The sequence below is a fragment of the Bacillus sp. SH5-2 genome (assembly GCF_008368905.1).
Lineage (GTDB): Bacteria > Bacillota > Bacilli > Bacillales > Bacillaceae_G > Bacillus_A > Bacillus_A luti.
The window spans coordinates 1-56189 of record NZ_QOSD01000010.1 but is presented as its reverse complement, the minus strand read 5'-3'; the positions used below and the strand labels follow the sequence as shown (position 1 = coordinate 56189).

The window sequence follows — 56189 nt, the reverse complement described above, 5'->3', positions numbered from 1 at the left end:
ACCAAGAAACAACGTCGTTAAAAATAGGCGTACCCACTTGCGGCTATTCACAACACATCCCCCATTATTCGTATATTTCTAATTAAATTGTATCAATGACAATTTCAAAAAGCTAGCCATGTTCATGTATAAATTCCTTAAAGATATTTATATTAAAAAAGAGAACTGTGTTGAAAGGAGTTCGAATTTATGAAACGGATGCTACTCGTTTTGATTTCTTCTTTTCTATTTATCGCACTTGTAGCATGTGCACAAGAAAAAGAAGCTAAATCCGAACTAGATTACGATCAAACGAAGAAAATGATTATTGATATTTTAAAAACCGACCAAGGAAAGAAAGCCATCCAAGATGTATTAACAGATGAAAAAATGAAACAAGCACTCATACTAGATGAAACAGTAGTAAAGAAAACGATTGAAGATGCAATGGTATCCGACAAAGGGCAACAATTCTGGGAAAAGCTCTTTAAAGACCCTGAGTTCTCATCGAAATTTGCTAAAAGTATGGGGAAAGAACAGACGAACTTAATGAAAACTCTCCTAAAAGATCCTGAATATCAATCAGGTGTTATAGAAATTATGAAGAACCCTGAAGTAGAAAAAATGATGCTGCAAACAATGAAAAGTAAAGAATACCGTCAATATTTACAACAAGTACTAACGGAAACTGCTGAAAGCCCTCTCTTCCAAGCTAAGATGATTGACATCATTAGTAAAGGTGTGCAAAAAGCTGAAAAAGGCGGGTCTGATAAAAAAGAAGCAGGCGGTGAAGGTGGTTCCCAAGATGGGAATAAGGAACAGCAGTAAAAATTCTAACTATAATAATGAGTGGACGATATATGTATCATCCACTCATTATTACTTTACTTTTGCGCGACAGCTGTTTTGTCAATCACTGTCTCAGCTATCGTACGATAAATAAGACCTGTTGTATGTGTATCTTCATATACTGACGGTGCAAAGTCTTCTTTATTCCAATCAGGTTGTTGAAGTGGAATTCGGCCAAGTACATCCGTTTGGAGTTCTGTAGCTAATTTATCTCCTCCACCTCTTCCAAATACATACTCTTTCTCTCCAGTTACTTTACTTTCAAAATACGCCATATTTTCAACAACACCAAGAATACTATGTTCTGTACGTAAAGCCATTGCTCCAGCACGTGCTGCTACGAATGCAGCTGTTGGATGAGGCGTCGTTACAATAATCTCTTTACAAGCCGGTAACATCGAATGTAGATCTAGCGCAACATCACCTGTACCTGGAGGTAAATCTAATACTAAATAATCTAAATCGCCCCATTCTACTTCTGTGAAGAAGTGATTTAACATCTTCCCAAGCATTGGCCCTCTCCAAATAACCGGTGCATTATCTTCTACAAAGAATCCCATTGAGATTACCTTTACACCTAGACGCTCTACTGGGATGATCTTATCGCCTCTTACGATAGGACGTTTTTCTATCCCCATCATATCCGGTACGCTAAAACCGTAAATATCCGCATCAATAATACCAACCTTTTTTCCTAGACGAGCTAAAGCAATTGCAAGGTTAACAGAAACCGTTGATTTCCCCACTCCACCTTTTCCACTCGCCACTGCTAAAAATGTCGTTTTCGAATTTGGTGACAATAAAGATTCAATTTGCTCTTCTTCTTGTTCCGGCGCAAACTGAGCTAATTCCTCTTCTGTAAATTCTGCAAAGCGAAGCCCTACTGTTGCTACTCCTAGTTCTTTTACTAACTTTACAATTCCAGATTGCAATTGCATTTGTTCCGCCGTACCGGTTTTTACGATTGCAATTTTAACACTTACATGTTCCTTCTCAGGCTTGACTGTTACCTCTTTAATTGCCCCTGTTTCTTTTAACGTTTTATGTAAAAACGGATCTACAATCCCTTCTAACGCTTCCACTACTTGCTCTTTCGTTACCATAATTAGCCCAGCCCCCTGTATGAAAAATAACATAATGTTAATTAAATATATCTCTCTTTACTTTTGAAATAAATGCGTTTACATTTCCAGTATAACATATTTTCGGAAAACTTCGTTAACGACAGGAACTCAAAAAAATCCTCCTTATTCTGGAGGATTTCCTTTTTCCGTGAAATAACGTAATATACCACGGTATATAGCCGCAGCTACCTTCTGCTGATATTTCTCCGAATTTAACATATACCTTTCGTTCACGTTCGATAAAAAGCCCGCTTCAATTAAAGCACCTGGTGTTTTCGCATACTTTAATAAATACACATGAGAAATCGTTTTAGCGGAACGATTCGTATTTTCTAAACTCGTTCTCAATTCAGCTTGTATAAATTTCGCAGCACGTTCATTTTCAAGTAACGAACGGTAGTAGAACGTTTGTGCGCCTTTCGATCCACTACTCGTTAAAGCATTTAAATGGATACTCGCAAAAAAGTCTACATCAGGTTTATTAATGATCTCTACACGCTTTTTTAAATCCTCTGCTTTACGTCTACTATAGGACTTTGTATCTTTGTGAGCTAAATCATAGTCTCCCTCACGCGTTAAAATAACTAACGCACCTTGTTCTTGTAAATAATCTTGTACTTTCTTTGTAATCTCAAGTGTAATATCTTTTTCTATAATATCCTTTCCACCAACAGCCCCTCCGTCTGGCCCACCATGCCCAGCATCTAGTACAATCACTTTCCCTGATAAGGGTAAATTCCAAGCTCGCCACGATTTTGTAATTTGAAATTCTTGTTTGACTAAAAAAAACAAAACAACCGCAGCGAGTGCAAAAGAGATAATTCGAATTCTCTTCATACCTTTCCTCCTCCAGCTAGTCCCTCTAATTACTTATATGGGACAAGAGGAAAGTTTATGCTTGTCTTAATGAAGCTTTAATCGATATCTTCTTTCACCTTTTTCATATCCTTCCTGCCACCATAAGCCGATAAACTGCTGGCAAGATTCGAAAAGTAATTCCTCATCTTGTAACTTAATTTCTCGCATAGTCATGCTCGTTAAAAATTGAAATAGCGTTTCTGTTAATTGTTGCTCTTCTTCTAAGGCTCTATATTTCACGTCAAAGAGCGATTCGCCATAATAACCAAATTTACTATATCTCGCTCCTAATAAATACGATTCTATCCCTAATTCAATGCAGTAATCTTCATACTGACGATGAAGCTCCTGCATCTGAAAGGCATCTCTAATATTTGAACGTAATGTTTTTAATGATAATTCCCGCAGCATCTTTCGTTCATATTTCAACTGCTTTTCTTTTTGTTTTTCTTGTAAGCTGACAATGACATTCATAGTACTTATAAACCTCCCTACTACGTATTAGTCTAAACTTCTAAAGAAGAAGCATACGCGAGCGGATAGCACTAAAATATTCCAAGCAACAAAAATTATAAAAGAGGAATGAAACATAAAAAAACCCCAACCAAAATGGTTGGGGTTTGTAGTTCGCAAAAATTAACGTTTTGAGAACTGAGGTGCACGACGTGCGCCTTTAAGACCGTATTTTTTACGCTCTTTCATACGTGCGTCACGAGTTAATAGACCTGCACGTTTTAGTGTTAGACGGTATTCTGGATCAGCTTTTAATAAAGCGCGAGAAATACCGTGACGAATAGCACCAGCTTGACCAGTGTATCCACCACCATTTACGTTTACAAGTACATCGTAGTTACCTAAAGTTTCTGTTGCAACTAGAGGTTGTTTCACTACTTCACGTAATGCAGCAAATGGGATATAGTTTTCAAAATCACGACCGTTAATGATAACGCGTCCTTCGCCTGGAACTAGGCGTACGCGCGCTACTGAACTCTTACGACGTCCAGTGCCATAGTATTGAACCTGTGCCAAAGTAAGCCCTCCTTTAATTAATTATCCGCGAAGTTCGTAAACTTCTGGTTTTTGTGCTTGGTGTGGATGCTCTGCTCCAGCATACACGTTTAGTTTCTTAGAAACTTGACGGCCTAAGCGTCCTTTTGGAAGCATGCCTTTAATTGCAAGCTCTAACATTTGTACAGGGTAGTTTGTACGCATTTCTAGAGCTGTTCTTTGTTTAAGTCCACCTGGGTGGTTAGTGTGACGGTAGTAAATTTTATCGTTTAATTTATTACCTGTTAAATGAATTTTCTCAGCGTTAATAATAATTACATGATCACCCGTGTCAACGTGTGGTGTAAATGTAGGTTTGTTTTTACCGCGTAAAATAGATGCTACTTCCGTAGATAGGCGACCTAAAGTTTGACCTTCAGCATCAACCACATACCATTTACGCTCAACTTCGTTAGCTTTTGCCATAAAAGTCGTACGCATGTGTTTCCCTCCTCGTTATCTTTTCCATAGAAAAAATCTATTGTTTATCTTAAACACGATTTCCTTCCGGGGCTAATCGTGGTTTTAGAAACAATACCATATGTTATGATATACTTTTGAGTTTCTAATGTCAAGCAAATGTTACACCAGGATTAGTTGTTATAGTTTACCTCCCATAAGTAAAGCCCATGACCTGGAGCCATCTTTCCAGCAAACTGACGATTTTGTTTCGCTAGAATCTCTGGAATGCTATCAGGATCAAGCTTTCCTTGCCCTACGCTCAGTAACGTACCAACAATAATTCTGACCATATTATATAAAAATCCATTGCCTACAAAGCGAAAAATTAATTCATCACCTTGCTCAATTAGCTCAATTTCATAAATTGTTCGCACTTTATCCTTTTTGTCAGTTTTTGCCGAACAAAAAGAAGTGAAATCATGCGTCCCAATAAAATACGGGATCGCTTTTCTTATCGAGTTGATTTCGAGTGGATATGGATATTGATATACGTAATTTCTACGGAATACATCCGCAGTCTTTGATAATAATACACGATAACGATATTCTTTTCTCTCAACACCGTAACGCGCATGAAATTCTTCTGTTTTTTTCTCTACCTGTCTGATAACAATATCATCTGGCAACATTGTGTTTAATGCATTACTCCATTGCCACTCTTCAAGAGACAACGGTGTATCAAAGTGTATCACTTGTCCTTTAGCATGAACGGTAGAATCCGTCCTGCCTGATGCCTGAACGCGAACAAGTTCTCCTTTATGCAATTTTTGCAATGCTTTCTCTATCTCTTGTTGAACAGTACGATGCTGCGGCTGAATTTGATAACCACAAAAATGCATGCCATCATATGCAACCGTACATTTTATTCTATCCATTTCTCTATTCTCCATTACGATCGCACCCATGCCAAAATACAAGCTAAACAAAGTAAGCTTATAATCGTTACTGTATCACTTGTTTTCCAGCGTAGTTGCCTAAATTTAGTGCGTCCTTCGCCACTTTGATACCCACGTGCTTCCATCGCGATTGCTAAGTCCTCTGCACGCTTAAAAGCACTGATAAATAGAGGAACGAGTAGTGAGATAATCGATTTCATCCTATCTTTTATCGGTCCTCCGGCGAAGTCAATACCGCGTGACGCTTGTGCCTTCATTATTTTACTCGTTTCATCCATTAATGTCGGGATAAAACGAAGAGAAATTGACATCATTAATGCGATTTCATGAACAGGAACTTTTATACGCTTCAACGGCTTTAATAAAGTCTCCAAACCATCTGTAATTTCAATAGGTGTCGTCGTTAACGTTAATAATGTCGTCATTAGAATAATAACGAAGAATCGTATAGAAATGTATATCCCTTGCTCTAATCCTTTTTCATGTATAGAAAACCAACCAAGTTGGAATAGTACATCCCCTTCTTTATTTGTAAAAATATGCAGGAAAAATGTAAAAAGAAAAATCCATAAAATTGGTTTTAAGCCCGAAAGTACATAACGAATCGGCACTTTTGCAAAAAATAAAGCAATGAGTGCATATAAAAATAAAAATCCATATGAAATCGCATTATTTGCCAAGAAAACAACAAATACATATAAAAAGACAATCAGCAGCTTCGTACGCGGATCAAGTTGATGAATAAGTGAATTCCCTGGGATATACCTCCCAATAATCAACTGCTGCATGATTCATGACCACCTTTTCGTAACACCTGCACAACTTCATGAGTAAGATCCTCTAAAGATAAGGTAGCCTTTGGAATTGAAATGCCAAACTTCTCTTCAATTGCACGTTTATACTTTAAAGACATAGGAAGATCCACGCCAATTTTTTCTAATTCATCAGCATGTGAAAATACTTCCTCTGCACTTCCTTGCAAAAAGACCGTTCCTTTATGCATGACTACAACCTGCTCTGCATACTTAGCAGCATCCTCCATATTATGCGTTACAAGGATAACTGTAAGACCTTTCTCCTTATGTAGCTTATAAAACATCTCCATAAGTTCATTCTGCCCTTTAGGATCTAGCCCTGCTGTAGGTTCATCTAATACAAGCACTTCGGGTTCCATAGCCAGTACGCCCGCTATCGCAACACGCCTCATTTGCCCACCACTTAACTCGAACGGAGAACGTGTTAATAGTTCTGTATCTAATCCTACAAGTTCAATTGCCTCTCTGGCCTTTTGCTTCGCTTCTTCTACAGATACCCCAAAGTTTGTAGGGCCGAAACAAATATCTTTCTCCACAGTCTCTTCAAACAACTGATGTTCCGGGAACTGAAAGACAACCCCTACTTTTTTACGTAGTGGCTTTAGCTTCTTTTCTTTCTTTCCTGCCGAAATGAAATGTTCACCAATTTGAACTGTCCCATTTGTCGGCTGCAATAAACCATTTAAATGTTGAATCATCGTCGACTTACCTGAACCAGTATGACCGATAATGGCATAATAGCCCCCACTTGGAAACGACACGTCTACATCGTAAAGTGCGCGTCTTTCAAATGGAGTTTTATATTGATAACGATGTTCTACTTTTTGGAATGTAATCTCCAAAGTTCGTTCACCAAGCTTTCCATTGTAAGATGCGTATTTTGCAAGAGAATTTCATTTCTTTTTAATAATTCTGCTATTTTCACTGAAAAAGGTACATCTAATCCAATTTCTTGGAGCATATGAGAGGATTTGAAGATTTGCTCTGGGGTTCCTTCCTCTAATATTTCTCCCTTGTTTAAAATAATAACCCGGTCTGACTGTGCCGCCTCTTCTAAATCATGCGTAATTGATAACACAGTAATACCTTTTTGATTAACAAGCTGTCTAACCGTTTCTACTACTTCACGTCTTCCTTGAGGGTCTAGCATTGACGTTGCTTCGTCTAGTATTAAAATAGATGGCTGAAGCGCTAAAACGCCTGCTATTGCGACTCGCTGTTTTTGTCCACCAGATAACGAATGGGGTTCATCATTAAGAAAATCTTCCATACGGACAAGTTGCAGAGCCTGTTCTAATCTTTCCACCATCTGCTCCCTTGGCATTCCGATATTCTCTAAGCCAAATACAATATCATCTTGTACTGTCGTTCCAACAAATTGATTATCTGGATTTTGAAATACCATCCCAATTTGTTTTCGAACATCCCATACCGTTTCCTCTGATAAAACTATTGTATCATTTACAGTAATAGTCCCTGCTTCTGGCAAAAACAAACCATTCAATAATTTTGCAAGTGTAGACTTCCCTGAACCGTTTTGTCCAATAACAGATACCCATTCTCCTTCATATAAGGAAAATGAAACATCTTTTAATGCATAAGTGGCTGCCCCAGGATATTGAAATGATATATTTTCTGTCCGAAGTTTCTCTTTTTTCAATACAAGGCACCCTTTCTTTTGCCAAGTTAGCCTATTTTTATATTTAAAAAAAAGGGCCATGACCAGTTTCTTGAAAAGAACTGTCCTGCCCTTTTAATTATCATTATACTAACTCGATAATTACCATTGGTGCTGCGTCTCCGCGACGTGGACCAATTTTTGCAATACGAGTGTATCCGCCTTGGCGCTCAGCATAGCGTGGAGCTACATCAGCGAATAATTTTTGAAGTGCATCTTGACCAGTCTCAGCGTTAGCTACTTCATTGCGAATGAAAGCTGCTGCTTGACGACGAGCATGAAGATCTCCGCGTTTACCTAAAGTGATCATTTTTTCCACTACAGAACGAAGTTCTTTTGCACGAGTTTCTGTCGTTTGGATGCGCTCGTTGATAATTAAATCAGTAGCTAAGTCACGTAACATAGCTTTACGTTGCGCACTTGTACGGCCTAATTTTCTGTATGCCATTCGTAGTTCCCTCCTTTGTTGATGGGTTTAAATCCTCAGTCGTCTTTACGTAAACCTAAACCTAATTCCTCAAGTTTATGTTTAACTTCTTCTAAGGATTTACGTCCTAAGTTACGAACTTTCATCATATCTTCTTCTGTTTTGTTCGCAAGCTCTTGTACAGTATTAATTCCTGCACGTTTTAGGCAATTATAAGAACGAACAGAAAGGTCTAGTTCTTCGATAGTCATCTCAAGAACTTTCTCTTTTTGATCTTCTTCCTTCTCGACCATAATCTCAGCATTTTGTGCTTCATCAGTTAAACCAACAAAGATATTTAAATGCTCAGTTAAGATTTTGGCACCTAAAGAGATAGCTTCTTTTGGCCCGATGCTTCCATCCGTCCATACATCAAGCGTAAGCTTATCATAATTAGCCACTTGTCCGACACGTGTCTTTTCCACTTGGTAAGTCACACGTGATACTGGAGTATAAATAGAATCAATAGGAATTACTCCTATTGGTTGATCTTCGCTTTTATTTGCATCAGCTGGCGTATACCCACGGCCACGCTTTGCAGTTAAACGCACGCGGAAATGCGCATCTTTTGCTAACGTTGCAATGTGTAAATCTGGATTTAAGATTTCTACATCACTATCGTGAGTAATATCAGCAGCTGTGACAATACCTTCGCCCTGCACATCAATTTCCAACGTCTTCTCTTCTTCAGAGTAGATTTTAAGAGCTAACTTTTTCAAGTTTAAGATGATCGTCGTAACGTCTTCTACTACGCCCTCAACTGTTGAAAATTCATGTAATACGCCATCGATTTGGATAGCAGTAACAGCGGCACCAGGGAGTGAGGATAAAAGAATACGACGTAAGGAGTTACCCAAAGTAGTACCATATCCACGCTCAAGCGGTTCAATTACGAATTTACCATATTTAGCATCTTCGTTAAGTTCAACCGTTTCGATTTTCGGCTTTTCGATTTCAATCATTAACTAAACCCTCCTTCAAAACGTCGAAACCCCGGTTAAACAAAGGTATAACCCCTGTCTAACCGAAAGTCCCCCTTAGGCAGTTCCCGATTGTGCACAACAAGCGATGTTTCTGTACGAAATTTCTCGATAATGCATCATATCCATTATAGACAAAAGGGAAAATTCTATACAGAAAAATTACACACGACGACGTTTTGGTGGACGACATCCATTATGAGGAACTGGAGTAACATCTCTAATTGCTGTTACTTCTAGACCTGCAGCTTGAAGAGCACGAATTGCAGCTTCACGACCAGCACCAGGACCTTTAACAGTAACCTCTAAAGTTTTTAAACCGTGTTCCATTGCAGCTTTAGCAGCAGTTTCAGCAGCCATTTGCGCAGCGAATGGAGTAGATTTACGAGATCCACGGAAACCAAGTGCACCAGCACTAGACCAAGAAAGTGCGTTACCGTGAGTATCTGTAAGTGTTACGATTGTGTTGTTGAAAGTAGAACGAATATGAGCTATACCAGCTTCGATATTCTTTTTCACACGTTTTTTACGAGTGTTTGTTTTACGTGCCATTGTTAGTTCAACCTCCTTTACTTATTATTTCTTTTTATTTGCTACTGTACGACGTGGACCTTTACGTGTACGAGCATTGTTTTTAGAGTTTTGACCACGAACTGGTAAGCCACGACGGTGACGAAGACCACGGTAAGAACCGATCTCCATTAGACGTTTAATGTTAAGAGATACTTCACGACGAAGGTCTCCCTCAACTTTAATACGATCGATGATATCACGGATACGTCCTAATTCGTCTTCCGTTAAATCACGAACTCGTGTTTCTGAAGAAATACCAGCTTCAGTTAGAATTTTTTCAGCAGTTGTGCGACCAATGCCGAATACGTAAGTTAAAGAAATAACAACGCGTTTGTCTCGAGGAATATCTACACCTGCGATACGTGCCATTACGAATGCACCTCCTTCTGATTAACCTTGTTTTTGTTTATGTTTAGGGTTTTCACAAATAACCATTACTTTTCCACGTCTACGAATAACTTTACATTTTTCGCAGATTGGTTTAACTGACGGTCTTACTTTCATGTCTCGAACCTCCTTAAAGATTACGGAGTGCTATATTATTTAAAACGGTACGTAATACGACCACGATTTAAATCGTACGGAGATAATTCTACCGTAACTTTGTCTCCTGGTAAAATACGAATGAAGTTCATACGGATTTTACCAGAAACGTGAGCCAATACGACATGCCCATTCTCTAATTCTACTTTGAACATAGCATTTGGCAACGTTTCAAGAACGGTACCTTCGACTTCAATTACATCATCTTTAGCCATTCAATAGTTCTCCCTTCATCAAATCAGTAACATTTTACACTGCTCTGAAATCCCGGAGAGCCAGCTACTTATAAAGTGGTAAGGATTTCGTATCCTGCTTCTGTAAGAGCAATCGTGTGCTCAAAATGTGCACACCATTTACCATCTACCGTTACCACTGTCCAGTCATCAGATAGTGTTTTTACATATCGTCTTCCTTGATTCACCATCGGCTCAACACAGATGACCATTCCCGGCTTTAATCTAGGGCCTCTATTTGGTGGACCATAGTGCGGGATTTGAGGGTCCTCATGTAAGTCTTGCCCGATTCCGTGACCAACATACTCCCTAACGATCGAGAATCCATTCTCTTCAGCATGGGTTTGAACCGCATGTGAGATATTTGATAAGCTCTCGCCTGGTTTTACTTGTTCTAGACCAAGATACAACGATTTTTCTGTGACATCAAGTAGCTTTTGAACAGATTCAGAAATGTTTCCAACTGGATACGTCCATGCAGAATCTCCATGGTACCCATTGTATTTCGCACCAATATCGATACTGATGATATCGCCCTCTTTGAGCTTGCGCTTCCCTGGAATTCCGTGTACAAGCTCTTCATTTACAGAAGCACATATGCTCCCCGGAAATCCGTTGTATCCTTTAAAAGATGGCGTAGCACCATATTTTTGAATCGTCTTTTCCGCTATTTGATCGAGCTCTTTCGTTGTAATTCCTGGAGTAATGTGTTGTTTCAACTCTTGATGAGTTAAAGCAACGATCCTGCCAGCTTCTCGCATGATTTCTATCTCGCGAGGAGTTTTGCAGATTATCATTACGCTAAGCCTCCGATGAGAACATCGATATCAGCAAATACTTTATTGATATCTTGCTCACCATTAATGCTTTGTAGGTAACCAAGCTCCTCGTAGAAATCAAGCAAAGGTTTTGTTTGCTTAATATTTACATCTAAACGATTTGCTACAGTTTCTTCATTGTCATCAGAGCGTTGATATAATTCGCCACCACATTTATCGCACACATCAGCTTTTGCTGGTGGATTGAATTCTAAGTGGTAAGTCGCACCGCACTCTTTACAAATGCGACGGCCTGTAAGGCGTTTTAATAACAACCCTGAATCCACATTAATGTTTAAAACATAGTCGATTTTTTTGCCAAGATCTTTCATAATTTCTTCAAGAGCTGATGCCTGTGCAACAGTTCGTGGAAAACCGTCTAGTAAGAAGCCTCTTACGCAGTCTTCTTGGCTTAAACGATCACGAACAATTCCGATTGTAACTTCATCTGGGACAAGAGCACCTTTATCAATAAAAGATTTAGCTTGTAAACCCATTTCAGTTTCAGCCTTCATAGCTGCACGGAACATATCTCCTGTTGAAATGTGAGGGATGTTATACTTGGCAACAATCTGTTCGGCTTGTGTACCTTTACCAGCACCAGGAAGCCCCATTAAAATTAAGTTCATCCTTGTTCCCCCTCAGAGTACATGAGCATGTAGGGAAGACGATTCTTCCCACTTACTCATTGCTTGATAAACCCTTTGTAATGGCGTTTTACCAGTTGGCTTTCTAGCTGCTTCATTGTTTCTAAAGCAACGCCGACAACGATTAACATACTCGTTCCACCAATCTGTGCAGACGGAGGAAGATTTCCCAGCTTCGTAAAAATAACTGGTAAGATTGCAATCGCTGCTAGGAAAATTGATCCTACAAAGGTCAAACGATACAAGATTTTTGTTAGATATTGTTCTGTATTCTTACCCGGACGAATACCTGGAACATATCCACCTTGCTTGTTTAGATTCTCTGACATTTGCTCTGGATTAACCTGAACAAACGCATAGAAATATGTGAAGGCTACAATGAGCGCAACATATATGATCATTCCCACTGGATGAGAATAGTTAAAGTTTGCAATAATCCACTGCGATACATCATGATCCGGGAAGAACTGTGCAATAGTCGGAGGCGTAATTAAGAATGAAACAGCAAAAATTACTGGAATAACACCAGCACTATTTACCTTAAGCGGTAAATGTGTGTTTTGTGCTCCAGCATAACCACCATTTCCTCCTGTTACACGCTTCGCATATTGAATTGGGATCTTTCTAACAGCCTGTTGGATGAAAATAACACCCACAATAACTGCTAGCACAGCTAGTAAAATCAATGCAACTTTAACGATACTCATGAACAATTGATCTCCGATATTTTGAAACTGTTGCTGATACACTTGAGATATAACACTTGGGATCGCTGCGGCAATACCACCAAAGATAAGGATGGAAATACCATTACCTACACCTTTAGCTGTAATCTGTTCACCTAACCACATTAAAAATGCAGTACCAGCAGTCAGTACCGTAGCAATGTATAAATAAGTGCTCCAACCAGGATTCAAAATTAATTGCCCACCTACCATACCGTTAAAACCGATTGACATACCAAACCCCTGAATAAACGCAAGAACAATTGTAAAATAACGCGTGAATTGCGTTAGTTTACGACGGCCCATTTCACCTTGCTTCGACCATTCCGAAAATTTAGGAACAACATCCATCTGCAATAATTGCACGATGATGGATGCTGTAATATACGGCATGATTCCCATCGCAAAGATGGAGAAGTTTTTCAAGGCTCCACCGCCAAATGTATTTAGAATACCTAAAGCATTTAATTGATCTTGTGCTTTCAGTACGTCTCCATTTGTAAATGGCACAGGGATAAACGTGCCAATCCTGAATACGATTAACATCGCTAAAGTGAATAATATTTTACGTCTTATCTCAGCAACGCGCATAAAGTTGGAGATTGTACGAAACATTAGATCACCTCAACTGATCCGCCAGCTGCTTCAATTGCTTCTTTAGCACTTGAAGAGAACTTGTGCGCTTTAACAGTTAGTTTTTTCTCTACTGCGCCGCTTGCAAGAATTTTAACACCGTCGTTTAACTTGCTGATAACGCCAGTTTCCAGCAATAATTCAGGTGTTACTTCTGTACCATCTTCAAAACGATTTAACGTTGATAAGTTTACAATAGCAAACTCTTTACGGTTAATGTTTGTGAAGCCGCGTTTTGGTAAACGACGGAATAATGGAGTTTGACCACCTTCGAAGCCAAGACGAACACCGCCACCAGAACGTGCGTTTTGTCCTTTATGACCTTTACCAGCAGTTTTACCGTTACCAGAACCGATACCACGACCGACACGGTTACGTACTTTACGAGAACCTTCTGCAGGTTTTAATTCATGAAGTTTCATTCCCAGGCACCTCCTTATATTAATGAGTTATCCTTAAGCTTCTTTTACAGTTATAAGGTGAGAAACTTTGTTGATCATACCAAGAATAGCAGGAGTTTCTTCCTTAACTACAGTTGAATTCAACTTTTTAAGACCTAAAGCTTCTACCGTCGCACGTTGATCTTGTGGACGACCAATTACACTACGAGTGAGGGTAATTTCTAACTTTTTCGCCATTTGTTTTCCCTCCTTAACCTAGTAGCTCTTCTACAGATTTACCGCGTAATTTTGCAACATCTTCAGCGCGCTTAAGTTCGCTTAATCCGTTCACAGTAGCGCGAATCATGTTGATTGGTGTGTTAGAACCAAGAGATTTCGAAAGAATATCTTGTACACCAGCTAATTCAAGTACCGCACGAACAGGTCCACCAGCAATAACACCAGTACCCTCAGCAGCAGGTTTTAAGAATACTTCACCAGCTCCAAAGTGACCGTTGATTGTGTGTGGAATTGTTGTACCAACTAATGGTACAGCGATTAAGTTTTTCTTAGCGTCTTCGATAGCTTTGCGGATTGCGTCTGGTACCTCTTGTGCTTTACCAGTACCGAATCCAACATGACCGTTTTTATCGCCAACTACAACTAGTGCAGCAAAGCGGAAACGACGACCACCCTTAACAACTTTCGCGACACGATTTATCGTAACTACACGTTCTTCAAGTTCTAATTTACTTGGGTCAATGCGATGCATCAATTTTCCCTCCTTTGACCATTAAAATTGTAATCCAGCCTCACGAGCAGCTTCAGCTAGAGCTTTAACACGGCCATGGTATAAGTAACCACCGCGATCAAATACTACTTCTTTAACGCCTTTCTCTACAGCACGCTTAGCAACTGATTCTCCAACTTTCGTAGCAGCTTCAGTATTGCTAGTACCGTTAAGAGCAAGGTCTTTATCAAGAGTAGATGCACTTACTAACGTTACACCATTCACATCATCAATAACTTGAGCGTAAATATGTTGGTTAGAACGGAACACGTTTAAACGTGGACGCTCTGCAGTACCAGTAAGTTTAGCACGTACACGTGCATGTCTTTTCTTACGAGTCGCATTTTTATCAGCTTTAGTGATCATTTTCTTGTCACTCCTTTCTCTCACCTAACGGGTTTACTTAGCAGTTTTACCTTCTTTACGACGAACAACTTCGCCTTCGTAACGAATACCTTTACCTTTATAAGGCTCAGGAGCACGTACAGCGCGGATGTTAGCAGCGAATTCGCCAACACGTTGCTTGTCGATACCTTTGATTACGATCTTTGTTGGTGCAGGTACTTCAACTTCAAGACCTGCTTCCGGAGTCATTTCTACTGGATGAGAATAACCTACGCTTAATACAAGTTTATCACCTTGTTTTTGGGCACGGTAACCAACACCGACTAATTCAAGTCCGCGTGCGAAACCTGCAGTTACACCTTCAACCATGTTTCCGATTAAAGCACGAGTTGTACCGTGTAATGCACGGTGTTCCTTCTGTTCAGATGGACGCTCAACTGTTAATGTATTCTCTTCAATTTTGATAAGCATATCAGCATTGAAAGTACGATTTAATTCACCTTTAGGGCCTTTTACTGTTACAGTATTGTCTTCTGCAACTGTAATAGTAACACCTGCAGGGATTTCAAGAATCTTTTTACCAATACGAGACATGTGGTCACACCTCCGTTCGTTTTAAATATAAATTACCAAACGTATGCTACTACTTCTCCACCAGTTTGTAATTGACGAGCGTCTTTGTCCGTCATTACTCCCTTAGATGTAGAAACAAGAGCGATACCTAATCCGTTAAGTACACGTGGTACTTCATCAGCTTTAGCGTAAACGCGTAAGCCAGGTTTACTGATACGTTTTAATCCAGTGATTACACGTTCATTGTTTGCACCATATTTCAGGAAAATACGAAGGATACCTTGTTTGTTATCCTCGATGTATTCTACATCACGAATGAAACCTTCACGTTTTAAAAGTTCAGCGATCTCTTTTTTGATTTTAGAAGCAGGAACCTCTAATTTCTCATGACGTACCATGTTCGCATTACGGATGCGAGTAAGCATGTCTGCAATTGGATCTGTCATCACCATGTGTTTTACCTCCTTCCCATTTGTGGGTTTTACCAACTAGCTTTTTTAACACCAGGAATTTGACCTTTATATGCAAGTTCACGGAAACAAATACGGCAAAGTTTAAATTTGCGGTATACAGAATGCGGACGACCGCAGCGTTCGCAACGTGTATACTCTTGTACTTTAAACTTAGGAGTACGCTTTTGTTTCGCTATCATAGATTTTTTAGCCACGTTTTCGCCTCCTCTACTTAGCGTTGGCTTCCATTATTTTTGGAATGGCATACCGAATTGTGTTAAAAGTTCACGAGCTTCTTCATCAGTTTTCGCTGTAGTAACGATTACGATGTCCATACCGCGGACTTTGCTTACTTTATCATAGTCGATCTCAGGGAAAATAAGTTGCTCTTTAACACCTAATGTGTAGTTTCCACGACCATCGAATGATTTCTTAGATACACCACGGAAATCACGTACACGTGGTAAAGAAACTGATACTAATTTGTCGAAGAACTCATACATTTGCTCGCCGCGTAAAGTTACTTTCGCACCGATTGGCATACCTTCACGAAGACGGAAACCAGCGATTGATTTTTTAGCACGAGTTACAACAGGTTTTTGACCTGCGATTTGTGTTAATTCTTCTACTGCATTGTCTAAAGCTTTTGAGTTAGATACCGCGTCACCAACACCAGTGTTGATTACGATCTTTTCGATTTTCGGTACTTCCATCACAGATTTATAGTTAAACTTGCTCACTAGAGCAGGAGTAATTTCCTTTTGGAACTTCTCTTTAAGGCGATTCAATGAAGTGACCTCCTTTCTTAAGAAAATTATTTATCTAATAATTCACCAGATTTTTTTGCAATACGAACTTTTTTACCATCTTCTACTTTGAAGCCTACACGAGTAGGTTCACCTGTTTTCGGATCTAAAATCATAACGTTAGAAACGTGAATAGGTGCTTCTTTAGTAATAATTCCACCTTGTGGATTTAATTGAGATGGCTTAGAGTGCTTCTTAACGATATTGACACCCTCAACGATAACACGGTTTTGCTTTGGGAAAGCCACAAGGATAACGCCTTGTTTTCCTTTGTCTTTACCAGTGATTACCTGTACTTTATCACCTTTTTTTACATGCATCTTAATTCTGCACCTCCTTAGCAAGGCAATACCTTAAATTATAGAACTTCTGGAGCTAAAGAAACGATCTTCATGAAGTTGCTATCACGTAATTCACGAGCTACTGGTCCGAAGATACGAGTACCACGTGGGCTCTTATCGTCTTTAATGATAACCGCTGCGTTTTCATCAAATTTGATGTAAGAACCGTCCGGACGACGAGCTCCGCTCTTCGTACGTACTACTACTGCTTTAACAACGTCACCTTTTTTAACAACGCCACCTGGTGTTGCTTGTTTTACCGTAGCAACGATAATATCACCAATGTTAGCATATTTACGACCAGAGCCGCCTAATACTTTGATTGTTAAAAGTTCACGTGCACCAGAGTTGTCAGCAACTTTCAAACGAGATTCTTGTTGGATCATGTTATGAAACCTCCCTTCGGACTAAAAATTCCGATTCGTCTATTTAGATAATAACCGCTTCTTCAACGATTTCAACTAAACGGAAACGCTTAGTAGCAGAAAGCGGGCGAGTTTCCATGATTTTAACGATATCGCCAAGTTTCGCTTGGTTTTGCTCATCATGGGCTTTGTACTTCTTAGAATACTTAACACGTTTTCCGTACAAGGAATGAGTTTTGTAAGTTTCAACTAAAACTGTAATCGTTTTGTCCATTTTGTCAGACACTACACGACCAGTATAAACTTTGCGTTGGTTACGTTCGCTCACTATGCAAACCTCCCCTCAATTTATCGATTAATTCCGATCTCTCTTTCACGAACTACAGTTTTCATACGAGCAATTGCTTTACGCACTTCACGAATGCGAGTTGGATTCTCTAATTGTCCTGTAGCAAGTTGGAAGCGAAGATTAAACAACTCTTCCTTTAAAGCTTTAACTTTTGTTTCGATTTCGGCAGTGGTTAATTCACGAATATCATTAGTTTTCATTAGATTCACCACCATTTTCTTCACGTTTTACGAATTTACATTTCACAGGTAACTTGTGAGCTGCAAGACGTAATGCTTCGCGTGCTACCTCTTCAGATACACCCGCGATTTCGAACATAATTTTCCCAGGTTTTACTACTGCTACCCAGCCTTCTGGTGCCCCTTTACCGGAACCCATACGTACTTCTAGAGGTTTTGCAGTGTAAGGTTTAGAAGGGAAAATTTTAATCCATACTTTACCGCCACGTTTCATGTAACGAGTCATTGCACGACGAGCAGCTTCGATTTGACGGTTTGTAATCCATGAAGCAGCTTGTGCTTGTAAACCGAATTCACCGAAAGCAATTTCAGTTCCACCTTTAGCACGACCACGCATTTTACCACGATGCTCTCTACGATATTTTACGCGTTTTGGCATTAACATATTATTTTCCTCCTTCCTCAGAAGCTTTCTTTTTTGTAGGAAGGACTTCTCCACGGTAGATCCATACTTTTACGCCTAATTTACCGTATGTTGTATCAGCTTCAACTGCTGCATAGTCAATATCAGCGCGAAGTGTATGAAGTGGAACAGTTCCTTCACTGTAAGATTCTGCACGAGCGATATCAGCTCCGCCAAGACGACCAGAAACCTGTGTTTTAATACCTTTAGCACCTGCACGCATAGCACGTTGAATAACTTGCTTTTGTGCACGACGGAATGATACACGGTTTTCTAATTGACGAGCGATGTTTTCGCCTACTAATTTAGCGTTAAGATCAGCTCTCTTAACTTCTAAAATGTTGATGTGTACACGCTTGCCTGTTAATTGGTTAAGAGCTTTACGAAGTGCTTCAACTTCAGTACCACCTTTACCAATTACCATACCAGGTTTTGCAGTGTGAATTGTAACATTTACACGATTTGCTGCACGTTCGATTTCTACTTTAGCAACAGCAGAATCTTTTAAGCGTACATTAATGTACTCACGGATTTTGATGTCTTCATGTAATAATGTAGCGTAATCTTTCTCAGCGAACCAACGAGATTCCCAATCACGAATAACGCCGACACGAAGACCAATTGGATTAACCTTTTGACCCATCGATTATCCCTCCTTCTTTTCTGATACCACAACTGTGATGTGGCTTGTGCGTTTGTTAATTTGGCTTGCACGACCCATTGCACGTGGACGGAAACGTTTTAACGTTGGACCTTCGTCAACGAAAACTTTTTCAACAACTAGGTTGTTAATATCCATCTCATAATTGTGCTCTGCATTTGCGATTGCAGATTTTAAAACTTTCTCTACAACTGGAGAAGCAGTTTTTGGTGTGTGGTTAAGGATAGCAATCGCTTCACCCACTTGCTTACCTCGGATTAAGTCTACTACTAAACGAACTTTACGAGGAGCAATACGAACTGTTCTCGCTACTGCTTTAGCTTGCATTGAAGTGCCTCCTCTCATTATCTTCTAGTTTTCTTATCGTCAGCAAGGTGACCTTTATACGTACGAGTTGGTGCGAATTCACCTAACTTATGGCCAACCATATCCTCAGTGATGTACACAGGTACGTGTTTACGACCATCATATACAGCGATTGTGTGTCCGATGAACTGAGGGAAGATTGTTGAACGGCGAGACCAAGTTTTAACAACTTGTTTTTGCTCAGATGCAACTAATTTTTCCATTTTGCTCATTAAGTGATCATCGACAAATGGTCCTTTTTTTAAGCTACGAGCCATTTTGGTGCCTCCCTTCGTGATTGGCGTACGGTTCTAGAAATGAACCGTACTACAATCCCATTATTTTTTACGACGACGAACGATAAATTTGTCAGACGCTTTGTTTTTCTTACGAGTCTTGAATCCAAGAGTTGGTTTACCCCATGGAGACATTGGAGACTTACGTCCGATTGGAGAACGTCCTTCACCACCACCGTGTGGGTGATCAACCGGGTTCATTACAGAACCACGAACTGTTGGGCGTTTACCTAACCAGCGAGAGCGACCTGCTTTACCGATTTTGATAAGTTCGTGTTGTTCGTTACCTACTTGACCGATTGAAGCGCGACAAGCAGATAATACAAGACGTACTTCACCAGAAGTTAAACGTACAAGTACGTATTTACCTTCTTTACCAAGTACTTGAGCAGATGTACCAGCAGAACGAACTAATTGTCCGCCACGACCAGGCTTAAGCTCGATGTTATGAACAACAGTACCTACTGGAATGTTGATTAATGGTAATGCGTTACCGACTTTGATGTCAGCCTCTGGGCCAGACATAACTTCCATACCTACTTCTAAAGTTTTAGGAGCAAGAATGTAACGTTTTTCACCGTCAACGTAGTTAATTAATGCGATATTCGCAGAGCGGTTTGGATCGTATTCGATCGTAGCAACGCGTCCTGGAATTCCATCTTTGTTACGCTTAAAGTCGATGATACGGTATTGACGCTTATGTCCGCCACCTTGATGACGTACAGTAATTTTACCTTGGTTATTACGACCAGCCTTCTTGCTTAAAGGAGCAAGTAATGACTTTTCGGGTCTGTCAGTCGTGATTTCAGCGAAATCATTCGTAGTCATATTACGACGACCGTTAGTAGTTGGATTATACTTTTTAATTCCCATCTCAATTTCCCTCCTTCTTTAGTAAGAATTAAACGCCTTGGAAGATTTCGATTTCTTTGCTGTCAGCAGTTAGCTTAACGATTGCTTTACGACGACGGCTAGTAAAACCAGCGTGACGACCAACGCGTTTTGCTTTCGGCTTGTAGTTCATGATGTTCACTTTTTCTACTTTAACACCAAAGATCGCTTCAAGAGCATCTTTAACTTCTGTTTTATTAGATTTAACGTCCACATCGAACGTGTATTTTTTTTCAGCCATCATTTCCATAGAACGTTCAGTGATAACTGGGCGCTTAATGATATCACGAGGATCTCTCATTATGCAAGCACCTCCTCTACTTTTTCCACTGCCGCTTTTGTCATGATTAGCTTATCATGATGAAGCACGTCTAAAACGTTTACGCCATCAGCAGTGATTACTGTTACTCCAGGGATATTGCGAGCAGATAACTCTACAGATTCGTTTGCATCAGCAGTTACGATAAGAGCTTTCTTCTCAACAGTTAATCCTTTAAGTACTGCTAGCATATCTTTTGTTTTTGGTGCATTTAACACTAGGTCTTCAAGAACTACAATGTTGTTCTCAACTACTTTAGTAGCTAATGCAGATTTGATTGCTAAACGACGAACTTTCTTAGGAAGTTTGTACGCATAGCTTCTTGGTGTAGGTCCGAATACCGTACCACCACCACGCCATTGAGGAGAGCGGATAGACCCTTGACGAGCACGTCCAGTTCCTTTTTGACGCCATGGTTTACGACCACCACCGCGAACTTCAGAGCGAGTTTTTACTTTGTGTGTACCTTGACGTAAAGACGCACGTTGCATCATTACAGCTTCGAAAAGTACAGCTTCATTTGGTTCGATACCGAAAATAGCTTCAGCTAATTCGATTTCACCAACCTGTGAACCAGTTTGGTTATATACAGTAACTTTTGGCATTGGAATTCCTCCTTCCTATTGTGAATTATTTGCTAACCTTCACAGCGCCTTGAACAACTACAAGAGATTTCTTAGCACCTGGAACGTTACCTTTTACTAGTAATAAGTTGCGCTCAGTGTCAACTTGAACGATTTCTAAGTTTTGGATAGTAACTTGGTCTCCACCCATACGTCCAGCAAGTTTTTTGCCTTTGAATACACGGTTCGGAGCAACTGGGCCCATTGAACCTGGACGACGGTGATAGCGAGAACCATGAGACATAGGTCCGCGAGATTGTCCGTGGCGTTTGATAACACCTTGGAAACCTTTACCTTTAGAAATTCCTGTTACATCAACGATTTCACCTGTAGCGAATACGTCAACTTTTACCTCTTGACCAACCTCTAATCCGTCCACGTCTGCATCGCGGATTTCGCGAATGAAGCGCTTAGGAGTTGTAGATGCTTTAGCAGTGTGGCCTTGTTCAGGTTTGTTAGTTAACTTTTCACGTTTATCTTCAAATCCTAACTGAATTGCATTGTAGCCATCAGTTTCAGTTGTTTTCTTTTGAAGAACAACGTTTGGATTAGCAGCGATAACTGTTACTGGGATTAACTCACCGTTCTCAGCAAATACTTGAGTCATACCGATCTTTCTTCCTAAGATTCCTTTGGTCATGAGTTACACCTCCTACATTTTTAAGTTATATAAATTATAGTTTGATTTCGATATCTACACCAGATGGTAAGTCTAAACGCATTAATGAATCTACTGTTTGTGGAGTAGGACTCACGATGTCGATTAGACGTTTGTGCGTGCGCATTTCGAATTGCTCACGAGAATCTTTGTACTTATGAACAGCACGAAGAATTGTGTAAACAGTCTTCTCAGTTGGTAATGGGATCGGACCAGAAACTGTTGCCCCAGAACGCTTAGCTGTTTCTACAATTTTCTCAGCTGACTGATCAAGAATACGGTGATCGTAAGCTTTTAAACGGATACGAATTTTTTCTTTTGCCATTATTTTCCCTCCTTCGTTCGCCTATTTCTAAAATAGACCTTCTCCATGGAAATTTCCCCACACCATGCCATGGCAAAGCGGCCGGGTGTGTCAGCAACCTTCCACTTCATCGCAGTCAAAGACCAACATTGTCTATTATACAATGTTATTCGTCTAGATGCAAGCATCTTTTTGTTTGCATCTGCTTTTCTCTACTTTTGCTATTATACATGGCACTTTAAAGAATTTCAAGTTTTCATCTACCAGATTTCATTTTACAGTTTCTGGGTTTTGTTTTATTGATTTTATATACTATAGAAGAAACTCGTCAAAACGTAAAAATGTTATCTTGTTTCTTATATAAACACAAATAAAAAACCCAAGGGAAAATCCCTTGGGTTTTTTATAATCTATTTAAAGATTACTCAGCAACGATAGTAGCAACTACACCGTAACCTACTGTACGTCCACCTTCACGAATAGAGAATTTAGTTCCCTCTTCGATAGCGATTGGAGCGATAAGTTCGATAGTCATTTCGATGTTGTCACCAGGCATTACCATTTCAGTACCTTCTGGTAATTGGATGATACCAGTTACGTCAGTTGTACGGAAGTAGAACTGAGGACGGTAGTTAGCGAAGAATGGAGTGTGACGTCCACCTTCTTCTTTAGATAATACGAAAACTTCAGCTTTGAATTTAGCGTGAGCTTTTACAGAACCGCTTTTTGCAAGTACTTGTCCACGTTGGATGTCTTCACGAGCAACCCCACGAAGTAAAGCACCGATGTTGTCTCCAGCTTGAGCTTGGTCAAGAAGTTTACGGAACATCTCTACACCAGTTACAGTTGTAGAAGCATTTTCTTCAGCAAGACCGATGATTTCTACTACGTCACCAACTTTAACGATACCGCGCTCAACACGACCAGTAGCAACTGTACCACGACCTGTGATAGAGAATACATCCTCTACAGGCATTAAGAATGGTTTGTCAGTTTCACGTTCTGGAGTTGGGATGTAAGCATCAACTTCAGCCATTAATTCAATGATTTTTGCTTCCCAATCAGCTTCTCCTTGAAGAGCTTTAAGAGCAGAACCTTTGATTACAGGAATGTCGTCGCCTGGGAATCCGTATTCAGATAATAGGTCGCGAACTTCCATTTCTACTAATTCTAATAATTCTTCGTCGTCTACCATGTCGCATTTGTTTAAGAATACAACGATGTAAGGAACACCTACTTGACGAGAAAGAAGGATGTGCTCACGTGTTTGAGGCATTGGGCCATCAGCAGCAGATACTACTAAGATACCGCCGTCCATTTGAGCAGCACCAGTGATCATGTTTTTAACATAGTCAGCGTGACCTGGGCAGTCAACGTGTGCATAGTGACGAGTTTCAGTTTCGTACTCAACGTGTGCAGTTGAGATTGTGATACCGCGCTCTCTTTCTTCTGGAGCAGCATCGATTTGATCGTATCCGCGTGCTTCAGCACCACCAGCTTTTGCAAGAACTGTAGTGATCGCAGCAGTTAATGTAGTTTTACCATGGTCAACGTGGCCGATTGTACCGATGTTAACATGGGGTTTAGAACGTTCGAATTTAGCTTTAGCCATTCTAAATTCCTCCTTAGTTTATATAGGTTATTTTATATTTAGTCTAGAAAGTGAAACTTGCGCCCCACTTTCTAAGCTTACATAAGTAGTTATACTTGAACAATCGATAAAAATCAATTATTCACCTTTATTTTTTTTAATAATTTCTTCTGAAACAGACTTTGGTACTTCTTCATAATGATCAAATGTCATTGAGAATGTTCCGCGTCCTTGAGTGTTAGAACGTAATGACGTTGCATAACCGAACATTTCAGAAAGTGGAACCATAGCGCGAACAACTTGCGCGTTACCGCGAGCTTCCATACCTTCTACACGTCCACGACGAGATGTTACGTCACCCATAATGTCTCCCATGTACTCTTCAGGAATTACAACTTCAACTTTCATCATTGGCTCAAGAATTACTGGGCTACATTTAGAAACCGCAGCTTTAAGTGCCATAGATGCAGCGATTTTGAACGCCATCTCAGATGAATCGACATCATGGTAAGATCCGTCAACTAATGCAGCTTTAATGTCAACTAGTGGATAACCAGCTAGTACACCATTTTTAAGTGCATCTTCAAGACCTGCTCCAACAGCTGGGATGTATTCACGAGGAACTACACCACCGACGATCTTGTTTTCGAATTCGAATCCTTTACCTTCTTCATTAGGTTCAAACTCAATCCAAACGTGACCGAATTGTCCACGTCCACCAGATTGACGAGCGAACTTACCTTCAACTTTCGCAGCAGCGCGGAAAGTCTCACGGTATGCTACCTGAGGAGCACCAACGTTTGCTTCAACTTTGAATTCACGGCGCATACGGTCAACGATGATATCAAGGTGAAGTTCACCCATACCAGCGATGATTGTTTGGCCAGTTTCTTGGTCAGTGTGAGCACGGAATGTTGGATCTTCTTCAGAAAGCTTAGATAATGCTGTACCCATTTTATCTTGGTCAGCTTTAGATTTTGGTTCGATAGCTACAGAGATAACTGGCTCTGGGAATTCCATAGACTCAAGGATAACAAGGCTCTTCTCGTCACAAAGAGTATCACCAGTAGTAGTATCTTTTAAACCTACAGCAGCAGCGATATCACCAGCGTAAACTGTTGAAATCTCTTCACGGCTGTTAGCGTGCATTTGTAGGATACGACCTACACGCTCACGCTTACCTTTAGTTGAGTTTTTCACGTATGATCCAGAGTTTAACACACCAGAGTACACACGGAAGAACGTTAACTTACCAACATAAGGGTCAGTCATGATTTTGAATGCTAAAGCTGCGAATGGTTCTTCATCGCTAGACTTACGTTCTACTTCTTCATCTGTATCCGGAAGAGTACCTTTGATAGCAGGTACATCTAATGGAGATGGTAGGTAGTCGATAACTGCGTCTAACAGAATTTGAACACCTTTGTTTTTGAATGCAGAACCACAGATTACTGGGAAGAATTCTACAGAAGTTGTAGCCTTACGGATACCAGCTTTAAGCTCTTCTACAGTGATTTCTTCGCCTTCTAGGTACTTCATCATCATTTCTTCATCAAGCTCAGCTACCGCTTCAATAAGCTTTCCACGGTATTCTTCAGCTAGTTCTTTGTGCTCTTCAGGAATTTCAACACGTTGAATGTCTGTTCCTAAATCGTTACCGTACATGTAAGCACATTCTTCAACAAGGTCAATGATACCATTGAACTCATCTTCAGCACCGATTGGTAACTGAATTGGGTGTGCGTTTGCTTGTAAACGATCGTGGATTGTCCCTACAGAGTATAAGAAATCTGCACCGATTTTATCCATTTTGTTAACGAATACGATACGAGGTACGCCGTAAGTAGTAGCCTGACGCCAAACAGTCTCTGTTTGTGGTTCTACACCAGATTGTGCATCAAGTACTGCTACTGCGCCATCAAGTACGCGTAAAGAACGTTCTACTTCTACTGTGAAATCTACGTGACCTGGAGTGTCAATGATGTTTACACGGTGACCTTTCCATTGTGCTGTAGTTGCAGCAGAAGTAATTGTGATACCACGCTCTTGCTCTTGCTCCATCCAGTCCATCTGAGATGCACCTTCGTGAGTTTCACCGATTTTATGAATACGTCCTGTGTAATACAGAATACGCTCAGTTGCTGTTGTTTTACCAGCATCGATGTGAGCCATGATACCAATATTACGAGTGTTTTCTAAAGAGAACTCTCTTGCCATTTGGTGTCTTGCTCCTTCCATATATGGATTGGATTTTTTATTTTAAGTAGCAAAAAAGCCACTTTATATTGTTACACATGTCAGTATGTCCAGTACCCTCATTATGTAAAACGAGCGCCCAACGAAAGGGAGAGGCATTCTCCCTCTCCACACTTCCATAAGCGACAAATAAAGCGGTTTATGCTTACATTTATTTTACGTTGAATCCTACCAACGGTAATGAGCAAATGCTTTGTTAGCTTCTGCCATTTTATGAGTGTCTTCACGTTTCTTAACAGATGCACCAGCGTTGTTAGCTGCATCTAAGATTTCGTAAGCTAGACGCTCTTCCATAGTTTTTTCACCACGAAGACGAGCATAGTTTACTAACCAGCGAAGACCTAAAGTTGTACGGCGTTCTGGACGAACCTCAACTGGAACTTGGTAGTTAGCACCACCAACACGACGAGCACGTACTTCAAGAACAGGCATAATGTTCTTAAGAGCTTGCTCGAATACTTCCATTGGTTCTTTATCTGAACGTTCACGAACGATATCGAAAGCGTTATAAAGAATTGTTTGAGATTTACCTTTTTTACCGTCAACCATCATTTTGTTGATTAGGCGTGTTACAAGTTTCGAATTGTACATTGGATCTGGTAACACGTCACGTTTTGCAACAGGTCCTTTACGAGGCATATTGAGTTCCTCCTTTCATTTTAAAGTTATTATTTTTTAGCAGGTTTTGGTCTCTTAGTACCATATTTAGAACGTCCTTGCATACGTTTGTCAACACCAGCTGTGTCAAGCGCACCACGAACGATGTGGTAACGTACCCCCGGTAAATCCTTTACACGACCACCGCGAATTAATACTACGCTATGCTCTTGTAGGTTATGACCGATACCTGGGATGTAAGCTGTAACCTCGATACCGTTTGTTAAACGTACACGAGCGTATTTACGTAACGCTGAGTTAGGTTTCTTCGGAGTCATTGTACCAACACGAGTACATACACCACGTTTTTGAGGTGCAGAGATATCAGTTGATTTTTTCTTTAAAGAGTTGAACCCTTTGTTTAACGCAGGTGATTTAGATTTCCATACTTTATCAGTACGACCATTTCTCACTAATTGGTTAATAGTAGGCATTTGATTATCCTCCCTTCGCATGTTTGTATGACCACATATCCAGGTGGTTCATTATTAGTTGAAAACAAAGTTTTTGCAAGGGAGAGCAAATGCTCTCTCCTCACAAAAACAGTTTTAACTTATTATTCCTATTGCTGAAGCTCCTACTTGAATCCCCGAAACTTTTCCAAGTTTACGAACTGATTCAACTTTTGTTATGGGTATGTTATGTTGCAAAGCAGTGCGAGTGATAATATGGGTTAACCGCATATCAGCATCTTCTGCAATAACAACTTCTTTAACTATACCATTTTTGATTGCTTCCAATGTACGTTTATGACCAACGACTACATTTTCAGCATTTGACACTTTTTGATAAGACATATAAATATCCTCCAAAGCATCGTTCAGGAGCAACCTTGCTTATAGTAACATTTTGACTCATACAATGTCAACTAGGATTAACTGTTTTTATACAAAATTTACGACGGAAAATTTTACTGTTCCACATAAACTTCATCGTTCTCTACATTCATGTCATCTTGTGTTGTTTTTACAAGATCCACTTTGCGATAACGATTCATACCTGTTCCAGCAGGAACAAGTTTACCGATAATAACATTTTCTTTCAATCCTAGAAGTTCATCGCGTTTACCTTTAATTGCTGCATCAGTTAAGACACGAGTTGTTTCTTGGAACGATGCTGCAGATAAGAATGAATCTGTTTCAAGTGAAGCTTTTGTAATACCAAGTAGAACAGGTCTAGCTGTTGCTGGTTGTTTACCTTTCAGTAACACCTTCGCGTTCGCATCAGTAAACTGATGGATATCTAGTAACGTTCCTGGTAATACATCTGTTTCACCCGCATCACTTACACGCACTTTACGTAGCATTTGACGTACCATTACTTCTACGTGTTTGTCACCAATTTCTACCCCTTGCATACGGTATACTTTTTGAACTTCACGTAATAAGTATTCTTGTACTGCTGTAATGTCCGTTACTTTTAGTAATTCTTTCGGATCAATAGAACCTTCTGTTAACTCTTTACCGTGGCTAATTGGCTGTCCTAGAGTTACTTTCAGACGAGCACCGTAAGGAATAGCATACGTACGAGCTTCTACTTCACCCTGTACAACTACTTCTTGACGATCTTTAACATCGTTGATCGCTGCGATAACACCGTCGATTTCACTGATAACTGCCTGACCTTTCGGATTACGAGCTTCGAAGATCTCTTGGATACGAGGTAAACCTTGAGTGATATCATCTCCGGCAACCCCACCTGTATGGAACGTACGCATCGTTAACTGTGTACCTGGCTCACCGATAGATTGAGCTGCGATAATACCTACCGCTTCTCCTACTTCTACGTCTGTACCAGTTGCTAAGTTACGACCGTAACACTTCTTACATACACCATGGCGAGTGTTACACGTAAACGCTGAACGAATGTTTACAGTTTCAACACCCGAATTTTCAACGATGTGAGCGATATCTTCAGTAATTAATTGATTTTCTCCAACTAATACTTCACCTGTTTCAGGATGTTTTACAGTTTTTCTTGCAAAACGTCCAACAAGACGATCATATAAGGACTCAATAACTTCATTACCCTCTTTAATCGCACCGATTAGTAAACCACGATCTGTTCCACAATCATCTTCACGAACGATTACATCTTGTGCAACGTCAACTAGACGACGTGTTAAGTAACCAGAATCGGCAGTTTTAAGTGCTGTATCGGCAAGACCTTTACGCGCACCATGCGTAGAGATGAAGTACTCAAGTACTGTTAAACCTTCACGGAAACTTGATTTGATCGGAAGTTCGATGATACGACCAGATGGATTGGCCATCAGACCACGCATACCAGCAAGCTGAGTAAAGTTCGATGCGTTACCACGGGCACCGGAATCACTCATCATGAAGATCGGGTTGCGTTTATTCAAGGACTTCATCAGTTTTCCTTGGATAACATCTTTTGCATTACTCCAAATAGAGATAACGCGATCGTAACGTTCTTCTTCCGTGATTAAACCGCGACGGAATTGTTTAATTACATTATCTACTTTTGCTTGTGCTTCGTGGAGAATTTCATCTTTTTCACCTAATACAAGAATGTCAGATACCCCAACTGTAATACCAGCTTTTGTAGAGTACTTAAATCCTAAGTTTTTCATACGGTCAAGCATGCGAGACGTTTCTGTAATTTGGAAACGTTTGAACACTTCCGCAATGATGTTACCAAGGATCTTCTTGCTAAATGGTGCCACTTCTTCGCGACTAGCAATAATTTCTTTAATGTTCGCACCTTTTTCAACGAAATATTTCGCTGGTGTTTCTTTTTCAAGGTTTGAGTTTGTTGGCTCATTAATATAAGGGAACGACTCTGGTAAGATTTCGTTGAATATTAATTTACCAACTGTTGTTAATAGAAGCTTACTCTTTTGCTCTTCAGTAAACGTTACATTATTTACCGAGCTTGCAGCAACTGCAACACGTGTGTGCAGATGTACATATCCATTTTGATATGCAAGTATTGCTTCGTTTGCATCTTTGAAGACCATACCTTCACCGATTGCGCCTTCACGCTCAAGTGTTAAGTAGTAGTTACCTAATACCATATCCTGAGATGGAGTAACAACTGGTTTACCGTCTTTCGGGTTCAAGATGTTTTGCGCCGCTAACATAAGAAGACGAGCTTCTGCTTGTGCTTCTGATGATAACGGAACGTGAACCGCCATTTGGTCACCGTCAAAGTCAGCGTTGTATGCAGTACATACAAGTGGGTGAAGACGGATTGCGCGACCTTCTACTAATGTAGGTTCAAACGCCTGGATACCAAGACGGTGAAGTGTTGGTGCGCGGTTTAGAAGTACCGGATGCTCTTTGATCACAGACTCTAAAACGTCCCAAACTTCAGGTTGTACACGCTCGATTTTACGTTTCGCACTCTTAATGTTGTGTGCTAATCCTTTTTCAACTAACTCTTTCATAACGAAAGGCTTGAACAGTTCAAGCGCCATTTCTTTCGGTAATCCACATTGGTACATCTTTAAGTTCGGTCCTACAACGATTACAGAACGGCCAGAGTAGTCAACACGTTTACCTAATAAGTTTTGACGGAAACGTCCTTGTTTACCTTTAAGCATGTGAGATAGTGATTTTAATGGACGGTTACCTGGTCCAGTTACCGGACGGCCACGACGACCATTATCGATTAATGCGTCTACAGCTTCTTGTAACATACGTTTTTCGTTTTGAACGATGATGCTTGGTGCACCTAAGTCCAATAGACGTTTTAAACGGTTGTTACGGTTAATTACACGGCGGTATAAGTCGTTTAAGTCAGAAGTAGCAAAACGTCCACCATCTAACTGTACCATTGGGCGAAGTTCTGGTGGGATAACTGGTAGAACATCTAAGATCATCCAAGATGGTTCATTTCCAGAGTTACGGAATGCTTCTAATACTTCTAGACGTTTAATAGCACGAGTACGGCGTTGTCCTTGTGCTGTTTTTAATTCTTCTTTTAAGAAGTCTACTTCTTTATCTAAATCGATATCTTGTAGTAGCTTTTTAATCGCCTCTGCACCCATAGCAGCTTGGAATGTGCTACCATATCGGTCACGATATGCACGGTATTCTTTTTCAGAAAGTAATTGCTTCTTATCAAGTGGTGTATCTCCACTTTCTGTTACAACATAAGAAGCGAAATAAATTACTTCTTCAAGCGCGCGAGGGGACATGTCTAAGACAAGTCCCATGCGGCTCGGGATACCTTTGAAATACCAAATATGAGATACAGGAGCAGCTAATTCGATATGACCCATACGTTCACGACGAACTTTTGCACGCGTTACTTCAACGCCACATCGATCACAAACTACACCTTTATAACGTACACGTTTGTATTTTCCGCAATGACATTCCCAGTCCTTTTGTGGTCCGAAAATACGCTCACAGAACAAGCCATCTTTTTCAGGCTTTAACGTACGATAGTTAATAGTTTCTGGTTTCTTAACTTCACCGTATGACCAAGAACGAATCTTGTCAGGTGAAGCAAGTCCAATCTTCATATATTCAAAGTTATTTACATCTATCAAGGGGCCTACCTCCCTTTTAGTCTACAGGTTATCCCAATTATTCCTTAGTTGTCTCAACTTCAACATTCAATTTATCTGCTGATTGATGATCATCATCATCTTCTGTATCACGCATTTCAATTTCTGTATCGTCGCTAGACATCATTTTAACGTCCATACCTAAACTTTGAAGCTCTTTAATCAATACTTTAAATGATTCTGGAACTCCTGGTTCTGGAACATTTTCGCCTTTAACAATTGCTTCATACGTCTTAACACGTCCAACAACGTCATCAGACTTCACAGTTAAGATTTCTTGAAGAGTATAAGCAGCACCGTAAGCTTCAAGTGCCCAAACCTCCATCTCACCGAAACGCTGTCCACCGAACTGAGCTTTACCTCCAAGAGGTTGCTGCGTTACAAGTGAGTATGGTCCAGTAGAACGAGCATGAAGTTTATCGTCAACCATGTGCGCAAGTTTAATCATATACATGACACCAACAGATACACGGTTATCGAATGGTTCACCAGTACGTCCGTCATACAGGATTGTTTTCGCGTCATTTGCCATACCAGCTTCTTCAATCGTGCCCCAAACATCTTCCTCACGAGCACCATCGAATACTGGTGTTGCAATGTGAATACCAAGGTATCTTGCTGCCATACCAAGATGAAGCTCTAATACCTGACCGATATTCATACGAGATGGTACCCCTAATGGGTTTAACATGATATCGATTGGCGTACCGTCTGGTAAGTAAGGCATATCTTCTTCTGGTAAAATACGAGAGATAACACCTTTGTTACCGTGACGTCCGGCCATCTTGTCACCTTCAGAAATTTTACGTTTTTGAACGATATATGCACGTACAAGTTGATTCACGCCTGGTGGCAATTCATCGCCATCTTCACGGTTGAATACTTTTACGTCTAAGATAATACCGCCACCACCGTGTGGTACACGTAGTGATGTATCACGTACTTCACGTGCTTTTTCTCCAAAGATAGCGTGTAATAGACGTTCTTCAGCTGTTAATTCTGTTACACCTTTAGGTGTTACTTTACCAACAAGTAAGTCTCCATCTTTTACTTCAGCACCAACGCGAATGATACCGCGCTCGTCAAGGTTGCGCAATGCATCTTCCCCAACGTTTGGAATGTCACGTGTAATTTCTTCTGGTCCAAGCTTCGTATCACGAGCTTCTGACTCATATTCTTCAATATGAATAGAAGTGTACACATCATCTTTTACAAGGCGCTCACTCATAATGATCGCATCCTCGTAGTTATAACCGTCCCAAGTCATGAAGCCAACAAGCACGTTACGTCCAAGTGCTAGTTCACCCAATTCCATAGAAGGACCATCCGCAAGGATTTCACCTTTTACAACTTCATTTCCAACACTTACGATTGGACGTTGGTTGTAGCAAGTTCCTTGGTTAGAACGAATGAATTTTTGCATTTTGTAGCGATCTAAGTCGCCTTTTACTGTTTGACCGTCAACTTCTACATAACGACGTACCCAAACTTCACGTGCTTCTACGCGTTCAACAACACCAGGATGTTTACAGATTACTGCAGCACCTGAGTCTTTTGCTGATACGTACTCCATACCTGTACCTACAATCGGAGATTCCGGATTCATTAACGGAACCGCCTGACGTTGCATGTTCGCTCCCATAAGTGCGCGGTTAGAGTCATCGTTTTCTAAGAACGGAATACAAGCTGTCGCTGCCGACACTACTTGTTTTGGAGATACATCCATGTAATCGATGCGTTCTTTATTTGTGACAATGTTTTCACCACGGAAACGAGCTACGATATCTTCACTTAGGAATTCACCTTCATCAGATAATTTCATATTCGCTTGGGCTACAACATAGTTATCTTCTTCATCTGCCGTTAAGTAATCAACCTGCCCTGTTACTAAACCAGTTTCTGGGTCAACACGACGGTATGGCGTTTCAATGAAACCAAACTCATTTACTTTCGCGAACGAAGATAACGAGTTAATCAAACCGATGTTTGGTCCCTCTGGTGTTTCAATCGGACACATACGGCCATAGTGAGAGTAGTGAACGTCACGCACTTCAAAGCCTGCGCGCTCACGCGTTAAACCACCAGGTCCTAATGCAGATAGTCTTCGTTTGTGAGTTAACTCTGCTAATGGGTTTGTTTGATCCATGAACTGAGATAACTGAGAACTTCCGAAGAACTCTTTAATAGATGCAATAACAGGACGAATGTTAATTAACGCCTGTGGTGTAATTGCATTTGTATCTTGAATCGACATTCTCTCACGAACAACGCGTTCCATACGAGAAAGACCGATACGGAATTGATTTTGTAATAATTCTCCAACAGAACGCAGACGACGGTTTCCTAAGTGGTCGATATCATCTGTATCCCCTACTTTGTATAGTAGGTTGAAGAAGTAACTGATAGAAGCAAGGATATCACCTGGTGTGATGTGTTTGATATCACGAGTAATATTCGCATTACCAATTACATTAATTACGCGTTCGCCTTCTGACTCAGGAGCATAAATCTTAATAGATTGCAGCTCAACATCGCCTTCTACCACTCCACCCATTGGTTTCGCTGTTTTGAATCCAATGTTTTTCTCTAAGTAAGGTAAAATGCGATCAAGTGTACGACGATCTAAGATTGTTCCTTCTGCCGCTAAAATTTCACCAGTTTCTGGATCCACTAATGTTTCAGCTAAACGTTGATTAAACAATCTGTTTTTAATGTGTAACTTTTTGTTGATCTTATAGCGACCTACATTTGCTAAATCGTAGCGCTTTGGATCGAAGAAACGAGACACAAGTAAGCTCTTTGCATTTTCTACTGTTGGTGGTTCACCAGGGCGTAGACGCTCATAAATTTCAAGCAATGCTTTTTCTGTGCTATCTGTGTTGTCTTTTTCTAATGTGTTACTTAAGTATTCGTTATCACCTAAAAGCTCGGTGATTTCTTGATCAGAGCCAAACCCTAATGCGCGTAACAAAACAGTTACAGGAAGTTTACGCGTACGGTCAATACGCACATATACAACATCCTTAGCATCTGTCTCATACTCTAACCAAGCTCCGCGGTTTGGAATTACAGTAGCAGTAAAACCACGTTTTCCGTTTTTATCCACTTTGCCACTATAGTATACGCTTGGAGAGCGAACTAACTGGGAAACGATAACACGTTCTGCACCGTTAATTACGAATGTTCCAGTCTCTGTCATGAGTGGGAAATCTCCCATGAACACATCTTGTTCTTTTACTTCACCAGTTTCCTTGTTGATTAGACGCACTTTTACACGAAGTGGTGCTGCATACGTCACATCACGCTCTTTGCATTCGTCTACAGAGTATTTAGGTTCACCTAAGCTGTAGTCGATAAATTCAAGCGATAGATTTCCCGTAAAGTCTTCAATCGGAGAAATGTCTTGGAACATTTCTCGCAAACCCTCATCAAGAAACCACTGATAAGAAGAGGTTTGAATTTCGATAAGATTTGGTAACTCTAATACTTCACTAATACGGGCATAACTTCTTCGTTGGCGGTGGCGTCCGTATTGAACTAGTTGACCTGTCAACTGCTTCACCCCTCAAATCATGAGTATTATAAATGCACAAAAAAATTTGTGCAAAATCACAAATAAATACAACTACTGCTATTAGCGTAGTCTATTTCTCTTAAAGATAAATACGTTGAGTCTTTCTACCTGCTCAAAAAAGAAAAATGGCTTCTATAAGAAAACCATCATTCTGTTTCATAATCTGCTGATTTTACTATCTTTTCCAAGAGAAACAAAAATATACATCTTTCTCAACGCAGAAAATCATATATTGGCATTGTATAATGTTAACATAGCCAAAAATAACCGTCAACGTTTTTTTGATTTTATGATATAATATCCTTTTTTCTTTTCTACAACTTCAACTTCAGAAAACACTTCTTCTAGTTTCTTCAGTGCAGATGGTGCACCTTGCTTCTTTTGAATAACAATCCAAAGTTCTCCACCTGGTACTAAATACTCCACAGCTTTTTCTAAAATCTCGTGCACGATATCTTTCCCTGCACGAATTGGAGGATTAGATAGAATAGCAGCGTACTTGCCATCTACATTTTCATAGACGCTACTTTGAAAAATACGTATATTCTCGATTCTGTTATTAGCGGCGTTCTCTTTCGCAAGCCCAAGCGCTCTTTCATTCACATCCACCATGTGAACGTTACAGCCTTGAAACTCTTTCGCTAACGACAAACCAATAGGACCGTATCCGCAACCTACGTCTAATATATCACCTTTAATATCCGGCATTTGAAACGCTTCAATTAAAAGACGAGAACCAAAGTCCACCTCGTTTTTCGAAAACACCCCATGGTCAGATAAAAAAGTAAATCGAGATCCACGAAGGGTAAATTCCCATCGTTTACGATCACTTTTACTAGAAGGGTCGTTAGAAAAATAATGGTCTGCCATATGGCCACCTCTTTTCTTTACAGTTAAAAAAAAAGCTCGCATGAGAGCGAGCTTTTTTTAAAGCAACAAAAGTTAATTACTTAACTTCTACAGCAGCGCCAACTTCTTCAAGTTTAGCTTTGATTTCTTCTGCTTCTTCTTTAGCAACAGCTTCTTTGATTACTTTTGGAGTGTTGTCAACTAATTCTTTAGCTTCTTTTAAGCCAAGACCAGTGATTTCACGAACAACTTTGATAACTTTGATTTTTTGTGCACCAGCGCTAGTTAGTTCCACATCAAATTCAGTTTTCTCAGCAGCAGCTTCTCCAGCGCCACCAGCAACAGCTACAGGAGCAGCAGCAGTTACGCCGAATTCTTCCTCGATAGCTTTTACTAAGTCGTTAAGTTCTAATACAGTCATAGATTTAACTGCTTCAATGATTTGTTCTTTAGTCATTGTAAATATCCTCCCTTAAATAGGTTTTTATTGTTTTATCGATAATACGTAATTATCTTTTAAAAAATTAAGCGCCTTGCTCTTCCTTTTGTTCTGCAACTGCTTTAGTAGCAAGTGCAAGGTTACGGATTGGAGCTTGAAGAACGCTAAGAAGCATAGAAAGTAAGCCTTCACGTGATGGAAGAGTAGCGATTGCTTTAACCTCATCAAGTGTTACAAGTTTACCTTCGATTACGCCCGCTTTAATTTCTAAAGCTTCATGATCTTTAGCGAAGTCGTTTAATACTTTCGCAGGAGCAACTACATCCTCGTTACTGAACGCGATTGCGTTTGGTCCTGTTAAGAATTCATTTAACTCAGCCATTTCAGCAGATTCTGCAGCACGACGAGTTAGAGAGTTTTTGTAAACTTTGAACTCAACGCCAGCTTCACGTAAGTTTTTACGTAATTCTGTTGCTTCAGAAACTGTTAAACCACGGTAGTCAACAACGATTGTAGATTTACTAGCGCGAAGTTTATCCGCGATTTCAGTTACAACTTGTTGTTTAGTTTCGATTACTTTGCTCATGTTATTACACCTCCTGTAGATTATATAGAAGATGTACCGAAAGTGCACTAAAAACCTCCATGCCCAACTTGTAGACATGGAGGCATATAGTCACAGAAAAAAATTCCGTTTCGTATATTAACACCTAGGTAGGAAATTAAGTCTATTGACACCTACTGTCTACGGTACACTATTTAAATTCACAACATAAATGATTATATTAAATCTTCTTTATGAAGTCAACTTCCAATTTTTACGCTAATGTAGAAACGTCTACGCGTACGCCAGGTCCCATTGTAGAAGCAACTGTTACGTTCTTCATGTAAGTACCTTTTGCAGCAGCTGGCTTAACTTTTTGTAAAGTGTCAGCAATTGTTCTGAAGTTTTCTACTAATTTAGCATCTTCGAAAGATACTTTACCGATTGGAACGTGGATGTTACCAGCTTTATCAACGCGGTATTCAACTTTACCAGCTTTGATTTCGTTAACAGCTTTAGTTACATCGAAAGTAACTGTTCCAGTTTTAGGGTTTGGCATTAAACCTTTAGGTCCTAATACGCGACCAAGTTTACCAACTTCACCCATCATGTCAGGAGTTGCTACTACTACATCGAAATCGAACCAACCTTGTTGGATTTTACCGATGTAATCAGTATCGCCTACGAAGTCAGCTCCAGCAGCTTCAGCTTCTTTAGCTTTTTCGCCTTTAGCGAATACTAATACACGTTGTACTTTACCAGTACCGTGTGGAAGAACAACTGCGCCACGGATTTGTTGGTCAGCTTTCTTAGGGTCAACACCTAAACGGAATGCAGCTTCTACAGTTGCATCAAATTTAGCTGTGTTTGTTTTCTTTACTAATTCTACTGCTTCTGTTGCAGAGTAAGCAGCTGCACGATCAACAAGCTTCGCAGCTTCTACGTACTTTTTACCTCTTTTAGCCATTTTTATTTCCTCCTCGAATGTGGTTTTAGCGGAATAACCTCCCACGTTTACGCTTATTTTCAGGTATAACCTGAGGATGCGCGCCATCCATTTATTTAAAAACGATAATCATTTACGATAATAAAGGTTGCGAATTGGAATTCCAGACCCGCAACCTTTTTTTAAAAACAAATCGAATTAGTCTTCGATAACGATGCCCATACTGCGTGCAGTACCTTCAACCATACGCATTGCAGCTTCTACGCTAGCAGCGTTTAGGTCAGGCATTTTAGTTTCAGCGATTTCGCGTACTTTATCACGCTTAACAGTTGCCACTTTATTACGGTTTGGTTCACCAGAACCAGACTCAATACCAGCTACTTTCTTAAGAAGAACAGCAGCAGGAGGAGTTTTAGTAATGAAAGTGAATGAACGGTCCTCAAATACCGTAATTTCAACAGGGATGATAAGACCAGCTTGATCTGCTGTACGAGCGTTGAACTCTTTACAGAAGCCCATGATGTTAACACCTGCTTGTCCTAATGCTGGACCAACTGGTGGAGCTGGGTTAGCTTTACCTGCAGGAATTTGAAGCTTTACCATTTTAATTACCTTTTTAGCCACGAGACACACCTCCTTAAGTCCGTGATGTGGTCAATTGGACAGTGATTTGCCCTCCCACGTCATATTTTATCGTAGTGATAAAATCTTTCAAAAAACGTCTCCGATAACGAAGACGTACTGACTTAAAAGATATTATCACTTTTTACAATTCATTTCAAGTTTCATTTTATAATTTTTCAATTTGATGGAAGTCAAGTTCAACTGGAGTCTCGCGACCAAACATGTCCACAAGCACACTAACCTTTTTCTTCTCCACATCAATTTCTTCAATAGCACCTGTATAATCTGCGAATGGTCCCTCATTTACACGTACTGTCTCATGAAGTTCAAAGTCGAAATCAACCACTTCGTTGTCCATTCCCATATGCTTCATAATGGTAACAACTTCCTCTTCTAATAGAGGTGATGGTTTAGAACCCGAACCAGAAGAACCAACGAACCCAGTTACACCCGGCGTGTTACGTACAACATACCAAGAGTCATCAGTCATGATTAGTTCTACTAATACGTAACCTGGGAACACTTTTCTTTTCATTAATTTTTCTTTACCGTTTTTCATTTCTACTTCTACTTCTTCCGGGACAACAACACGGAAAATTTTATCTTGCATACCCATTGATTCTACACGTTTCTCTAGGTTTGCTTTTACTTTATTTTCATATCCAGAATAAGTATGGACAACATACCAACTTTTTTCCATTCATTTAGGACGAGCGTCCTTCCCTCCCTGACGTACATTTTTTTGCGCAAATGAAAAAACCCGTTCACCGGGCTTTTACACAGTTCTTATAAATAACATTATATCATGGATAAGTGCTTCTTATTCAAGAATTAACCAAGAATTAACCGAATTAAAGAAGAAATGCCCATATCAACTACTGCGAAGAAAATCGCAAAGAAGACAACTGTAGCAATAACTGTCGCTGTTGAGCGGAGTAATTCATCTTTTTTAGGCCAACTTACTTTTTTCATTTCGCGACCTACATCGCCGAAAAAGTTCGTTAAACGCATCTACGGGACCTCCAATTTAGTATTTCAATTATTTATTTTGTTTCCTTGTGAACTGTATGCTTATTGCATGTTTTACAAAACTTCTTTATCTCAAGTCGCTCTACTGAGCTCGTATCTTTCATCGTAGAGTAGTTTCGATTTTTACACTCTTCACATGAGAGTACAACTTTTTTCCTCATTAGTTACACCAACCTTGTAACATTATGTCCCTAAAAATGTATCATACAACAAAAGACAATGTCAATGTCATGACTCTTACTCTCTTTACAAAAAGAAAACAGGTGAATTACTTTACACCTGCCATACTTGCTATGAATTTAAGGTTGTACTCTCTCGCATCTCCATATATCTTTCCAATTTCCTTTTCACACGTTGTAAGGCGTTATCAATAGATTTCACATGCCTGTTTAACTGTTCTGAAATCTCTTGATAGGAACGACCATCCAAGTATAGAGATAGCACCTTTCTTTCTAAATCGCTTAATAATTCAGATATTTTTGATTCTATATCTGTATATTCTTCCTGACTTATAATCATTTCCTCTGGATCAGTTACTTTCGCTTCCGAAATAACGTCTAATAGTGTTCGATCAGATTCCTCATCATAAATCGGTTTATCTAAAGATACATATGAATTTAATGGAATATGTTTTTGCCTGGTTGCTGTTTTAATAGCGGTAATAATTTGTCGAGTGATACACAGTTCAGCAAATGCTTTGAATGAAGACAGCTTGTCCTCTTTATAATCACGAATTGCTTTAAACAATCCAATCATACCTTCTTGAACAATATCTTCTCGATCGGCACCCACCAAAAAATAAGATCTTGATTTCGCGCGAACAAAGTTCTTATATTTGTGAATCAAATATTCTAGAGCATCAGTATTACCTTTTCGAACTAACTCAACGATTGCCTCATCCTCTAAATCACGAAATGTAACGTCGCCTACACTTACGAAGCCTGCTTCCACCTTGATCCCTCCGACCGCTATTTATTTAGCAATATTATACAGTAAAAAGATAAAGAGCGTCAATGCTTCAACGCTCTCCTCTTCTTAATTTTTCTAATTTTTCTGTAATATCTTTACTAAATATCTTCCGCATGGCGGGTTGCTTGTCTTTCGCGTCTTTTGTACGTCTTCTTACTTGTTGCTCCATCGCTTGTACTTCCAACTCTAGTTCACGTGCAGACTTCCGAAGAGCACCTTGTGCAAATATAACCCACTGCTCCGTATAATCAGAAGTCGCAACATATATTTGTGTATTTATATTTCTAAGTTCAATCGCAAGTTGCTCTATCTTTTCATCCGCAGTTTGATTCTTTCTCGTGAATATTACTTCCACACGCGATTGTTTCATCTTTTTTTCAATACCATGAACTGTATAGGCATCAAAAACTATCATTACCTTTGTGCCTGTATAACCTTGATAATCCGCCATCTTATCAATGAGTGCATCTCTTGATGATTGCAAATCTACATCCCGCAGTTTCTTCAAATCTCCCCAAGCTCCGATAATGTTGTAGCCATCAACGATTAAAATATCGTTCATTTTTTATTTACCAACTTCGTGACGTTTACGATATACCTCATACATTAACAGACTTGCGGCTACTGAAGCATTTAAGGATGTAACTTTTCCAACCATTGGTAAAGTGATCAGGAAATCACACTTTTCACCAATAATACGACTCATACCTTTTCCTTCACTTCCAATTACTAATCCGATTGGCATATTCCCATCTAAATTACGATAATCCGTTTTCCCTTTGGCATCTGTACCAGCAATCCAAAGTCCACGTTCTTTTAATTCATCAATTGTACGAGATAAATTTGTCACACGCGCAACAGGAATGTACTCAATTGCCCCAGTCGACGCTTTCGCAACTGATGCAGTAAGTCCTACAGCTCTTCTTTTTGGAATAATAATCCCATGAGCTCCTGTTGCATCAGCCGTACGCATAATAGAACCTAGGTTATGTGGATCTTCAATTTCATCTAAGATTAAGAAGAATGGATCTTCATTACGCTTTTCTGCTACCTTAAATAAATCTTCTAACTCAGCATATTGATATGCAGCTACTTGGGCAATTACACCTTGATGATTACCCTCGACTAATTGATCTAACTTCTTCTTTGGTGCATGTTGTAAAATAATCTTATTCTCTTTCGCTAATGCCAGTACAATTTGTACCTGGCCTTTGGCAGCACCTTCTGCGATCCAAATTTTATTAATATCTCTCCCTGATCGTAACGCCTCAATTACAGGGTTACGTCCGATAATATATTCACTACTCATGATGATGTGCCCCCTTCCTTTTCTTCTAAAACAGCAATTGCTTTATATACAATTTCATCTAATCTTTCACGATTATTTAACAAGTGATGATAACCAATTAGGGCTTCAAAGGCTGTACTATGTCGATATGTTTGTACATCCGTATTCTTTGGAACAGTGCCGGAATTTGCATTACGCCCTCTTCTTAGTACTGCCTCTTCTTCCTCTGTCAAAAATGCGGTCTCTAATAAATGATAAACAACTTTCGCCTGTGCTTTTGCCGAAACAAAGCTCGTCCCTAATCGATGTAATTGATTAGGGCGGACTTTTCCTTTTTGAAGGAGGTGATAGCGGATATATTGTTCATATACCGCATCACCCATATATGCTAACGCTAAGCTGTTTAATTGCTTTGCATCAATCATTCTTATCCTCTTTTCCATCTTGTACCTTGAGCGGTATCTTCTAAAATAATATTACGTTCTTTTAAATCATCGCGAATTTGATCTGATAATGCAAAATCACGATTTTTACGAGCTTCAATACGCTTTTGGATAAGTGCCTCGATTTCTTCATCAAGCAATTCTTCTTTTGCTAATTCTAATCCTAAAATATCAAATAATGTTTCAAGTTGTTTTACATATGCCTCAATCACAACTTTAGAAGTATGTTCTTCCAGTAAATATTGATTCGCGTGATTTGCTACATTATATAATTCAGTAATCGCATTAGCCGTGTTGAAATCATCATCCATCGCTTCTTCGAATGCAGCCTGGAACTTTTCCATTTCAGCTAACCATTTCTCATTATGCTCTGTTAAATCTGTGCTACTTTCCATACGATGCTTCAAGTTACCGTAAGCTGTTTTAATTCTTTCTAGCCCGTTATTTGTGCTTTGTAATAACTCTTCACTAAAGTTAATTGGATGACGGTAATGCACTGACAACATAAAGAACCTAATTAACTGTGGGTCATATTGCTTAATAATATCGTGAACTAAAATGAAGTTTCCAAGCGACTTAGACATCTTCTCATTATTAATATTAATATATCCATTATGCATCCAGTAACGTGCAAATGTTTTTCCCGTTAATGCCTCTGACTGCGCAATTTCATTTTCATGATGAGGAAATGCTAAATCTTGACCACCAGCATGAATATCAATTGTATCTCCTAAGTATTTACGTGCCATCGCCGAGCATTCAATATGCCATCCTGGACGTCCTTTCCCCCAAGGGCTTTCCCAGAAGATTTCTCCTTCTTTCGCAGCTTTCCATAAAGCAAAATCAAGAGGATCTTGTTTCTTTTCTCCTACTTCAATACGCGCACCGTGACGTAAGTCTGCAATTGGTTGATGCGATAATTTACCGTACCCTTCGAATTCCTTCGTTCTAAAGTACACATCACCTTCTGATTCATATGCATATCCTTTATTCACAAGTTCTTGAATAAATTCAATAATGATATCCATATTTTCCGTTACACGTGGATGAACCGTTGCATGTTTGCAACCTAGCGCTGTTACATCTTCAAAGTAAGCTTCTACAAAGCGATCTGCAATTGTTGGCACATCTTCGCCTAATTCATTTGCCGCTTTAATTAATTTATCATCTACGTCAGTAAAGTTAGATACATACTGCACATCATACCCTTTATATTCTAAATAACGACGTACTGTATCAAATACCATAGGTGGTCTTGCATTCCCAATGTGAATGTAGTTATATACTGTTGGTCCGCAGACATACATCTTTACCTTATTTTCTTCTAATGGAATAAACTCTTCCTTTTGACGTGTTAACGTATTATAAATGTGAATAGTCATTTTTATCCTTCCTTTCTACCTTTACTTCAAGTTGTTTTTTCAATTTATCAAGCTCTGCTTCCATAATTTTTAATTTATCAAAAATCGGGTCTGGAAGATCAGAATGATTTAATTCTTGACCAATCTTCACTCCATTTTGAATAACGACTCGGCCAGGTATACCTACAACTGTAGAATGTGCAGGAACTTCTTTTAATACGACAGATCCTGCTCCAATTTTAGAATTCTCTCCAACTGTAATAGAACCTAGTACTTTAGCACCTGTTGCAATTAACACATTATCTTGAATCGTAGGGTGCCTCTTTCCCTTTTCTTTACCTGTACCACCTAATGTAACACCTTGATAAATTGTTACATTATCACCAATTTCACACGTTTCTCCAATTACAACCCCCATTCCATGGTCGATGAAAAAACGACGACCAATAGTTGCCCCTGGATGAATCTCGATGCCAGTAAAGAAACGACTAACTTGCGAGATCCAACGTGCAATGAAGAAGAAATGCTTTTTATAAAAAGCATTTGCAATTCGATGAGCCCAAACTGCATGTAATCCAGAGTAAGTCAAAATAACTTCGAAATAACTTCGTGCCGCTGGATCCTGTTCAAAAACGACTTCAATATCTTCTCGAAGCCTCTTAAACATTGATGTTCCCTCCCCTTTATGGGCTGCTTTTTCGAGCGAACTAACTTCCTTTAACTCCCCACTTACCCCCTAAATCTCTATACGAGGAGATAAATTTTATACTCATACCCATTTATATGGTATAAAAAAAGACGCCTCTGTCATATTGACAGAGACGCCTTATAAGCGCGGTTCCACTCTGTTTAGGCTAAAGAAAGCCTCAAACTCTTCCATGATAACGGTTTACACCGCTTCTGTTTACTTTGGCGAAATACTTCGCTGTTCAACAGAAGACTCGAAGGGGCATTTCAAAAATCCGCTTATAAACCACTCCCAGCCTAAAGGTGGTTCTCTCTGTAAAAAGCCTAATTTTCTACTTCTCCTTCTCGTCGCTTTTCCTTATTAGGTTTTAAGTATACTTATTATATTTCTAAACCTAGAAAATGTTAACCAATTACTTTTTGAATACGATTTAAAACTTTTTCTTTTCCAAGAAGAGCAATCGCATTAGGCAGTTCTGGACCATGTGTTTGTCCAGTAGTCGCAACACGGATTGGCATAAATAAGTTTTTACCTTTATGTCCTGTTTCCTTTTGAACCGCTTTAATAGCCGCCTTAACTGCTGCTGGTTCCATCGCTTCTAGAGCTTCTATTTGACCCGCAAATGCACGAAGTACTTCTGGTACTTGCTCACCATTTAATACTTCTTGTCCTTCTTCTTCATAATCAACATGATCTTTAAAGAACATTTCAGAAAGCTCTACAATTTCAGCTCCAAAGCTCATTTGGTCATGATATAAAGCAATTACATCACGAACCCAAGCTTGTTCCTGCTCACTTAAGTTTTCACCTACGCGATCCGCTTTCACTAAATGCGGTAAGCTTAGTTCAACAACCGTATCTAAATCTTGTTTTTTCATATATTGGTTGTTCATCCATTTTAATTTTTGAGAATCAAATAATGCAGGTGATTTTGATAAACGTGCTGCATCAAACATTTTGATAAACTCATCTTGAGAGAAGATTTCTTCTTCTCCTACTGGCGACCAACCTAGTAATGCAATAAAGTTAAAGATTGCTTCTGGAAGATATCCAAGCTCTTTATATTGCTCAATAAATTGAATAATAGATTCATCACGCTTACTTAACTTTTTACGGCTTTCATTTACAATTAAAGTCATATGACCAAATTGCGGGATATCCCAACCGAAAGCTTCATAAATCATCATTTGTTTTGGCGTATTTGAAATATGGTCATCACCACGAAGTACATGTGTAATCTCCATTAAGTGATCATCTACTGCTACTGCAAAGTTATAAGTTGGAATCCCATCTTTTTTCACGATAACGAAATCACCGAAATCATTTGAATGGAATGCAACATCATCTTTTACAATATCTTTAAATGTGTAATCACGGTCAGCCGGTACACGGAAACGAATACTTGGAATACGTCCCTCAGCTTCAAATTCTTTCACTTGCGCTTCAGTTAAATCACGGTGGTTACCTGCGTAACGAGGTGTTTCACCACGAGCGATTTGCCCTTCACGTTCTGCTTCTAGCTCTTCTTCTGTCATATAACATTTGTAAGCTAAACCACGCTCTAATAAATCTTCATATAATTTTTTATAAATGTCTAAACGCTCTGTTTGACGGTATGGTCCAAATTCACCACCAACATCAACACCTTCATCCCAGTCCATACCGAGCCATTTCAAGTATTTTAATTGGCTTTCTTCTCCACCAGCAACATTACGTTTTACATCAGTATCTTCAATACGAATAATAAACTTACCATCTTGATGACGAGCAAATAAATAATTAAATAATGCCGTACGCGCATTTCCGATATGTAAGTGTCCTGTTGGACTTGGCGCATAGCGCACTCTCACTTGCTTTTCCATAATTGGTACACCTTCCATTCTTAATGTCAACACATTCTATAATTGTACACCAAAAAAATGTGATTATCCATCTTACGAATTAAAAACCATTATTTTTTCTGTAATAAAACAACTGCTTGAGAAGCAATTCCTTCTTCCCTACCTGTAAATCCTAACTTTTCTGTTGTTGTTGCCTTTACATTGATATTATCAATAGACGTTTCTAATAGTTCACTAATGCGTTTACGCATACTTTCAATATGTGGTGCCATTTTTGGTCTTTGAGCAATAATCGTACAATCTAGATTCCCTAATTCATAACCTTGTTCACTTACAAATTCCCAAACCTTTTGCAACAATACAGCTGAATCAGCATCCTTAAACGCTGGGTCTGTATCAGGAAAATGCTTTCCAATATCGCCTGCTGCAATCGCACCTAAACATGCGTCCGCAATCGTATGTAATAATACATCCGCATCCGAATGACCAATTAATCCTTTTTCGTAAGGAATTGTAATTCCACCAATAATTAACGGTCTTCCTTCCGCAAATTCATGTACATCAAAACCTTGTCCAATTCGAAACATTTCTACATCCTCCTCAAGCTAAACTACTGAGCTTTATGACTCTATATTATATCGCTATCCTTATAAAGAAAAGCCCGGCTTTTGCCGAGCTTTTCTTTGTTATCATACCATCACGGCTATTTCTTCTGAGCATGAAGGAAACTTTCAGCAATTAGTAAATCCTCTGGAGTCGTCACTTTAATATTATAGTAACTCCCCTCTACTACACCTACCGGCTTCCCAATACGCTCTACAAGACTTGCATCATCTGTACCAAGATAACAACTCTGTTTTGCGCTTCTATGAGCTTCTAGCAAAAGGGGAACAGAAAATCCTTGTGGTGTTTGTACAGCTTTAAGTTGAGATCTTTCTACCGTTTCGACAACAACACCCTGCTCTACCTTCTTAACGGTATCTTTCACTGACACCGCACAAATGGAAGCTCCATATTTTTCTGTTGCAGTTAATACATCTTGGATCACTTTGTTCGTTACGAACGGGCGCGCACCGTCATGCACAAGAACATACTCAACACCACTTGTATGCTGAATCGCGTTATATACACTATCTTGTCTTTCTGCTCCACCCTGAATAAATTGTACTGGCTTTTCAATCGGATACTTCTGCATTAGCTCTTCAAAATACGAGCGTTCTTCTTCATTAATTGCCATAACAATACTTTTACACGCCTTATCTTTTTCAAAAGCACGTAATGTATGCACAATAATTGGCACTTCATTTATAAGTAAGAACAACTTGTTTTTGCCGGCACCCATCCGCTTTCCTTGACCAGCTGCTGGAATAATTAATGTATACATAATTAATAATCCTCTACTTATAATGCTTTTTCTAATAATTTACGTTTAGCGAAAATCATACGCCCAGCCGATGTTTGTAACACACTAGTAACAAGTACATCTAGCTGTGAACCTACAAATTCTCTACCATCTTCTACTACAATCATCGTGCCATCATCTAAATATGCAACACCTTGATTTTGTTCTTTTCCATCTTTTACAACATAAACACTTAGTTCTTCACCTGGGAGTACAACAGGTTTAATCGCATTAGCTAAATCGTTAATGTTTAACACCGTTACCCCTTGTAATTCAGAGACTTTATTTAAGTTAAAATCATTCGTTACTACCGTTCCACCAGTGATTTTCGCCAACTTTACAAGCTTGCTATCCACTTCTTGAATATCATCGAAATCGCCTTCATAAATTTCTACCGGAATCGGCATCTCTTTTTGAATACGATTTAAAATGTCTAACCCTCTACGGCCACGATTACGCTTTAAAGCATCAGAAGAATCGGCAATGTGCTGAAGTTCTTCTAACACGAATTGTGGAATCACAATTGTTCCTTCTAAAAACTTTGTTTGGCAAATATCAGCAATACGTCCATCGATAATTACACTCGTATCGAGAATTTTCCAATGAGCTGTAGATTCTTCTACCTCAGTTTCAGTTTCTTCATGCTCACTATTATTATTTTTCTTCTTCCCACGTTGTGGTAATGTAAATAATCCTAGCAATTCATTCCTTTTTTTAAACCCTACTTGGAATCCTAAATATCCAAGTAAAAGAGTAAAGAACACTTGCAACACTGTACTAATAACTGGAATTGTAAATTCACGAATTGGTATTAAAATTAAATATGCAACAATAAGACCAGAGATTAATCCTAATGTACCAAATAAAACATCCGCTACAGGCGCCTTTACAAGAGCCTCTTCAATATGCTTAATAAGTTGAACGATATAATCTACAAGCCAAAATGTTGTTAAAAATAAAATAATTGCACCAATAATTGCTCGAACATACGATCCTTCCAATAAAGGAACAGCACCGATGTCTAATACGTTAATAACTTTTGGGATTAAGTAAATCCCTAACGCTCCCCCAATTACTAGAAAGAAGAGCTGTACGATCCGTTTTAACATCCAACCACCTCCTACTCATTATTAACCATTGTTTCGCTAATCAAAACGCCGAATGCAAAAGCGGACGTGTTTTTTTATAAATAGTTTTATTTACCAATATACCATATCATATACCAAAAATGCTCTAGTGTCGTTATATTATGGAATCAATGTAATATTCTTAATTGTGTCTACTCATATAGAGATGCTCTTGAATTCTTTTTAGGCCTTCTCGTATTTTCTTCGCCCTGACTTCTCCAATTCCTTCCACATCATCCAATTCATTAATAGTTGCACGACAAACACCTTGCAGCGTTTTAAATCGGTTAATTAAATTTTCAATGATAAGTGGCGGAACACGCGAAATTTTACTTGTGATTCGGTATCCTCTCGGTGTTACACTTTCTTCTAAACTCGTTTGTCCTGGGTAGCCAAGCAATTTAACTAAATCGCTATCCTCTAGAAGTTGTGTATTCGCAAGATCTTGTAACTTTTTCAAAATTTGATGATGATCTTGTGTTTTTTCTTGATAATAATCTTTAATTAATAACGCTGCCTCTGCCTCTAAATCGGCTAGTAATTCTGTAAGTTGTAAACGAATTAACCTGCCCTCTGTTCCTAGCTCATGAATATAGCTCAATATTTCATTTTTAATACGCAACACCATTTCAACACTATGTAAAACATGAACCACTTCGGACATTGTAACAACCTCTTCAAATTCTAGAATGCCCAAATTCGTAATCCCATCATTCCATACAGCCTTATATTTTTCTAACGTTTGAATAGCTTGATTTGCCTTCGTTAAAATAACACCTATATCCTTTAGTGTATAACGTAAATTCCCTTGATATAGCGTAATTACGTTACGTCTTTGTGAAATAGCCACAACAAGGCTACCCGTCTGTTTTGCTACACGCTCTGCCGTTCGGTGACGCATACCTGTTTCAATAGAATCAATAGATGACTCTGGAACTAGTTGTGCATTCGCAATTAAAATTTTGCTTCCAGTTTCATTTAAAATAAGTGCTCCATCCATTTTTGCTAATTCGTATAAACTAGCAGGAGAGAATGCACAATTAATATGAAAACCTCCATCAACAATGCTTTTAATCTGCTCATTATATCCAAGAACAATTAATCCCCCCGTTTGTGCACGAAGTACATTATCTATCCCTTCGCGCAGTGGTGTTCCTGGGGCCACGAGCTGTAAAATATTAATCATACTTTTGACACGTTGCTTATTTTCTTCCATAGCCTAGCCTCCTAATGTCAAACGAAGCGCTTCTCCTAAATTAGATACACCTACTACCTCAATCCCATCCGGAATTGTCCACCCTCCCAAATTTTTTCTAGGAATAATAGCTCGTTGGAATCCTAATTTAGCTGCTTCTTGTACACGTTGTTCAATTCTTGATACTCTTCTTATTTCTCCAGTTAATCCTACTTCTCCTATTACTGCATCAGTTGGTGCCGTAGATTTATCTCTAAAACTTGAAGCTATACTTAAAGCTACAGCTAAATCAATTGCTGGTTCATCTAATTTCAAACCACCTGCTACTTTTAAATACGCATCTTGATTTTGCAATAATAAACCTGTTCTTTTTTCTAACACTGCCATAATAAGGGATACACGGTTATGGTCAATTCCCGTCGCCATTCTTCGAGGATTTCCAAAACTAGTAGGGGAGATTAACGCTTGTATTTCTACTAAAACCGGTCTTGTTCCTTCCATTGAGGCAACCACTGTTGATCCTGCGACCCCAACCGGTCTTTCCTCAAGGAAAATTTCTGAAGGGTTTAAGACCTCCGCAAGACCAAGTTCTTTCATTTCAAAAATACCCATTTCATTTGTAGAACCAAAACGATTCTTCACAGCTCGTAAAATACGATATGTATGATGACGGTCTCCTTCAAAGTAAAGAACTGCATCGACCATATGTTCTAACATACGTGGTCCTGCAATTGCACCTTCTTTTGTCACGTGTCCGACGATAAAAATAGGGATTCCTTTCGTTTTTGCAAGTTTCATTAATTCTGCTGTACATTCACGTACTTGTGCCACACTTCCTGGCGCCGATGTCACCTCTGGTAAATGTATCGTTTGAATGGAATCAATAACAACAAAGGCCGGATTCATCTCTTCAATGTGTGTTGCAATTCGCTGCAAATCCGTCTCTGCTACAACAAATAAATTACTACCCTTTACATCCAAACGATCTGCACGAAGTTTTATCTGCTTTGCTGACTCCTCACCCGATATGTAGAGTACATCATATGAAGAATCTGCTAATTGCGATGAAATCTGTAATAATAACGTGGATTTTCCAATCCCAGGGTCCCCGCCGATAAGTACTAAAGATCCATCTACGATTCCACCACCAAGTACACGGTTAAATTCTTGAAATTTTGTTTCAATACGCGCCTCAGACTTTGTTTCTACCTCTGTAAGACGTCTTGGTTTTGTTACTTCTGTTTGAATTGCATTTGCATAATTAAGGCGTCTGGATGATACAACCGGTTCCATTTCTTCAACAAGTGTATTCCATTGACCACATCCAGGGCATTTACCCATATATTTTGGTGACTGATAACCACACTCTTGACATGTGAATTTTGTTTTCTTTTTAGCCATATCGTTTTATAGTTCACTTCACTTTCATCTATAAACATTTTATCCTTCTCGTACAAGAAAGAGGGCTATCTCGTAGCCCTCTTAGTTTGTCTATACTTATTTTACCTTTTCGGCACTATGAATGACAAATGTTTCCCCTTCTACATCAAAGATAACTTTTTGTCCTTTCTCAATAGCACCTTTTAAAAGTTCTTCCGATAGTCTGTCTTCTACGTGCTTCTGAATTGCTCTACGAAGTGGACGAGCACCATACTCTCGGTCAAATCCTTTATCAGCAATAGCCGAAATCGCTCCTTCTGTTAAATGCAATTCAATTTCTTGCTCTTTTAAGCGATTTACTAACTGATTTACCATAAGTGTTACGATCTCTTGAATATGTTTTTTCTCAAGCATATGGAACACGATAATTTCATCAATACGGTTTAAGAATTCTGGACGAAATGCCTTTTTTAGTTCATCCATTACTTTGCCTTTCATATCTGAATAATCGCGGCTCTCATCTTGTACGTTAAATCCAAGATGTTTATTACGTTTTAACGCCTCTGCACCAACGTTAGATGTCATAATAACAATTGTATTACGGAAATCAACTGTACGCCCTTTAGAATCTGTTAAGCGACCATCTTCTAATACTTGTAGTAAAATGTTAAACACATCAGGATGAGCTTTCTCTACTTCATCTAATAAGACAACTGAATATGGCTTACGGCGAACTTTTTCTGTTAATTGTCCACCTTCTTCATATCCAACATATCCTGGAGGAGATCCAACTAAACGAGAAGTAGAATGCTTCTCCATGTACTCAGACATATCGATTCGAATCATTGCATCCTCATCACCGAACATAGATTCTGCTAATGCTCTTGCTAGCTCCGTTTTACCTACACCTGTTGGTCCTAAGAAAATAAATGAACCAATCGGACGTTTCGGATCTTTCAATCCTGCTCTAGCACGGCGAACAGCTTTCGCTACAGCTACTACCGCTTCATCTTGACCAATAACACGATCGTGAAGGATGGATTCTAAGTTTAATAATTTATCAGTCTCTGTTTGTGCAAGTTTAGAAACCGGGATACGTGTCCACGTAGAAACGACATTTGCAATATCTTCTACTGTCACTTCTGAGTTTTCTTTTCCTTGTTGCTCTTTCCATTGACGCTTCGTATCTTCTAACTTCTCGCGTAAGCGTTGTTCCATATCACGTAAGGAAGCAGCTTTTTCAAACTCTTGACTTTGTACAGCTGCATCTTTTTCTTTTCTAATTTCCTCAAGCTTCACTTCAAGCTCTTTTAGATTTGGTGGTGTTGTATAAGAGCGTAAGCGAACCTTTGAAGCAGCTTCATCAATTAAATCAATTGCTTTATCTGGTAAGAAACGATCTGTAATATAACGATCTGAAAGCTTTACAGCTGCATCAATTGCATCATCTGTAATAGATACGCGGTGATGTGCCTCATAACGATCGCGTAAACCTTTCAAAATTTGAGTTGATTCGTCTAAACTTGGCTCATCAACGTGAATTGGTTGGAAACGTCTCTCTAAAGCTGCGTCTTTTTCAATATATTTGCGATATTCATCTAACGTTGTCGCCCCAATACATTGTAATTCCCCACGAGCTAAAGATGGTTTTAAAATATTTGATGCGTCAATAGCACCTTCTGCTCCACCTGCACCAATTAATGTATGAAGTTCATCAATAAATAGAATGATATTTCCTGCTTGGCGGATTTCATCCATTACTTTCTTCAAACGATCTTCAAATTCACCACGATATTTCGTTCCAGCTACCACTGTACCCATATCTAGTGTCATAACACGCTTATCTCTTAAAGTTTCAGGAACTTCATTATTTACGATTTGTTGTGCTAATCCTTCTGCAATTGCCGTTTTACCTACACCAGGCTCCCCGATTAATACAGGATTGTTTTTTGTTCTACGGCTTAACACTTCAATTACACGTTGAATTTCTTTACCACGGCCAATAACAGGATCCAAACGATTTTCACGTGCAACAACTGTTAAATCACGTGCTAAGCTATCAAGTGTTGGTGTATTTGCATTTGTTGAAGAACCACCTTGGTGACCTGAACTTGCTTCATTACTTCCAAGAAGTTGCAATACTTGTTGTCTTGCCTTGTTTAGGCTAACACCTAAGTTATTTAAGACACGTGCTGCTACTCCTTCACCTTCACGGATTAAACCAAGTAAAATATGTTCTGTTCCAACGTAAGAATGACCTAATTTACGAGCTTCATCCATAGATAACTCAATAACCTTTTTAGCACGCGGTGTATAATGTACAGTTTGAGAAGCTTCTGTTCCGCGTCCAATTAGCGCTTCTACCTCTTTTTGGACTTTCTCTGGACTTAATCCAAGAGCAATTAACGCTTTTGCTGCAATTCCTTCACCTTCGCGTACAAGCCCAAGTAAAATATGTTCTGTTCCAATATTATTATGCCCAATGCGAATCGCTTCCTCTTGAGATAAAGCTAATACTTTTTGTGCTCTTTCTGTAAATCTTCCAAACATCATAGAAATCCCTCCTACTTGCACTTAGTTTTTTTCAATACGTAATCGCTCACGGATTAAGGTTGCTCTTCGATAATCTCTTTCTTCTGGTCCTAAAGGTCCTCCTGCATATTGTTGTAAAATGCCTGGTTGCGTAAGAACCATTAGCTCAGTCAAAATATTTCTCGATATCCCTTTTATATATCCTAGATCAATACCAAGTCGTACATCTGATAAGCAAGTGGCTGCTTCCGCAGATTGAATTAAACGACTATTTGCCAGTATGCCATAAGAGCGAAAAACCTTATCTTCAAGTTCAATACTTGAATTTTGTACAATTAATTCTCTAGCCATTTTTTCCTGCTGTATGATTTGTTGAATGACACTCTTTAAATCCGCAATAATATCTTCCTCGGATTTCCCTAGCGTCATTTGATTTGACACTTGAAATATATTACCTAACGCTTCGCTACCCTCACCGTATATTCCTCTTACTACTAACCCTAATTTTTGAATTACTTGTATAATACGGCTAATTCTTTTCGTTAAGACTAGTCCTGGTAAATGAATCATTACAGAAGCTCTTAATCCTGTACCAACGTTAGTAGGGCAACTCGTAATATATCCAAGTGATTCATCAAAAGCATATTCAACCTTTTCCTCAATCCAATTGTCTATTTGATTAGCACTTTGAAGAGCCTCTGATAATTGCAATCCTGAAAACAAGCACTGAATTCTAATATGGTCTTCTTCATTAAGCATAACACTAATATGTTCACTTTCTGATAATAGGCATGCTCCATATTCTGTTCCTGCAAGGTTGGGACTAATTAAATGTTTTTCAACTAATACTCTCCTTTGAAGAGGGGTTAATTCATTCATTTTTAATAGCTCAAACTCTCCAAAAGGTTCTACCGCTTTATTTATAAATTCCTTTTTAAATAATTCATGAATTTGTTTAGCTTCTTCTTCGCTTTGCATAGTAGAGAATTGATATTTTTTAAAATTACGAGCCAAACGAATTCGACTACTTAAAACAATATCAGAATCAGGGCCATCCCCCTTCATCCATGGACTAATCGCTTCATTCATAATTTTGTCCAGTGACATAGAACTATTCCCCCTCTCTATGCTCACTAAGCTGATTTTCAAGACTTCGGATTTGATCCCTTACCTCAGCAGCTTTCTCAAATTCCTCATTCTGTACGTATTGTTTCAGAATGAGTTTTAGTTCATCTAATTCTTTCTTTAAGTGGATATTTCCTTCTATACGTTCCGGAATTTTTCCACAATGATCTGTATGCCCCCCGTGAAGACGCTTTAACAATGGCTGTAAATGTCCCTTAAATGTATCGTAACAGGAAGCACACCCAAAGCGTCCTACTTTTGTAAATTGCTCATATGTCATTTTACAATCTGGACATCTTACTATATTTGCATTTGAAAGTTCATTTTTTCCTTCTTCAAACATTGTTGATTCACCGTGTAATAATCCAGCAAATAAATCATGGAATGAAAAGTTAGACTGCGATGATTGAAAGAAAGACGTATAGCCACTTTGTTCTGCACATTGCTCACAAAGATGAACTTCCGCCTTCTTTTCGTTGACTACTTTTGTATAATGTAAAGTTGCTGGTCTTATATTACAGTTTTGACAAGTCATCACTATCCCCACCTTTACAACAGGAACGATCTATCTCATGGTACTTTTCATACATTACTAGATTGTTCACTTTTCTTAATCCGTTAGATAAAAGTGCATGTTCTTTTTCAAAACCTCTACAATATTTAACTGCCTTATCTTAGTTATCATTCTTTTACAAAAGCTGTATTTATTTATATTTCAGTGTTCTTAACATTGCGCATAATATTCGAGCCCTAAGTTCATCTCGAGAAGGGACATCCATTGATAACACAGAACGATCTAGTACGCTTAACATAAGTTTTGCTTCACGATTCGTTATGATTCCCTCTTCTATCAAACGTATAATCATACTCTCTGCATTCCCTTGTGCAACGCTATGATCAATCATATGAAGCATTTGATCAATAATGTCTATATCATCATGCAGTTTGACTTTTATAATGCGAATGTAACCCCCTCCACCACGTTTACTTTCTACTACAAATCCTCTTTCTAACGTAAAACGGGTATTGATTACATAATTGATTTGAGATGGTACGCACTCGAATCGATCCGCAATCTCATTTCTTTTGATTTCAATCACATTATTATTGCTTAAGTCAATAACTTGCTTTAGATATTGCTCAATGATATCAGATATATTTCTCATTTATCCGCCACCTTTATTGACTTTGACTATCTTTGACTTTAATTATATACGTATTAATAAAATTTGCAACTCTTTTGCTTATTCACTATCCTAGCCACATTTCCCTGTATTTAATCAAAATTATAAAAGAAAACACGAAAAAACACGAGTCAAATGA

72 protein-coding genes and 2 other annotated features (1 of these 74 running past the window's edge) are annotated in these 56189 nt (G+C 39.1%); of the genes, 1 reads left to right on the top strand and 71 read right to left on the bottom strand.

Translation table 11 applies throughout. From position 1 onward, the window contains the following. Positions 1-51, bottom strand: the 5' end (the start) of a protein-coding gene (gene kbaA / locus DN410_RS08380; protein WP_149176133.1) for a KinB signaling pathway activation protein KbaA. Its footprint begins 561 nt before the window's first position; only the first 51 of its 612 coding nucleotides appear in the window; its start codon is at positions 49-51; its stop codon lies off the left edge, out of view. Positions 52-189: 138 nt separating this feature from the next. Here kbaA and gerD point away from each other — a divergent pair, with 138 nt between their 5' ends. Beyond that, positions 190-807, top strand: a complete 618-nt coding sequence (gene gerD, locus DN410_RS08375; RefSeq protein WP_071711509.1) for a spore germination protein GerD — start codon at positions 190-192, stop codon at positions 805-807. A gap of 56 nt (positions 808-863) precedes the next feature. Here gerD and DN410_RS08370 read toward each other — a convergent pair whose 3' ends face one another. From DN410_RS08370 to ctsR, 70 genes are all read right to left on the bottom strand, one after another. Then, complete coding sequence (locus tag DN410_RS08370; RefSeq protein WP_149176132.1) at positions 864-1931, bottom strand: Mrp/NBP35 family ATP-binding protein; 1068 nt, start codon at positions 1929-1931, stop codon at positions 864-866. Positions 1932-2075: 144 nt separating this feature from the next. Beyond that, entirely contained in the window at positions 2076-2789 is a 714-nt protein-coding gene (gene cwlD, locus DN410_RS08365; RefSeq protein WP_071711511.1) for an N-acetylmuramoyl-L-alanine amidase CwlD, read from the bottom strand. A 66-nt stretch (positions 2790-2855) separates the two neighbouring features. Beyond that, positions 2856-3284: a DUF2521 family protein gene (locus tag DN410_RS08360; protein ID WP_149176131.1), complete on the bottom strand. Its 429-nt coding sequence runs from the start codon at positions 3282-3284 to the stop codon at positions 2856-2858. A 162-nt stretch (positions 3285-3446) separates the two neighbouring features. Further along, positions 3447-3839, bottom strand: a complete 393-nt coding sequence (rpsI, locus tag DN410_RS08355) for a 30S ribosomal protein S9 (protein ID WP_000079986.1) — start codon at positions 3837-3839, stop codon at positions 3447-3449. A 21-nt stretch (positions 3840-3860) separates the two neighbouring features. Next, on the bottom strand, positions 3861-4298 hold the full coding sequence (rplM, locus tag DN410_RS08350; RefSeq protein WP_001260795.1) for a 50S ribosomal protein L13: 438 nt from the start codon (positions 4296-4298) through the stop codon (positions 3861-3863). 152 nt (positions 4299-4450) lie between these two features. Next, positions 4451-5194 (bottom strand): tRNA pseudouridine(38-40) synthase TruA, encoded by a 744-nt coding sequence (gene truA, locus DN410_RS08345; RefSeq protein WP_098841470.1) that lies wholly within the window; start codon positions 5192-5194, stop codon positions 4451-4453. A gap of 14 nt (positions 5195-5208) precedes the next feature. After that, entirely contained in the window at positions 5209-6003 is a 795-nt protein-coding gene (locus DN410_RS08340) for an energy-coupling factor transporter transmembrane component T family protein (RefSeq protein WP_149176130.1), read from the bottom strand. Next, complete coding sequence (locus tag DN410_RS08335; RefSeq protein ID WP_149176129.1) at positions 5991-6872, bottom strand: energy-coupling factor ABC transporter ATP-binding protein; 882 nt, start codon at positions 6870-6872, stop codon at positions 5991-5993. Before DN410_RS08335 ends, DN410_RS08340 begins: the two co-directional genes overlap by 13 nt. Beyond that, on the bottom strand, positions 6848-7690 hold the full coding sequence (locus tag DN410_RS08330) for an energy-coupling factor ABC transporter ATP-binding protein (RefSeq protein ID WP_149176128.1): 843 nt from the start codon (positions 7688-7690) through the stop codon (positions 6848-6850). The genes DN410_RS08335 and DN410_RS08330 overlap by 25 nt, the downstream gene beginning before the upstream one ends. Positions 7691-7793: 103 nt before the next feature. Further along, complete coding sequence (rplQ, locus tag DN410_RS08325) at positions 7794-8156, bottom strand: 50S ribosomal protein L17 (RefSeq protein WP_000331490.1); 363 nt, start codon at positions 8154-8156, stop codon at positions 7794-7796. 35 nt (positions 8157-8191) lie between these two features. Further along, positions 8192-9136: a DNA-directed RNA polymerase subunit alpha gene (locus DN410_RS08320; RefSeq protein WP_000569643.1), complete on the bottom strand. Its 945-nt coding sequence runs from the start codon at positions 9134-9136 to the stop codon at positions 8192-8194. Between the two features lie 180 nt (positions 9137-9316). After that, positions 9317-9706 carry a 30S ribosomal protein S11 gene (gene rpsK, locus DN410_RS08315; RefSeq protein ID WP_000101798.1) on the bottom strand — a complete coding sequence of 130 codons (390 nt, stop codon included), beginning with the start codon at positions 9704-9706 and terminating at the stop codon, positions 9317-9319. 24 nt (positions 9707-9730) lie between these two features. Next, entirely contained in the window at positions 9731-10096 is a 366-nt protein-coding gene (rpsM, locus tag DN410_RS08310; RefSeq protein ID WP_000090790.1) for a 30S ribosomal protein S13, read from the bottom strand. 21 nt (positions 10097-10117) lie between these two features. Next, positions 10118-10231: a 50S ribosomal protein L36 gene (rpmJ, locus tag DN410_RS08305; protein ID WP_000868344.1), complete on the bottom strand. Its 114-nt coding sequence runs from the start codon at positions 10229-10231 to the stop codon at positions 10118-10120. Between the two features lie 35 nt (positions 10232-10266). Further along, entirely contained in the window at positions 10267-10485 is a 219-nt protein-coding gene (infA, locus tag DN410_RS08300; protein WP_001029884.1) for a translation initiation factor IF-1, read from the bottom strand. A gap of 68 nt (positions 10486-10553) precedes the next feature. Next, positions 10554-11300 carry a type I methionyl aminopeptidase gene (map, locus tag DN410_RS08295; protein WP_149176127.1) on the bottom strand — a complete coding sequence of 249 codons (747 nt, stop codon included), beginning with the start codon at positions 11298-11300 and terminating at the stop codon, positions 10554-10556. Further along, positions 11300-11950, bottom strand: a complete 651-nt coding sequence (locus DN410_RS08290; protein ID WP_149176126.1) for an adenylate kinase — start codon at positions 11948-11950, stop codon at positions 11300-11302. The genes map and DN410_RS08290 overlap by 1 nt, the downstream gene beginning before the upstream one ends. Positions 11951-12006: 56 nt before the next feature. After that, positions 12007-13308, bottom strand: a complete 1302-nt coding sequence (secY, locus tag DN410_RS08285) for a preprotein translocase subunit SecY (RefSeq protein WP_000490116.1) — start codon at positions 13306-13308, stop codon at positions 12007-12009. Continuing rightward, positions 13308-13748: a 50S ribosomal protein L15 gene (rplO, locus tag DN410_RS08280; RefSeq protein WP_000766080.1), complete on the bottom strand. Its 441-nt coding sequence runs from the start codon at positions 13746-13748 to the stop codon at positions 13308-13310. Before rplO ends, secY begins: the two co-directional genes overlap by 1 nt. Positions 13749-13781: 33 nt before the next feature. Beyond that, on the bottom strand, positions 13782-13964 hold the full coding sequence (gene rpmD, locus DN410_RS08275; protein WP_001085231.1) for a 50S ribosomal protein L30: 183 nt from the start codon (positions 13962-13964) through the stop codon (positions 13782-13784). A gap of 13 nt (positions 13965-13977) precedes the next feature. Next, a complete protein-coding gene (gene rpsE, locus DN410_RS08270; RefSeq protein ID WP_000554646.1) occupies positions 13978-14478 on the bottom strand; it encodes a 30S ribosomal protein S5 in 501 nt (166 codons plus the stop codon). A gap of 21 nt (positions 14479-14499) precedes the next feature. Next, a complete protein-coding gene (gene rplR / locus DN410_RS08265; RefSeq protein ID WP_000628818.1) occupies positions 14500-14862 on the bottom strand; it encodes a 50S ribosomal protein L18 in 363 nt (120 codons plus the stop codon). Between the two features lie 33 nt (positions 14863-14895). Continuing rightward, the gene (gene rplF / locus DN410_RS08260; protein WP_149176125.1) at positions 14896-15435 is read right to left on the bottom strand and encodes a 50S ribosomal protein L6; all 540 of its coding nucleotides are present in this window, start codon (positions 15433-15435) and stop codon (positions 14896-14898) included. A gap of 32 nt (positions 15436-15467) precedes the next feature. Continuing rightward, positions 15468-15866 carry a 30S ribosomal protein S8 gene (gene rpsH, locus DN410_RS08255; RefSeq protein ID WP_000245511.1) on the bottom strand — a complete coding sequence of 133 codons (399 nt, stop codon included), beginning with the start codon at positions 15864-15866 and terminating at the stop codon, positions 15468-15470. 29 nt (positions 15867-15895) lie between these two features. Beyond that, the gene (gene rpsN, locus DN410_RS08250; protein ID WP_001085700.1) at positions 15896-16081 is read right to left on the bottom strand and encodes a 30S ribosomal protein S14; all 186 of its coding nucleotides are present in this window, start codon (positions 16079-16081) and stop codon (positions 15896-15898) included. Between the two features lie 33 nt (positions 16082-16114). After that, on the bottom strand, positions 16115-16654 hold the full coding sequence (gene rplE / locus DN410_RS08245; RefSeq protein WP_001080829.1) for a 50S ribosomal protein L5: 540 nt from the start codon (positions 16652-16654) through the stop codon (positions 16115-16117). A gap of 26 nt (positions 16655-16680) precedes the next feature. Then, positions 16681-16992 carry a 50S ribosomal protein L24 gene (gene rplX, locus DN410_RS08240; RefSeq protein WP_000558200.1) on the bottom strand — a complete coding sequence of 104 codons (312 nt, stop codon included), beginning with the start codon at positions 16990-16992 and terminating at the stop codon, positions 16681-16683. Between the two features lie 38 nt (positions 16993-17030). Further along, entirely contained in the window at positions 17031-17399 is a 369-nt protein-coding gene (rplN, locus tag DN410_RS08235; protein WP_000615912.1) for a 50S ribosomal protein L14, read from the bottom strand. Positions 17400-17442: 43 nt separating this feature from the next. After that, a complete protein-coding gene (gene rpsQ / locus DN410_RS08230) occupies positions 17443-17706 on the bottom strand; it encodes a 30S ribosomal protein S17 (RefSeq protein WP_000004106.1) in 264 nt (87 codons plus the stop codon). Positions 17707-17726: 20 nt separating this feature from the next. Next, positions 17727-17927, bottom strand: coding sequence for a 50S ribosomal protein L29 (rpmC, locus tag DN410_RS08225; RefSeq protein ID WP_000855718.1), 201 nt, complete (start codon positions 17925-17927; stop codon positions 17727-17729). Further along, positions 17917-18351: a 50S ribosomal protein L16 gene (rplP, locus tag DN410_RS08220; RefSeq protein WP_000928969.1), complete on the bottom strand. Its 435-nt coding sequence runs from the start codon at positions 18349-18351 to the stop codon at positions 17917-17919. Before rplP ends, rpmC begins: the two co-directional genes overlap by 11 nt. Position 18352: 1 nt before the next feature. Further along, on the bottom strand, positions 18353-19012 hold the full coding sequence (gene rpsC, locus DN410_RS08215) for a 30S ribosomal protein S3 (RefSeq protein ID WP_000529956.1): 660 nt from the start codon (positions 19010-19012) through the stop codon (positions 18353-18355). Positions 19013-19015: 3 nt separating this feature from the next. Beyond that, a complete protein-coding gene (gene rplV / locus DN410_RS08210) occupies positions 19016-19357 on the bottom strand; it encodes a 50S ribosomal protein L22 (RefSeq protein WP_001148024.1) in 342 nt (113 codons plus the stop codon). Positions 19358-19374: 17 nt separating this feature from the next. Further along, positions 19375-19653, bottom strand: a complete 279-nt coding sequence (gene rpsS / locus DN410_RS08205) for a 30S ribosomal protein S19 (RefSeq protein ID WP_000124454.1) — start codon at positions 19651-19653, stop codon at positions 19375-19377. A 60-nt stretch (positions 19654-19713) separates the two neighbouring features. After that, positions 19714-20544: a 50S ribosomal protein L2 gene (rplB, locus tag DN410_RS08200; RefSeq protein ID WP_000511585.1), complete on the bottom strand. Its 831-nt coding sequence runs from the start codon at positions 20542-20544 to the stop codon at positions 19714-19716. 28 nt (positions 20545-20572) lie between these two features. Next, entirely contained in the window at positions 20573-20863 is a 291-nt protein-coding gene (gene rplW / locus DN410_RS08195) for a 50S ribosomal protein L23 (RefSeq protein WP_001205558.1), read from the bottom strand. Further along, entirely contained in the window at positions 20863-21486 is a 624-nt protein-coding gene (gene rplD, locus DN410_RS08190) for a 50S ribosomal protein L4 (protein ID WP_001127258.1), read from the bottom strand. The genes rplW and rplD overlap by 1 nt, the downstream gene beginning before the upstream one ends. A 25-nt stretch (positions 21487-21511) precedes the next feature. Beyond that, positions 21512-22144, bottom strand: a complete 633-nt coding sequence (gene rplC, locus DN410_RS08185) for a 50S ribosomal protein L3 (RefSeq protein WP_000160207.1) — start codon at positions 22142-22144, stop codon at positions 21512-21514. Positions 22145-22178: 34 nt separating this feature from the next. After that, positions 22179-22487, bottom strand: coding sequence for a 30S ribosomal protein S10 (rpsJ, locus tag DN410_RS08180; protein WP_001040596.1), 309 nt, complete (start codon positions 22485-22487; stop codon positions 22179-22181). A 400-nt stretch (positions 22488-22887) separates the two neighbouring features. Next, positions 22888-24078 carry an elongation factor Tu gene (gene tuf, locus DN410_RS08175; protein ID WP_001029613.1) on the bottom strand — a complete coding sequence of 397 codons (1191 nt, stop codon included), beginning with the start codon at positions 24076-24078 and terminating at the stop codon, positions 22888-22890. Positions 24079-24195: 117 nt separating this feature from the next. Then, entirely contained in the window at positions 24196-26274 is a 2079-nt protein-coding gene (gene fusA / locus DN410_RS08170; protein ID WP_060629211.1) for an elongation factor G, read from the bottom strand. A gap of 207 nt (positions 26275-26481) precedes the next feature. Then, positions 26482-26952: a 30S ribosomal protein S7 gene (rpsG, locus tag DN410_RS08165; protein ID WP_001137492.1), complete on the bottom strand. Its 471-nt coding sequence runs from the start codon at positions 26950-26952 to the stop codon at positions 26482-26484. A gap of 29 nt (positions 26953-26981) precedes the next feature. Next, positions 26982-27404: a 30S ribosomal protein S12 gene (gene rpsL, locus DN410_RS08160; protein WP_001142341.1), complete on the bottom strand. Its 423-nt coding sequence runs from the start codon at positions 27402-27404 to the stop codon at positions 26982-26984. Positions 27405-27518: 114 nt separating this feature from the next. Continuing rightward, positions 27519-27767 (bottom strand): 50S ribosomal protein L7ae-like protein, encoded by a 249-nt coding sequence (locus DN410_RS08155; RefSeq protein ID WP_000121827.1) that lies wholly within the window; start codon positions 27765-27767, stop codon positions 27519-27521. 113 nt (positions 27768-27880) lie between these two features. Further along, the gene (gene rpoC / locus DN410_RS08150) at positions 27881-31492 is read right to left on the bottom strand and encodes a DNA-directed RNA polymerase subunit beta' (RefSeq protein WP_000567935.1); all 3612 of its coding nucleotides are present in this window, start codon (positions 31490-31492) and stop codon (positions 27881-27883) included. A 37-nt stretch (positions 31493-31529) separates the two neighbouring features. Then, entirely contained in the window at positions 31530-35063 is a 3534-nt protein-coding gene (gene rpoB, locus DN410_RS08145) for a DNA-directed RNA polymerase subunit beta (RefSeq protein ID WP_149176124.1), read from the bottom strand. 291 nt (positions 35064-35354) lie between these two features. Further along, on the bottom strand, positions 35355-35954 hold the full coding sequence (locus DN410_RS08140) for a class I SAM-dependent methyltransferase (protein WP_000763285.1): 600 nt from the start codon (positions 35952-35954) through the stop codon (positions 35355-35357). A 76-nt stretch (positions 35955-36030) separates the two neighbouring features. After that, positions 36031-36390 carry a 50S ribosomal protein L7/L12 gene (rplL, locus tag DN410_RS08135; RefSeq protein ID WP_149176123.1) on the bottom strand — a complete coding sequence of 120 codons (360 nt, stop codon included), beginning with the start codon at positions 36388-36390 and terminating at the stop codon, positions 36031-36033. A gap of 67 nt (positions 36391-36457) precedes the next feature. Further along, positions 36458-36958: a 50S ribosomal protein L10 gene (gene rplJ / locus DN410_RS08130; RefSeq protein ID WP_149176122.1), complete on the bottom strand. Its 501-nt coding sequence runs from the start codon at positions 36956-36958 to the stop codon at positions 36458-36460. Between the two features lie 39 nt (positions 36959-36997). Further along, positions 36998-37141 (bottom strand) — a sequence feature (ribosomal protein L10 leader region). Between the two features lie 49 nt (positions 37142-37190). After that, complete coding sequence (gene rplA / locus DN410_RS08125) at positions 37191-37883, bottom strand: 50S ribosomal protein L1 (protein WP_063222350.1); 693 nt, start codon at positions 37881-37883, stop codon at positions 37191-37193. Positions 37884-38060: 177 nt separating this feature from the next. Next, positions 38061-38486, bottom strand: a complete 426-nt coding sequence (rplK, locus tag DN410_RS08120) for a 50S ribosomal protein L11 (RefSeq protein WP_001085872.1) — start codon at positions 38484-38486, stop codon at positions 38061-38063. A gap of 166 nt (positions 38487-38652) precedes the next feature. Beyond that, on the bottom strand, positions 38653-39186 hold the full coding sequence (gene nusG, locus DN410_RS08115) for a transcription termination/antitermination protein NusG (protein ID WP_000415794.1): 534 nt from the start codon (positions 39184-39186) through the stop codon (positions 38653-38655). A 131-nt stretch (positions 39187-39317) separates the two neighbouring features. Next, the gene (secE, locus tag DN410_RS08110; RefSeq protein ID WP_001241321.1) at positions 39318-39497 is read right to left on the bottom strand and encodes a preprotein translocase subunit SecE; all 180 of its coding nucleotides are present in this window, start codon (positions 39495-39497) and stop codon (positions 39318-39320) included. A gap of 32 nt (positions 39498-39529) precedes the next feature. After that, entirely contained in the window at positions 39530-39676 is a 147-nt protein-coding gene (gene rpmG, locus DN410_RS08105) for a 50S ribosomal protein L33 (RefSeq protein WP_012260172.1), read from the bottom strand. A 130-nt stretch (positions 39677-39806) separates the two neighbouring features. Then, entirely contained in the window at positions 39807-40466 is a 660-nt protein-coding gene (locus DN410_RS08100) for an RNA polymerase factor sigma-70 (protein WP_000387198.1), read from the bottom strand. Between the two features lie 67 nt (positions 40467-40533). Beyond that, positions 40534-41046, bottom strand: a complete 513-nt coding sequence (locus DN410_RS08095; RefSeq protein WP_149176121.1) for an NYN domain-containing protein — start codon at positions 41044-41046, stop codon at positions 40534-40536. Positions 41047-41049: 3 nt separating this feature from the next. Then, positions 41050-41793: a 23S rRNA (guanosine(2251)-2'-O)-methyltransferase RlmB gene (rlmB, locus tag DN410_RS08090; protein ID WP_149176120.1), complete on the bottom strand. Its 744-nt coding sequence runs from the start codon at positions 41791-41793 to the stop codon at positions 41050-41052. Further along, positions 41790-42197: a Mini-ribonuclease 3 gene (locus DN410_RS08085; protein ID WP_000564261.1), complete on the bottom strand. Its 408-nt coding sequence runs from the start codon at positions 42195-42197 to the stop codon at positions 41790-41792. Before DN410_RS08085 ends, rlmB begins: the two co-directional genes overlap by 4 nt. Before the next feature lie 2 nt (positions 42198-42199). Further along, positions 42200-43597, bottom strand: coding sequence for a cysteine--tRNA ligase (gene cysS / locus DN410_RS08080; RefSeq protein WP_149176119.1), 1398 nt, complete (start codon positions 43595-43597; stop codon positions 42200-42202). After that, the gene (cysE, locus tag DN410_RS08075) at positions 43578-44243 is read right to left on the bottom strand and encodes a serine O-acetyltransferase (RefSeq protein WP_149176118.1); all 666 of its coding nucleotides are present in this window, start codon (positions 44241-44243) and stop codon (positions 43578-43580) included. Before cysE ends, cysS begins: the two co-directional genes overlap by 20 nt. A gap of 147 nt (positions 44244-44390) precedes the next feature. Beyond that, positions 44391-44621: a binding site (T-box leader), on the bottom strand. 47 nt (positions 44622-44668) lie between these two features. Continuing rightward, the gene (gene gltX, locus DN410_RS08070; protein ID WP_149176117.1) at positions 44669-46126 is read right to left on the bottom strand and encodes a glutamate--tRNA ligase; all 1458 of its coding nucleotides are present in this window, start codon (positions 46124-46126) and stop codon (positions 44669-44671) included. A gap of 89 nt (positions 46127-46215) precedes the next feature. Beyond that, positions 46216-46692 (bottom strand): 2-C-methyl-D-erythritol 2,4-cyclodiphosphate synthase, encoded by a 477-nt coding sequence (gene ispF, locus DN410_RS08065; RefSeq protein ID WP_149176116.1) that lies wholly within the window; start codon positions 46690-46692, stop codon positions 46216-46218. A gap of 116 nt (positions 46693-46808) precedes the next feature. Next, a complete protein-coding gene (gene ispD, locus DN410_RS08060; RefSeq protein WP_149176115.1) occupies positions 46809-47489 on the bottom strand; it encodes a 2-C-methyl-D-erythritol 4-phosphate cytidylyltransferase in 681 nt (226 codons plus the stop codon). A 17-nt stretch (positions 47490-47506) separates the two neighbouring features. Further along, entirely contained in the window at positions 47507-48616 is a 1110-nt protein-coding gene (locus DN410_RS08055; protein ID WP_149176114.1) for a PIN/TRAM domain-containing protein, read from the bottom strand. Positions 48617-48776: 160 nt separating this feature from the next. Beyond that, entirely contained in the window at positions 48777-49850 is a 1074-nt protein-coding gene (gene disA / locus DN410_RS08050) for a DNA integrity scanning diadenylate cyclase DisA (protein ID WP_000392167.1), read from the bottom strand. A gap of 3 nt (positions 49851-49853) precedes the next feature. Further along, positions 49854-51230, bottom strand: coding sequence for a DNA repair protein RadA (gene radA / locus DN410_RS08045; RefSeq protein WP_060629200.1), 1377 nt, complete (start codon positions 51228-51230; stop codon positions 49854-49856). A 96-nt stretch (positions 51231-51326) separates the two neighbouring features. Continuing rightward, positions 51327-53762, bottom strand: a complete 2436-nt coding sequence (gene clpC / locus DN410_RS08040) for an ATP-dependent protease ATP-binding subunit ClpC (RefSeq protein ID WP_149176113.1) — start codon at positions 53760-53762, stop codon at positions 51327-51329. 21 nt (positions 53763-53783) lie between these two features. Further along, positions 53784-54848: a protein-arginine kinase McsB gene (locus tag DN410_RS08035; protein ID WP_149176112.1), complete on the bottom strand. Its 1065-nt coding sequence runs from the start codon at positions 54846-54848 to the stop codon at positions 53784-53786. Between the two features lie 4 nt (positions 54849-54852). After that, positions 54853-55401, bottom strand: a complete 549-nt coding sequence (locus DN410_RS08030) for a protein-arginine kinase activator protein McsA (protein WP_149176111.1) — start codon at positions 55399-55401, stop codon at positions 54853-54855. Positions 55402-55570: 169 nt separating this feature from the next. Then, positions 55571-56032, bottom strand: coding sequence for a transcriptional regulator CtsR (gene ctsR, locus DN410_RS08025; protein ID WP_001244563.1), 462 nt, complete (start codon positions 56030-56032; stop codon positions 55571-55573). Positions 56033-56189: the final 157 nt, after the last annotated feature.

Excerpts from the sequence above, each read along its gene's own strand:
- gerD (WP_071711509.1), top strand. The coding sequence starts at position 190 with ATGAAACGGATGCTACTCGTTTTGATTTCTTCTTTTCTATTTATCGCA.
- DN410_RS08370 (WP_149176132.1), bottom strand. The coding sequence starts at position 1,931 with ATGGTAACGAAAGAGCAAGTAGTGGAAGCGTTAGAAGGGATTGTAGAT.
- cwlD (WP_071711511.1), bottom strand. The coding sequence starts at position 2,789 with ATGAAGAGAATTCGAATTATCTCTTTTGCACTCGCTGCGGTTGTTTTG.
- DN410_RS08360 (WP_149176131.1), bottom strand. The coding sequence starts at position 3,284 with ATGAATGTCATTGTCAGCTTACAAGAAAAACAAAAAGAAAAGCAGTTG.
- rplM (WP_001260795.1), bottom strand. The coding sequence starts at position 4,298 with ATGCGTACGACTTTTATGGCAAAAGCTAACGAAGTTGAGCGTAAATGG.
- truA (WP_098841470.1), bottom strand. The coding sequence starts at position 5,194 with ATGGATAGAATAAAATGTACGGTTGCATATGATGGCATGCATTTTTGT.
- DN410_RS08340 (WP_149176130.1), bottom strand. The coding sequence starts at position 6,003 with ATGCAGCAGTTGATTATTGGGAGGTATATCCCAGGGAATTCACTTATT.
- rplQ (WP_000331490.1), bottom strand. The coding sequence starts at position 8,156 with ATGGCATACAGAAAATTAGGCCGTACAAGTGCGCAACGTAAAGCTATG.
- DN410_RS08320 (WP_000569643.1), bottom strand. The coding sequence starts at position 9,136 with ATGATTGAAATCGAAAAGCCGAAAATCGAAACGGTTGAACTTAACGAA.
- rpsK (WP_000101798.1), bottom strand. The coding sequence starts at position 9,706 with ATGGCACGTAAAACAAACACTCGTAAAAAACGTGTGAAAAAGAATATC.
- rpsM (WP_000090790.1), bottom strand. The coding sequence starts at position 10,096 with ATGGCACGTATCGCAGGTGTAGATATTCCTCGAGACAAACGCGTTGTT.
- rpmJ (WP_000868344.1), bottom strand. The coding sequence starts at position 10,231 with ATGAAAGTAAGACCGTCAGTTAAACCAATCTGCGAAAAATGTAAAGTT.
- infA (WP_001029884.1), bottom strand. The coding sequence starts at position 10,485 with ATGGCTAAAGATGATGTAATTGAAGTCGAAGGTACCGTTCTTGAAACG.
- map (WP_149176127.1), bottom strand. The coding sequence starts at position 11,300 with ATGATAATCTGCAAAACTCCTCGCGAGATAGAAATCATGCGAGAAGCT.
- DN410_RS08290 (WP_149176126.1), bottom strand. The coding sequence starts at position 11,950 with ATGAACTTAATTTTAATGGGGCTTCCTGGTGCTGGTAAAGGTACACAA.
- secY (WP_000490116.1), bottom strand. The coding sequence starts at position 13,308 with ATGTTTCGTACAATCTCCAACTTTATGCGCGTTGCTGAGATAAGACGT.
- rplO (WP_000766080.1), bottom strand. The coding sequence starts at position 13,748 with ATGAAACTTCATGAATTAAAACCTGCAGAAGGTTCTCGTAAAGTACGT.
- rpmD (WP_001085231.1), bottom strand. The coding sequence starts at position 13,964 with ATGGCGAAAAAGTTAGAAATTACCCTCACTCGTAGTGTAATTGGTCGT.
- rpsE (WP_000554646.1), bottom strand. The coding sequence starts at position 14,478 with ATGCATCGCATTGACCCAAGTAAATTAGAACTTGAAGAACGTGTAGTT.
- rplR (WP_000628818.1), bottom strand. The coding sequence starts at position 14,862 with ATGATCACTAAAGCTGATAAAAATGCGACTCGTAAGAAAAGACATGCA.
- rplF (WP_149176125.1), bottom strand. The coding sequence starts at position 15,435 with ATGTCTCGTATTGGTAAAAAGATTCTTGAAATCCCTGCAGGTGTTACT.
- rpsH (WP_000245511.1), bottom strand. The coding sequence starts at position 15,866 with ATGGTGATGACAGATCCAATTGCAGACATGCTTACTCGCATCCGTAAT.
- rplX (WP_000558200.1), bottom strand. The coding sequence starts at position 16,992 with ATGCATGTAAAAAAAGGTGATAAAGTACAGGTAATCACTGGTAAAGAC.
- rplN (WP_000615912.1), bottom strand. The coding sequence starts at position 17,399 with ATGATCCAACAAGAATCTCGTTTGAAAGTTGCTGACAACTCTGGTGCA.
- rpmC (WP_000855718.1), bottom strand. The coding sequence starts at position 17,927 with ATGAAAACTAATGATATTCGTGAATTAACCACTGCCGAAATCGAAACA.
- rplP (WP_000928969.1), bottom strand. The coding sequence starts at position 18,351 with ATGTTAATGCCAAAACGCGTAAAATATCGTAGAGAGCATCGTGGTAAA.
- rpsC (WP_000529956.1), bottom strand. The coding sequence starts at position 19,012 with ATGGGTCAAAAGGTTAATCCAATTGGTCTTCGTGTCGGCGTTATTCGT.
- rplV (WP_001148024.1), bottom strand. The coding sequence starts at position 19,357 with ATGCAAGCTAAAGCAGTAGCGAGAACAGTTCGTATTGCTCCTCGTAAA.
- rpsS (WP_000124454.1), bottom strand. The coding sequence starts at position 19,653 with ATGGCTCGTAGCTTAAAAAAAGGACCATTTGTCGATGATCACTTAATG.
- rplB (WP_000511585.1), bottom strand. The coding sequence starts at position 20,544 with ATGGGAATTAAAAAGTATAATCCAACTACTAACGGTCGTCGTAATATG.
- rplW (WP_001205558.1), bottom strand. The coding sequence starts at position 20,863 with ATGAGAGATCCTCGTGATATCATTAAGCGCCCAGTTATCACTGAACGT.
- rplD (WP_001127258.1), bottom strand. The coding sequence starts at position 21,486 with ATGCCAAAAGTTACTGTATATAACCAAACTGGTTCACAGGTTGGTGAA.
- rplC (WP_000160207.1), bottom strand. The coding sequence starts at position 22,144 with ATGACCAAAGGAATCTTAGGAAGAAAGATCGGTATGACTCAAGTATTT.
- rpsJ (WP_001040596.1), bottom strand. The coding sequence starts at position 22,487 with ATGGCAAAAGAAAAAATTCGTATCCGTTTAAAAGCTTACGATCACCGT.
- tuf (WP_001029613.1), bottom strand. The coding sequence starts at position 24,078 with ATGGCTAAAGCTAAATTCGAACGTTCTAAACCCCATGTTAACATCGGT.
- fusA (WP_060629211.1), bottom strand. The coding sequence starts at position 26,274 with ATGGCAAGAGAGTTCTCTTTAGAAAACACTCGTAATATTGGTATCATG.
- rpsG (WP_001137492.1), bottom strand. The coding sequence starts at position 26,952 with ATGCCTCGTAAAGGACCTGTTGCAAAACGTGACGTGTTACCAGATCCA.
- rpsL (WP_001142341.1), bottom strand. The coding sequence starts at position 27,404 with ATGCCTACTATTAACCAATTAGTGAGAAATGGTCGTACTGATAAAGTA.
- DN410_RS08155 (WP_000121827.1), bottom strand. The coding sequence starts at position 27,767 with ATGTCTTATCAAAAAGTGTCAAATGCTGAAAATGTAGTCGTTGGTCAT.
- DN410_RS08140 (WP_000763285.1), bottom strand. The coding sequence starts at position 35,954 with ATGGCAGACCATTATTTTTCTAACGACCCTTCTAGTAAAAGTGATCGT.
- rplL (WP_149176123.1), bottom strand. The coding sequence starts at position 36,390 with ATGACTAAAGAACAAATCATTGAAGCAGTTAAATCTATGACTGTATTA.
- rplJ (WP_149176122.1), bottom strand. The coding sequence starts at position 36,958 with ATGAGCAAAGTAATCGAAACTAAACAACAAGTTGTAACTGAAATCGCG.
- rplA (WP_063222350.1), bottom strand. The coding sequence starts at position 37,883 with ATGGCTAAAAGAGGTAAAAAGTACGTAGAAGCTGCGAAGCTTGTTGAT.
- nusG (WP_000415794.1), bottom strand. The coding sequence starts at position 39,186 with ATGGAAAAAAGTTGGTATGTTGTCCATACTTATTCTGGATATGAAAAT.
- secE (WP_001241321.1), bottom strand. The coding sequence starts at position 39,497 with ATGCGTTTAACGAACTTTTTCGGCGATGTAGGTCGCGAAATGAAAAAA.
- rpmG (WP_012260172.1), bottom strand. The coding sequence starts at position 39,676 with ATGAGGAAAAAAGTTGTACTCTCATGTGAAGAGTGTAAAAATCGAAAC.
- DN410_RS08095 (WP_149176121.1), bottom strand. The coding sequence starts at position 41,046 with ATGAACGATATTTTAATCGTTGATGGCTACAACATTATCGGAGCTTGG.
- rlmB (WP_149176120.1), bottom strand. The coding sequence starts at position 41,793 with ATGAGTAGTGAATATATTATCGGACGTAACCCTGTAATTGAGGCGTTA.
- DN410_RS08085 (WP_000564261.1), bottom strand. The coding sequence starts at position 42,197 with ATGATTGATGCAAAGCAATTAAACAGCTTAGCGTTAGCATATATGGGT.
- cysS (WP_149176119.1), bottom strand. The coding sequence starts at position 43,597 with ATGACTATTCACATTTATAATACGTTAACACGTCAAAAGGAAGAGTTT.
- cysE (WP_149176118.1), bottom strand. The coding sequence starts at position 44,243 with ATGTTTAAGAGGCTTCGAGAAGATATTGAAGTCGTTTTTGAACAGGAT.
- gltX (WP_149176117.1), bottom strand. The coding sequence starts at position 46,126 with ATGGAAAAGCAAGTGAGAGTGCGCTATGCGCCAAGTCCAACAGGACAC.
- ispF (WP_149176116.1), bottom strand. The coding sequence starts at position 46,692 with ATGTTTCGAATTGGACAAGGTTTTGATGTACATGAATTTGCGGAAGGA.
- ispD (WP_149176115.1), bottom strand. The coding sequence starts at position 47,489 with ATGTATACATTAATTATTCCAGCAGCTGGTCAAGGAAAGCGGATGGGT.
- DN410_RS08055 (WP_149176114.1), bottom strand. The coding sequence starts at position 48,616 with ATGTTAAAACGGATCGTACAGCTCTTCTTTCTAGTAATTGGGGGAGCG.
- disA (WP_000392167.1), bottom strand. The coding sequence starts at position 49,850 with ATGGAAGAAAATAAGCAACGTGTCAAAAGTATGATTAATATTTTACAG.
- radA (WP_060629200.1), bottom strand. The coding sequence starts at position 51,230 with ATGGCTAAAAAGAAAACAAAATTCACATGTCAAGAGTGTGGTTATCAG.
- clpC (WP_149176113.1), bottom strand. The coding sequence starts at position 53,762 with ATGATGTTTGGAAGATTTACAGAAAGAGCACAAAAAGTATTAGCTTTA.
- DN410_RS08035 (WP_149176112.1), bottom strand. The coding sequence starts at position 54,848 with ATGTCACTGGACAAAATTATGAATGAAGCGATTAGTCCATGGATGAAG.
- DN410_RS08030 (WP_149176111.1), bottom strand. The coding sequence starts at position 55,401 with ATGACTTGTCAAAACTGTAATATAAGACCAGCAACTTTACATTATACA.
- ctsR (WP_001244563.1), bottom strand. The coding sequence starts at position 56,032 with ATGAGAAATATATCTGATATCATTGAGCAATATCTAAAGCAAGTTATT.